Here is a 43,773-nt window from a genome sequence, read left to right on the forward strand (position 1 = left end):
CCTCAACCCGAGCAGATTGAAGACACTTCCTAGGACGCCTGGTTCACCGAACACGAGTCGACGAACGACCCGGTGCCGCAGCCTCGCGACGACACCGGAGAGAGGGGGCCCGAAACCGTCCCGAGACCCCCGTCGCCGTCCTGGCCCCGGGCGATCCGGGCCGTCCGCGCCTGGATCGCTCCCTGGATCGCGCTGCAACGCTACTGGCGGGCATGGTCGAACGCGCCCCCACCCACACAGTTACAAGCCCTGATGAACTCGGTCGGTCCAGGCCACGGCCTCCACCTTTACCTCCCGAACTAACAAACCACCGCTAGTGTGATGCGCCAGATTTTCCAGCTCTAAGTTGCTAGCGTCTTTGTCATGTCGCGTTCGGCGGAGTTCGTGTTGACGGAGGACGAGCGTGGCGAGTTGGAGCGCTGGTCGCGGGGTTCGTCGAGGTTGGCGGTGCGGGCGCGGATCGTGTTGCGGTGCGCCGAGCCCGACGTCGTGTACGCGCGGGTAGCCGCCGACCTGGGCGTGTCGGAGATGACGGTCGGCAAGTGGCGGAAGCGGTTCGCGCGGTCGCGGCTGGAGGGCTTGGAAGACGCGGGCCGATCCGGTCGGCCGAAGGCCGTCCTGGTGTTGACGGACGTCGAGCGTGCGCAGTTGACGCGGTGGGCTCGTCGGGCGAAGACCTCGCAGGCCTTGGCGCTCAGGGCCAGGATCGTCCTGGCCTGCGCGGACGAGGCGTCGAACAAGGAAGTGGCCGTTCGTCTGGGCACCACGGCGTCGATGGTGACCCGATGGCGGCGACGGTTCGTGGAGTCCCGACTGGAGGGCCTGGCCGACGAGTTGCGGCCGGGCCGACCGCCCTCGATCCTCCTCGACCGGGTCGAGGACGTCGTCGTCGCGACATTGGAAACCTCGCCGCGGGACGCCACCCACTGGTCGCGGGCCTCGATGGCGGAACGCACCGGCCTGTCGAGGTCGACGATCGGACGGATCTGGCGGCGGTTCGACCTCAAACCCCACGTCCGGGACACGTTCAAGCTCTCCACGGACCCGCAGTTCGTCGAGAAGGTCGTCGACGTCGTCGGGCTCTACCACCATCCGCCGGAGAAGGCCGTGGTGCTGTGTGTGGACGAGAAGTCCCAGGTCCAGGCGTTGGATCGCTCGCAACCGGTTCTGCCGATGATGCCGGGCATGCCGGAACGGCGCACCCACGACTACCAACGACACGGCGTGACGAGCCTGTTCGCCGCGTTCGACATCGAGGACGGCAGCGTCATCAGCTCGCTGCATCGTCGCCATCGGGCCGTGGAGTTCAAGAAGTTCCTGGTCAGGATAGACAAGGCCGTGCCGGCCGAACTCGACGTGCACCTGATCTGCGACAACTACGCCACCCACAAGACCCCCGCGATCAAGGCATGGCTGGCGCGGCACCCACGCTTCCACGTCCATTTCACGCCCACCGGCTCCAGTTGGATCAACCAGGTCGAGCGATGGTTCGGACATCTGACCGACAAGCTGATCCGCAGAGGCACCCACAGATCGGTCCAGGCCCTCGAAGCCGACATCCGTGAATGGATCCGGACCTGGAACGAGGACCCGAGACCGTTCGTCTGGAGCAAGTCCGCCGACGAGATCCTCAATTCCCTAGCGAAATATATCGCCAGAATTTCTGGCGCATCACACTAGCGCACCGACCACATCCACCACCGCACACTGGACCTGCATCGCTCCGCCCCCGGCCGACACCGCCGCGAGAGCACAGTGTGCGTCAACCGCGCGGACGTCCATTTCGGCCTGAACGCGCCAGGGCACCCGAACACGTGGTCGTTCGCAACGCGTGCTCGTCCGACCCGACCGTCGCCGCAGTGCCGTGCCCGTGGGGCGTCGAAACCGTGCCGCGCTCCAAGAAGTGGCACCGCGCCGACCTCGACGAGCGCCGGGGCCTGCCGGCCTGGGTGGGCAACCCGGCCGCAGCCGGGCCTCGCCGGCCGAGCTCCAAGCGGTGACCGCGGGCGCCTGATCACGCCTGCCTCGACCTCGCGCTCGTTACCTGACTAGAGTCAGAGAATGGATGCCGAGCAGATCGAGCGGGTACGGCGGTTCAACCGCACCGTCACCGAACGGGTGGGCGTGCTCCACGAACGCTATCTGGGGCGCGATCGGCCCATCGGCGAGGCTCGGCTGCTCTGGGAGATCGGCGAGCAGGGCCGGGACGTACGGCGGCTGCGCGAGCGCCTCGGGCTCGACTCGGGATATGTCAGCCGTCTGCTGCGCTCCCTGGCGACCGACGGACTGGTGACAGTGGAGCCGCACCCCCGGGACAGACGGGTGCGTACCGTCCGGCTCACCGACGCAGGCCGTGTGGAGCGCGCCACGCTCGACGGCCGCAGCGACGAGTTGGCCGGCTCGCTGCTGGAGCCGCTCAACACCGACCAGCGCGCGCGGTTGGTCGCCGCCATGGCCGAGGTGGAGCGGCTGCTGACTGCGGCGACGGTCACGCTGGACGCCGTCGACCCGGACCACCCCGACGCCCGGCACTGCTTGGAGTCCTACTTCAGCGAGCTGCAGGAAAGCTTCGACACCGGCTTCGACCCCGAGCGGAGCCTGCTGCCCGACGCGGGCGAACTCCGGCTGCCGCACGGCCTGTTCCTGGTCGCCCGCTTGCACGGTGAACCCGTCGGGTGCGCCGGCCTGAAACTCCCGCCCCGCGCCCCCGGCGAGATCAAGCGCATGTGGGTCGCACCCCACACCCGGGGCCTGGGCCTCGCCCGCCGGCTGCTGACCGAACTGGAGGCACGGGCGGCCCGGCACGGCCACGACGTACTGCGCCTGGACACCAACAAGGCGCTCGACGCCGCGATCGGCCTGTACCGCTCCCACGGCTTCCGCGAGGTCGCCGCCTTCAACGACGAGCCCTACGCCCACCATTGGTTCGAGAAGCCGATCGCCGGACCAGCGTCGGGGTAGAGCCCGCGCGAGTCGGCCGGTACAGCGGCGGCGACCGAGCTGAGTCGGAGGCCGCCCTCGCGCCGGCCCGCGAGTTCAAGGCCCACGCCCCGCACTGCCGGGTAATTTTGGCGGTGTACGAGATGAAGAGGCTGGGACGGGACGCGCCGGAACTGACGGCCCCGTCCGACCACTTGACCGCCCACGGTCTGGTGCCGGAGATGCTCGCCGGGCCGCTGCCCGGGACCCACGGCCCCACCGGGCCGGGCGCATCCTGTCAACAACACCGGTTGCCTGCCCGGCCCCACCTGCACCGGGTCCGACGGCCTGTGGGGACCGGGCTGGGCGAACAACCCGGCCAACCCCAACTACCCCCCGAACCGCACCCCGTTCCTGGCATACACCTACGCCGACGCCGCGCACCCGAGCGACTGGCCCTACCAGGAACGAGTGGGGCCGTGTCGCGGGCATCGGGTGACGGCGCGGGCGTCCAAGGTTCGGTCCACCGCGCGGAGTTCGGTCGGGTGGGCCTTGCGGGGCATCGGGAACACGTCCGGTCCGACGACCGGAGCGTGTGGTCGCCCCGCTCGCGGTCGTCGTGGCGGGGATCGGTCATGTGTTCGATGGGCAAATTCGCGGCCGGTCCCGGGCCGCCTTCGACTCGCGGTCGCGTACGAGTTGTCGCAGGGGCCTTTCGCGGCCCTCGGGGACGTGGTCGCTTCGCACGGTAGGCGTACGGTCCGAGGATGGGGACCGTGCTCGCGGGTCAGCCGTAGGTGAAGAACAGTGCCCACGTCACGTGGTTGTAGCCGCACGCCGACCGGTCGTACGTCCACAGGCCCTGGTCGACGCCCCTGGCGCGCGTCGACTCGCACGAGAAGGCAACCTCGCCCACCGTCCACGGGTTTTCCCAACGGAACCGACCATCCGTCCCGGATCCTGCAAATCCACAAGCCACCGGCCGGACAAAGCCGAGCAAGACACCAAAACCCAGGACACACAGCCAAGATCCAAAGTCCCAGATCCTGCAAATCCAATGGTCAACGCATGATCAATTCGACAAGTTCTTTCAAAACAGCCGGGACGGAGCAACCGCCGGATCACGTTCAGGCCAATCTCCAGGACGGCCGGCACGCGCTCGCGCGAAGGCTTCCACGGCCGGACAGGCCGGCGTCACCAGCACAGCATCGAGAACCGGAAAGCGGCCTGAAGCACCTTCAGCCTCTGACAGCCCGTCCCGGCAACCGGCAGCAGACGGCCGAAATCGTGCGCTCGGCAAGAGCGCCGGAACCACGGCACGGGAACAACGCGTATCTCTTGCCATGGACAATGCCTCTGGGTACAGCGCCCCGTACGCCTTCATGATCCCGCTGATCCTCGGTTCGTTTGTTCTGATCATCGGAGTGCGGAACATTGGCAAGACCAGAAAACTGCGGCGAACCGGAGCAATGGCGAACGGGGAGGTTATCCGTCATAGCCACAGCTCCAGCGACAGTGGACAGAAATTGCACTCCCCCATTGTGGCGTGGCAGACCCCTGAAGGCAGCGAACATGAATACTGCCCCAGCATGCACAGGAGCGGGAAGGGCCGCTTCAAGCTGGGCACCCGTGTGGTGATCTACTACGATCCGGCCGATCCTGACCGCGCCATTCTCAAGGGCTACGACGGAGGCTTCGGCTATTGGCTCTTCGCGGTATTCGGCGCCGTGGTATTCGGCATCGGGTTGTTCCTTCTCGCAACGGTGCCCCAGGGTGGCTCTTTTTAGCAAAGCAGGGCCTGCGCCGCCGTCCGGCCCGGGGGCGGCCCCGGGTCCCCTCACGCGGGCGCTTCGCCGGCACCGGGTGCGTCCGCACTGCGAGCCCTGCAAAGTCTCGAACGGCCGCGACGTCGCGGTGATCGCCCATCCCCCGGGTCAGGAAATCCGGTTCGACTGGACGGAGTTGCCCGATCCGCCCGAGCAGTCGGGAGCCGCGAACACACCCATCTGTTGGTCGGCGCGCTCGCGCATTCGAGTCGGTGGCGGGCGGTGATCGCCGAATCCAAGGACTTCCCGCACTTGGTCCAGGTTCACAAGCCGGGTGGGGGATGCTGGTGACGCGCCGGCTCGGCGAGGACTACCTCCACATCGTCACGGCCGGCCGGGCCGTGGCCGCCCGCCATCACCGCGTCCCGCGCGGAGGGGGGCAGAGCATCCGCGACGCCGGCCATGTGATCGCCCTGGAACGCGCGGTGTTGGAGTCGTTCACCGACCGCGAGCCCTGCCGGACCAAGATTCGGCGCCCGCTCGCCCAAGCCGCCCTGGAGGAGGCCGACCGCCTGCGGAACGCAAGTTCCGGGGCGAGTTCGGCCAAGCGTGTGGTGATCGACATGTCCGCCTATACCGCCGACCGCCGTGGTCAGGGCGGCGATCAGCCGGGCATGGCGACGTCGGCGGGCAGGCAGGTCCAGGCGGGCGGGAATCGCGGTCACTCACGCACCATGCCGCGCCGCATCCGCCGGTGCCTCCCGTTCTCGTGAACATCACCCCAGCCGATCGGCAGGCGCCTCCCGGCGTCATGACGAACCGACTTCACAGCTCATGATCAAAGCCACGCGGACGCGGTGCGCGGGTGCGTGCGGGCGGTCAGGGCATGTCGCCGGACCAGTGCAGGCGGCCGTCCGGCGGGGTCGCGTGGTCGTACATCGACCGGCCGCCGGCGTAGTGCCCGTAGGTGGCGATCAGGGCCACGCCGTGCGGATACGGCGGTTGCCGGTCATCGATTCCGTTGGTCAGGGACTCGTGGTCCTTGTGGGGGCAAGTGTCAACCCCGCCGGTACGGGGATCCCGGCCGCAAACGACAAGCCGGGCGGGCAGCTCCCCGACGCGCCGGAGAAGTCGACTGTGCCCCCGGAAAATTGTGCGCCGACGAAGCCGATCGCGCCGCCGGAGAACTCCGCGCCAGAGAAGTCGACCGCGCCACCGGAGAACTCCGCGTTGACGAAGTCGACCCTGCCGCCGGAGAGCCGCCGGAGAACTGTGCGTGGGTGAAGCCGACCCTGCCGCCGGAGAACTGCGCGCGGGAGAAGACGACCGCGCCGCCGGAGAACCTCGCGCCGACGAAGTCGACCGCACTGCCGGAGAACTGCGCGCGGGAGAAGTCGACCTTGCCGCCGGTGAATTGTGCGCGGGTGAAGTCGACGGTACCGGTGAGGCCGGTGGTGGGGTCGGCGGTGAAGACGGCTTGGGTGAAGTCGCCGCCGTCGAAGACGACGTCGGTGAAGTCGAGGTCGTGGCCGCGCCAGGAGTGAGGGTTGGTGGCGGGGTCCAGGCGTAGGTGGTCGCGGACGAGGCGGATGACGGTGTGGCGCACCTGGCGCAGGGCGAGGTACTCGTGGTGGGCGATGGTGTCGCCGGCGGGCAGGGCGGTCTCGGGGGTGTAGGGCAGCCGGAGGTAGGCGCACAGGACGTCGATGCAGGCTTGACGGAGGTTGGTGGTGGTGGGGGCGTCGTCGGCGAGGCCGGTGAGGGCATGGACGCCGCCGAGGCGGACGGCGGGTGATTCGTGGCCGAGTTGGGTGACGGCGGTGGTGAAGCGTTCGGTGTGCAGGGGGGTGGCTTCGCGTAGTGCGGCTTCCTCGTCGACGCGTTGGCGTCGGTAGGCGACGACGAGGGCGCCGGCGCCGGCGACGACACCGAAGGAGAGCTTCACGAGGTCGAAGAGGGTCTTCGAGGACAGTCGGCGTTCGTGTTCCAGGCCCTGGGCGTCGAGGAGGTTCCAGGTGACGGCGAACACGGCTGCGGCGATCAGCACGGCACCGGTGAAGACGAGGGCCAGGACGGGTCCCACGGGCCACAACCGCAGCCCACGACGCCCGGGCGCGCGACGCAACGGGAGAGGACTCATATCCGGGCCTTCCGTTGTCCGCACGGGGGCCCACCGACCGGCTCGGCACCGGTCGTGCCGTCGGGAGACGGGGGGGTCGTCCTGACCCGTCCCGTACCAACGGCGGGGGTAGGCAGGGGTGTTGTCGGTCATGGTCGCGACCGTACGCGCCGGGCCCAGCCGGCGTGGACGGATTGGTATTCTCTCGTCACCCACGACCACAAGTCGGGTCTGTGGCTGATGGAAGGGCTCTACTTCAAGGGCGCCGAGGACGAGGACGGCACCAAGATCCCCGCAGGCGAACTCCGGCACGACCCCTGGGTCGTGATCGAGATCGTCTCCCGGGCCATCGCCGTGATGGAACGGCTCCCCCCGTCCGCTGGTCTTCCCGAGGTCGATCGACCCCCACACCCGCCAGTGGGCGAACCAGAAGCGCCGGGGAGGCGCCCGCACCGGCCACGGCATCGTCAAGGACCTGACTGCCTTCGTGGCCTGGGTCAACACCCACTGCGAGGCGCTGGGACGCCGCCCGGACGCGATCCCTGCCGACGAGCACGGATCGCTGGCACCCAGCCGATTCCGGCGCACGTTGGCGTGGTTCATCCGCCGTCGGCCGCAGGGCTGATCGCCGCCTCGATCCAGTACGGCCATGCCCATATTCGGATGCTCCAGGGCTATGCTGGGACGTTCGAGTCCGGCTTTCCCGACGAATTCTCCTTCGAGGACTGGCTGTTCCGCATCGAGGGCCTGGCCGAGGACGAGCAGAAGCTCGCCCACGGCGAGCACGTCAGCGGCCCGGCTGCCGATGCCTATCACTTTCGGGTGACAGCGGCGAGTCGTGAGTTCGCCGGCCGCGTCCTGACCAGCGAGCGCCAGGCCCGCGACCTCGTCGGCAACCCGCTCCTGCAGATCCACCACGGCCAGGGCATGACCTGCGTCCTCAACCCGGCCACCGCCGCCTGCCGGCTCCGAGGGACGGCCGACGGCCCGATGGTCACCCCCGACCTGAACGACTGCCGCCCCAAATGCCCCAACCTGGTTCGCACCGACCGCGACATCGAGCACGTCCGCGAGCAGGCGGCCGGCCTCGCCGAGATCGTCGCCAACCCCCCTCGCCCCACCACTGCGACACGAGCGTGGCCGACACGAGCTCGACCGGTTGAGGCGGATCATCGATGCGCACCAGCAAGGAGCCGCCGACCTATGACGAAGATTCCGCTCAACGGCGAGACCGACCCGACCCGCCGGGCGATCATCACCGCAATGAACCGGCTCCTCGCGGGAACCCCGCAGCGGTCCAACGGCCGGCTCAACATCACCCGGCCGGCCATCGAAGCCGACCTCAAGCGCCGGCACCTCACCCACCAGCACCCCGACCTCAAAAACCTCTCCCAAGAGCAGGTCGCCAAGAGCGAGGCCCAACGGCGGAGCCACGTCCGGTCCGCCGACACCTTCGAGGAGCTCAAGAGGAAGCACATCGACCTTCAGGCCCACTGCCGGTTTCTGGAGGCGCGGCTCCAGAACTACGCGACCGCTCTCGATCTGATGGCGCTGGAGAACACGGCGCTGTCCGGCCGGGACGCCGAGGCGGCCAAGGTCCGGGTCATGCCACGGCGGCCGCACATGCCATGAGATCGCCGACGCAAGGAGGTTCCTCTTGGTCGGGTGCTCTTCAGAGTGAATCCCACCAGCGCAAGGAGGTGTCGGTCGGCGCCTCAGGGCTCCCGAAGTGGAACGGCACCCCGAATCGCTCCGCAAGGGCCCGCCCAACGGTGCTCGCATCCTCCGCCTCCGGCCAGGGCGGCACTTCGCCATTGAACAAGCGCAAGTCTCCGCCGTATTGGACCAGCGCAAGATCGTGCTCGGCGTTCGGCGCGGTCATGACGGCAAGGAGGCGGACGAACCATCCCTCGGTATCTCCGTCCCACACGGCCTCGATCGCGGCCGGCCGACGGGGAAGCCCTCTGACCTTGGCGGTCAGCGCGTCGAGGTTCAAAGGTGCGGTCGGGACACGGGGAACACGCAACAGCCCCAGTGCAGCACAGCGCTCCGTGACCAGGTCCATGCACTCATGAATGCCCGGCACGGGCTGCGGGGAGGCGTCCCGGATGGCCTTGATCGCTTGAACGTGGTGCTTCTTCGCCAGAAGGGCATCTATGCGGTCCTGCGCTCCGGCGGGCAGAGCGCCCCACACTGGGTTTTCCATAGCCGTATTCAAGCGTGAGGACCACCCAGAGGGGCAACACCATTGTTGCTCGGACGGCGGACCTGTTCGGCGGCCTGAGCTGCGAACTCTCTCGGTTCTACGCACCAACTGGCGTGAGCAGTATGGCGGGATAACAGCCGGCATGGTTCCTCAACTTGCCCGAATAGGCGCGGAGTTCGGTATCGCGTGCTTCTCCGGCGGCGGATTCGACGGGCTCGCCGACAAGCACGACGCCGCCATGCGGGCGGCCGCCACCGGAATGAAGTCGTGCATCCTGCATCTGGGCGACTACGACCAGAGCGGTGAACACCTGTTCGCCTCGCTCGCCGAGGACGTCATCGCGTTCGCGGCGGCCGCCGGCGCCGAAGTGGAGTTCGAGCGGGTCGCCGTCAACCGCAGAGCAGGTCGCCCTCTACAACCTGTCGACCGCGCCGCCCAAGCCCACCGACCGGCGGTCGTTCTCCGGCACCGCCACCACCCAGGCCGAGGCCCTGCCGCCCGACATCCTGGCGGCCATCGTTCGCCAGGCCATCGAGGCTCGCCGCGACCCGGCGGTCCACCAACGGACCCTGGAGCGCGAGGAGATCGAGCGCCAAGCCGTGCGCGAGAGGCTGGGGCGGGGCTAGCCGGCGCCGATCTCGGCCGGAGTTCCCTCGGTCTCCAACTCGGAGATCCTGCGATCCATCTTCTTGTCCTCGGCGTACTTGCGGTACTTGTTCACCCCGTATGCCACCCCCGAGGCCGCAGCGCAGAAGGCCATGTACGTGACCGCCGACTTCTGCCCCTGCGCCCGGTAGAACGCCCTCAGAGCATCGGGGCCGCCGCGTTCTCCCGCTTCCTGAGTAAGCCTCGTCCAGGCGTTGCCCATGCGTCATTCCCATCTCCGAGGCAGCCGTCGGCTCCGCGCCGCTCCGGTTGATGACAGCTGCGGCACCCGCCGTCGGCTGGATACTACTGGCCTCCGGTGCCCGCTGACCGCCACTTCGCGCACCTGGGGAAGCGGCAGGTGCTGTGCGCCACCGAGAGCCGAGTTCACGAATCCTGAAACCAGTGGTGGCCGCGATGTCAGTGGTCAATGAGGTCCTCCCGCTGAGCACCGATGTGCTGACGGGAGGTCAGGATGGCGATGGGACGCCTGCGGAAGGACTCGCGCGATCCGGTCGTGATCACCCGGGGGCGATGAGCCACTGGCGGTGTCGGCGCGACGTGTGCGGGCGGGAGGTGAAGGCCCGGTACTCCAACGTGAAGCGCGGTGTCGGGATCTGCCGGTGGTGCGCGCCGAACGCCCCGGCCCGACCCCGCAGACGCCGCCGCCCTGATGCGTACGGCAGGGTTGGAGCCCCTGGGGCCTTGCCCAGGCACCGACACTCCGTGGCCGTGTCGTTGCACGGCCTTCGGCGCCACCGTGACGCCGACCCACGGGTCCATCAAGCAGGGCCAGGGCGGGTGCCGGCCTTGCTCCCGCAAGAAGGCCGGGGTGGGCATCCGTCAGGCATGGGCCCGCCGCCGGGAACTGCCCCGAACCGACGGCGAGCAGGCCGCCACCGAGCTCCAGATGTTCGGTCTGACACCGCTGGAGTCATACCCGGGCCCGGCCGGGCCGTGGGCCTGCCGTCACGACACCTGCGGTCGCGACGTCGAGATCCCGACAACCTGCGCCGCGGCCTACGGGCATGCCCGTACTGTCCACCTGCACCGGACGGACGTCGTCGCCGGCCGGCGGACGAGGCCGAGGCCCTCATGCGCGCCGCCGGCCTGGAGCCACTGGAGCGCTACTCCGGCCACCGCCGGCAGGCGTGGCGCTGCCAGTGCACCGGCTGCGGAAGCGAGACCCACCGTCCCTCGGGGGCATCCTGGCAGATCAAGGGGGCTGCCGACGCTGCGCCGACATGAGAGCGGCCGAGGCCAGGAAACCCGACTCCGAGGTCGCGACCGCCGACATGCGCGCGGCCGGACTGGAGTTCCTGGAGCCCCTGGAGCCGTACGCTACCTCGACGACTCCGTGGCGGTGCCGCTGCACGACCTGCGGCAGCGAGGTCTCGCCGACGCTCATGAAGATCCGCACCGGCGGGGGTTGCCGGTTCTGCGCCGGCCACGGCTTCGACCTCACCGCCCCCGCCCGCGTCTACGTCATGCAGCATCACCAGCACAACGCGGTCAAGGTCGGAATCGGCGGCACCGCTGGCCGCAACGAACGGGTCAACCACTACCGCCGATCCGGCTGGGTACTCGCCCGGGACTGGCACTTCGCCACCGGCATCGAGGCCCACGCCGTCGAGCAAGCCGTCCTCCAGCACCTGCGTGAAGCCGGCCACGACCCCTACCTCAACCGGGGCACCATGCCGAACGGCTGGACCGAGACCTTCGACGCGGACCTCGTCGCCCCCACCACGCTCGCCGCGATCGTCGAGACCACCATCGAACGCCTCGCCGGAACGCAGACGCCCGCGGACCATCCTGCGGCCCGAGCGCTGGAGTGTCCGCTCAGGCACTGCCGCTTCCCAGCGACGGCCATCGGCCAACAAGGCCGGCCGCGACCAACTCCTCCTGTTCTGAGATGAGTGGTTGCCACGGCCGTGGGCGGTGCCGCGATCGGCACTGCCCTCCCCCGCTCCCTCCCGATGACCTCTACTGCTCCGGATCGTCAGCAGGGCGGTAGACAGCTCGATCGGCGTTGACGCGCTGGAGGATGCCGTCCGCGGCGAGGTCGCGCAGGATCTGCCGGGCGCGCTTCTCGTCGACGGCGTGGCCGATCTCGTGGAGCGCGGCGACGGAGCGCTGCGCGTCCCACTCTCCGCCCTCGCCGGTGATCGCCTCGGCGAGGCAGTCCTTCTGGCCGGCGAGCTCGCCCTGCTGGTGGGTGGCGACAGCGACCTGGAATGCGGGAAGGGCATCAGTGCGGATGCGGTAGCCGGCGACCTTTCCGAAACCGGGGCCTTCGGCGAGGACTGGCGAGACCTGGTCCGCGATCCACCAGTCGCGACGGACGCCGCGCTTCAGCGCGGCCTTGAACGCGCCGCTGCTGCCCGTGAGCTTGCCCTCGCCATGCGGACCGCGCAGAACATCGGCCGGCACATAACCGTCCTCACGGCTGGCTGCCTCGCGCAGAATGCGCTGCGCGGTGGCCGGAAGGGAGAGGTAGTAGCGGGAGGCCGTCTCCGGGTCGGCCCAGTCGGTGGCCGGTCCGGTGGCCTTCAGGCTGCCGGCGTGTTCGCCGAGCAGGGCCAGGAGAGCCTTCTGGAAGGCGGGATCGGGGTCTTCGACAATCAGGTGGAGCTTCACGTCATTCCCTTGCCGGAAGAGGCGAGTAAGAGCGCGCCTTGCGAGCAGAAGCATAGAGGGATGGCACTCGCCAAGAAAGCCCTTAATCTCGCTATCTTCGCTCTCAAAGACGAGATGCGTCGAGGGCGCCGCCGCGCAACAGAGTCAGGGAAAGGGCCGTGGCGCGCGTCCGGGGTGAACCTCCCGGCGAGCCCGTGCACCACAGGTGTTGCACCGGATATGGTCGCCCCGACCGCTTCTGAGCTGCGTGAACCCTTACCGCACGCTCGTGACGCCCCGGAGAAACATCGGCGACTTCGACAGCAGCGGCGAGGACGTCGAGCGGGACTGGGTCGCGCGGACGGGGTGTTGGGCGCGTACGGAGCGGGTGCTGCTCACCGATGAACAGGTGAGGGCGTACGAACTGCCCGCCACCGAAGGCAAATGCGGCGACCCGCGATGGCCGGCGTTCGCCGCACGCCACGGCATCGACGTCGACCACCCCGTCCGATGGGAGGTCGAGGCGCCGGCGCCCACCGAGCTCCGCCGCCTGGTCCTGGCCGCCGTCGAACCGTCATCAACCCCGCGACGCCCTGGCCGACGTCGTCGCCAAGGAGGACAGGCAACGGCGGGAGTTGCTCGCCTTCCTGGCCCGGCGGCTCGTGACGTTCGACCGGTCGCGCGCCGTCAGGCGCCCCCCACATGGGGGTGTGAGGGGAGCCGGCGTGCACAGGACAAGCGGGTGCGCGTGCCGTCGGACCGTGGCCCACCTCTCGTCGTATCCGCGCGGGGGCGTGGGCACGTGCAGCGAGCGCGCCGTCTGCGACTGGGCCCGGCACGTGGACCGGTTCGTCCACGTGCCGGGCGAGAGGAGCTGTCAAACCAGTCGGCCCACGATCGCGAAGGCGCCGACGGCGAACAGAATCACGCCGGTGGCCACGAACGTGAATCTGCTCCTACGGGGGGACAGGCCACGCGAGGATCGTGCCGCGTCGGCGCCCAGTCGGGGTCCGAGCCAGGCCGACACGATTCCGAATACGCACGCCATGAGGCCGAAGACGATGATCATGTCTACCCCTGCGTCCGGTTGCGGCGGCGGTACCGCAGATACAGCGGAATCACGACGGCCGTGGCCACCACCCACGCGATCAGGAAGACGACCAGGAGCCATCCCGGTCCTTGACGGCCGGCAAGCAGCATTCCGTCCTCGACTCGGGCCGAGGTGGTCGCGACGTCCATGAGGGTCCTCCCGAGGCTAGTCGATGACCTGTGTGTATTCGACGCTTATGCCGCAGTACGGGGTGCTCGCCTTGGTGCCGAACGCGCCGCCGTACGACCAACTGCCACTGTTCGAGCGGAGACGCTTGCCGGGCCCGCCGAGCACTTGCCGCCGGCCCCCCAGCCGTCACTGACGTTGCCCGTCGAACCCTCGGCTCCGGCGCCTACTCCCGGCAGGCCGATTCCCGGACTCGGGGTGATGCCGACCTTGCCGTGATGGTCCACGGAGGCGCTCAAGCCGAGGCAGACGCCGAAGCAGGCTTCCCCTCCGATCTTGAGCGACCACGTTCCGGTCGGGTCCGCCCGGTTGATCGGGTCGCCCGCCGCGTAGGCGTACCCGTTGGCCTCGCGGCCTGCGGGGTCGGACTGAGTGAAGCGGCCCACCGTGGGGTCGTAAGCGGGCTCCGGTGGTGTCGAGGTAGGTGCTCGTGTAGCGGAGTGGGTTGGGAACTGCCTCGGTGGTGGTGCGGGCGTTGCCGTACGGGTCGTACGTGTAGGTGTTGACCTTGTTGCCGAGCTTGTCCGTCATCGCGATGACGGAGCCCTGGGCATCGGTGAGGTAGTAGTAGTAGTGGGCTTCGCCGGCGCTCATGGCTGTGAGGCTGCCCGAGGGTTCGCGGACGAATCCGGTCTCGACACCGTTGTCCACGGTGGCGGTCAGGCCGAGGGGGGCCGGCGTAGAACGTCGTGGCACCGGAGGTCAGGCGTTCACCGTTGGTGGTGCCGGCGTAGGTGTTGTTCGTGGTGGTGGATCCGCGGGTGAGGGCGGTGAGTTGGTCGAAGTCGCCGTACGTCTCGCCGGTGCGGGGCAGGCCGCCGCCGGCGGCGGTCTCGTTGCCGTTCGCGTCGAAGGTCCAGCCGCTGGTCGACGTCTGGTTCGCGGCGTTGTAGGTGTAGGTCGTGCCCGCGGAGCCGCACGCGGTGGTCGTGGTGGAGGTGGCGGTGAGGTTCCCGGCCTTGTCGTAGTAGTAGAGCCACGCGGCGAGTTGGGTGTTCGCGAACGAGACACCGAAACACACGATGCGCCACATGAGGAAAAACCACGCATCCCTCATGCTTCGCCGGTACCCGGCAAAGCCTGGCGAAGGGTGTGGACTCTTGGCTGGTTGTTTCCTGTTTCCCGGTTCCTGTGCTGCATTCGTCTATTCGGGTGATGCAGGCGACCCGCCGGCGCGCATGCTCGCCGAGTACGGCGGTCGAGTGTTTCGGACGGCCGGCCGACGTGTCCGGGATGCGAAGCCTGATTCGGAAAGGGTTCACGAAGACGGTGAAGATCGAAAAAATGGAGGTGTTGGAATTCGTGTCGAACTGCGAGAGCATGTACTCCGGAAGTGTTGGCCACGATCCGAGGAGCGTTTGCGTGACGGACTGGAATCAGTTGCTGACCGACGAGCAGTTCATCGCCCGCCATCCCGAGGGAAACTTCTACCGTTTCCTCGGAAAAGTCGAGGACCTTCATTCCGTTCGACCGCTGCGCGCGTGGGACCTGTGCTGTGGGGCCGGACGCCACACTGTTGCCATGGCCCACCGGGGGTGGGAGGTGTATGCCTCCGACGGCGCAGAGACAGGCATAGAGGAAACCGTGCGATGGTCGACCTCGGAGGGCTTGGAGAAAAGGGTTCGAACCGCGGTCGCGGACATGGTGGAATGTCCCTGGCCGAACATCGATTTCCATGCCGTCGTTTCGTGGGATGCCATCCATCACAACACGGTGGACAAGACGCGCAGGACAGTGGAGAACGTTCTGGCTCATCTGGTACCAGGCGGCCTGTTCCTCGGCTCCGTCGCCGGTGACAAAGCTTGGAAGAACGGCCACGGCGAGGAGATCGAGCCTGGGACATTCATTGCCGACGTGGGTGCGGACATCGGTGCGACACATCACTTCTACACTCTCGCCGAAGTCGAGGCATTGCTCGAAGGTTTCGAGATCGCAGTCGTCGGCGAATATATGCGTTACGCGAAGGACGATCGGCAGCTAAACCCGTTCGGGTCCACGACGTGGCGATTCGTCGCCCGCCGGCCGGTGTGATTCCTCGCCGCGCTCGTAAAGTGGCGATCTGAGCAGGTGTGCGAACGCGATCGCCAGGCACAGCAGAAAGGCACCGGACCACAGAATGGTGGGTCCGGCGCTCTGGAAAACGAGCTGGCCGATCGGGGCCCCGACGACCAATCCGAGATTCCACGAAAACGAGTAGGCACCCTGATAGGACGCTGTCCGTCCGGCGGGCGCGTGATCCGCGATGAAAGCGGAAGCCATGGGTACTTGCAGAATCTCCCCGAGAGTCCATACGGACACGCACAGCAGGTACCCGGGCGTGCTTGCCACAAGGATGTTGAGCCCGAATCCGACACCGACGAGTCCGGCGGCGGCAACGAACGATCGATGTCGAAGACGACGGGCCACCGGTCCCGAGAGCGGCTGCAGCACGACTACCAGTACTCCGCTGAAAGCCAGCACCAGGCCGATGCGACCGGGTGAGAGCCCGTTGTGCCGCATGTCCAACGGAAGCGCCCCCTGCTTTTGCATGTAGACGCAGGACAGCAGGAACGAGAGCAGGACGAAACCGCCCACCGTTCGCGACGAGAACGGCTCGAGGAGATCCCGAACGGCTCCGCGGACACCGCGGCGTTCGTCTCGTCGCACCGGCGCGATCTCGGGCAGCGCCAGGGACAGGGCGGCGTAGACCGCGGCGCCGACGGCCGTCAGAGCGAACAACGAGGCCGGAACCGCCTGCAGCAGGAGCCCCGCCAGGAGGGGTGCGAACGACGCACCGATGTTGTGCGCCCAGTAGAGCAAGCCGTACGCGCGTGTCCGTTGCGGCGGCGCCACGAGTGCCACGACCAGGGCGGACGACGCCGGCCGATGGATCGCCGAGAGAACACCGATGAGGAACACGAGCCCCACGACCAGTTGGAGGTCGCGGCTCACCACGAGGGCGAGGGCCGTCGCGAGCGCGAGTAGTTGCGAGGCCATGATGGTCCGTCGCGGGCCGATCCGGTCGGCGAGCACGCCACCGATCAGTGCGGCGCTCACCGAACCCGCGCCGTACACGCTCAGGGTGAGGGCGACCGCGGAACCGGTGGCCAAGCGCTGGTCCGTGAGGTAGAGCGCGAGAAACGCGGGCGCCAGCAGCCCGAGCCGATTGACCACCGTTCCGGCCCACAAAACCCAGAACCGACCGGGCAATCGCCTCGGTTGGCTCTCCGTCGCGCTGGGGCCGTCCACAGGGGTCTCACCGTTCTTGTCCAAGTCCCGTCTCCAAGTCCCTTCTCGAACCGGTCGGCGTCACGGGTGACCTGCCGTTGCGTGTTACTCCGCCCATCGCGGCGTGAGTGTGCGTGCGGCCTGATCCAGGCGCGCGTCGACCTCGGCCGCGCTGTGGGAACAGGCGATGACCGCCGCCAACACGCATCCTGTGTAGTCCCGTGGTGGCAGGAGCACGTTGTCGCCGAGCGAGCGTTCCACCGTCACGTGCTCGACGCCGGGCACCGCGAGGGCTCGCTCGATTCCCCTGAATCCCCCGAATCTGCCCTCGTGTTCGGCAATGATCTTGACGACACCCGCGAACATCGACGGAGCGCCGATCCCTGTCGCGGGCGTCAGTGGGCGACTGCCGACGGACAGTCGGAGCACGTTCTCGTAGAAGGGCTCCTTCGTCGCGAGCGGCACCAGGTGTGACGTGATGTAGTCGCCGCCGACCCGTGCCGCCACCTCGATGAGGCGGATACGGTCACGGTCGACCTTGCACTCCAGGTGGAATGCGCAGTTGTCGAGGCCGCAGACGCGGATGACCTCACTCACCAGTGCCCGCACTCGGTATTGCTCCCTCGAACCGAGTGAGGTGGGGAAGACGTGTCGGATCTCCAGGTGGAACGGTGGCGATGTGGTCTTGTCCGTGATGCCGACGACGATCACCCGGCCGTCGTGGACGTACCCCTCGACGCTGTGTTCCGAGCCCTCGAGGTACTCCTCGTAGATGAGTTCGCCCGGGGCACTCGCGAATACCGGATGAACAGCGCTTTGGGCGTAGGCCGAAAGGGTTCGGTGGGCGTGTTCGAGCTCCTGCTCGGAGCACACCTGGAAGACCCCCATGCTGCCCATGGAGACGGTCGGTTTGAGCACGGCCGGGTATCCGATGTCCGCCGCCGCCGCCGCTGCCTCGCGCCACGTGCGTACGAGCGCGAAGCGTGGGAGCAGGGACGATCTGTCCCGCAGGGACTCACGCATCAGGTATTTGTTGCGGGTGATGGCGGCTGCCGGTAACGGGGTTCCGGGCAGCCCGAGTCGGTCGGCAAGGGCTGCCGCCGGGACCACGTCACGATCCCGCCAGGGGACGACTCCCACGATGTCGTGGCGATGTGCCAGCTCGCCTCCCGTCTTCAGGACGGCTGCCACGTCGTAGGTGTCGGTGATCGACACTTCGCGCACCAGTCCACGAGGCAGGTCGTCGGGTGGTCGATCGGTGATCAGGAGCACCTCGTATCCCAGTCGGGATGCCGCGCGCAGTGTGGGCAGGTAGGCCAGTTGATGCGTTCTCAGGTTGAAGAAGGCGATGCAAGGAGATGTCATATATTCCTCTCCGGGTGATCAGCGGCGCCCGACGGTGATGGAGGGATCGCCGGGGCCGGCGAAGAAGTTGATGTCCCTCGTGAGTTGCTCGATCAAGTCCGGTCGAGGGCCGGGGCCGGACGCTTCCAGCAGGGACTGGTTGCGTCGTGAGGTTGCCGTGGAGAAGGGGAGGTTGCTCGACGTCAGGTAGCGGATCGCGCCCGTCGGGTCCCGCATCGGAATGATGTCCGAGCGGGCCAGCCTGCTCGCGCTGAACGGGATGTCCAGGCGCCCGTCGGCGAACGCCTGGGGAATCTCCGCACGCGGATCGCCGCATGCGAGGATCGGCTCGACCAACTCTGCGACCTCGCGCTCGATCCAGTCGGCCTCCTCGGACACCTGGTCCTCGTTGACGGTGACGAAATCGAGCAGGGATGTGGCGGCAAGCCCGGTCGTGGCCAAGCCCTCGAGATTCGCGTGTGTATCGGGGATCCCGAAGGCTTCCTGGTGGGTCTTGGTGAGCACTTTGGTGGCGCGGCCCAGTCGTGCGACCAGCGCTCCATAGAAAATGAGGGCGTCCGCGCGGGGGCGTTCCGCGGGAAACGGGCCCATGTACTGGTGCAGGACCGGGTAGACGTGGGCATCGCCGGGCAGATACCGACGGGCCAGCCGCGGAATGCATCGCAACGTGGCCACGTCCTGGATGACCTCGCCGCCTTGCGGATACGCGATGGACAGACACCGTACGCCTTCTCGCGCCGCCAGCCACGCTTCCAGGACACTGATCGCCAGGCTCGTGGAAGGTGGGATCAGCACGGCCGTGAGGGTGCCGAAGAACTCGCGGTCGACGACGATGCCCTGTCGGGCGAGGTCGCCGCACACGGCGTCGACGTCGCGCCAGACGGCCAGTGACTCGCTCAGGGGGAAGTTCTTGGCATACGGCAGGTTGTAGCAGATACCGCCCCCTTCGAACGCCGTGATGCCGCTGGCGATGGTCACTTCGAAGAGTGCCCAGGGATGGGGTGAGCCGTGCCGGATCTGGATCGGGGCCTGGGTGGCCTCGTTGAGTTCGCGTCCTCGCTGCCAGCCGTGTGCCACCAACGGGTACCCGTTCAGGTCCTGCGGGTTCGCCTTCACGCAGCGCGATGCCTGCGCGAAGCGACGCATCCGGGTGTGCGCGTCGATGGTCAGCGTCTGAATGTCGGGGCGCGCGCCTTCCTCCAAGTCCTGAAGCAGCCTCAACTGGGCCGCCTGGCTTCCCACCCCGCACCGCGCCTGTACCGCCACACGACCGTCACGATGCGCCGCGCGCAGTACGTCGGCAACGCTCGGCTTGTTCAGCGAGCGTATGTAACCCACGCTGTCCGCGAGATCGGGTACGGCTGACGGAAAGCGGGCACTCACGATGCCCTGGTCGACGAGAGCTGCGACGCGGAGGACCGCAACCTGTCGAGGGTGCCCGGTAGTTCGGCCGCGTCCTCCAACACGACGTCGACCCCCAGCGTGAACAGGCGCTCCAGGTCGCGGGGCGACTTGTGGCTGCCGACCGAGAGGTTCCCGCCGAGAATCACGGGGCAGGTGATCAGGCCCGCCGCGCGTATCGCCGGCAACTCGCGCAGATCCTCGTGGGCGTGCCCGTTCAGACTTCCGATGATCACGGCCTCGGCGTCCGGGTGTTCCGCGCACGCCTCGACGAACTCGGCGACCGACGTATTGACCCCCAGATTCACCACGTGGTAACCGCGGTCTCGCAGCGTGCGCGCGATGAGGTGGTTGGCCACCGCGTGGGCGTCGCTTGCCGCGACCCCCAGGATGACGGTGCGCAACGCGGTGGTTCGACTACCGTTGGTGCTTGGGCCAGTCCTCACGACAACTCTCCTCGGTTTCGTATGTGGGGCGTCGTTCGTCGTCGCATGGTCACGCGACGACGAACATCCGGTCGCATATTCGGCGTACCTCGGCGAGATCCTGATCCAAGGTGGGCCGGTCGGGCGCCTGCATTTCGATCCGCAACATCGATCGGGCACCGTCCTGACGCGGCGTCACCACGTCACCCGTCTGCTTGCGAACCACGACCCGGTCGACGCTTTCGAGGCGCTCCAGTGCGTCGAGCCCGCGCAGGTCGATCAAGGTCCCGCTGGTGCTCGGGTACGGAGTGACCACCGCCGACGCGTTGTGCGTGATGGTTCGCAGGGCGCACGGTCGGGCGCCTCGCAGGGTTTGCGCCCAGCTCCGCATCAGGTCGATCCCGAATGCCCGGCGCAACAGGATCGGCCGATTGGCGCCCGGTCGTCCGGCGACCTCGATCAAGCGCGGGCCCTGTGGTGTGTGGATGAACTCGACGTGCGCGACACCGACGGTGATTCCCAGAGCTCGTAGTGCCTGGCAGGCAAGCTCTCGCATCCGCGTCTGTGTCGCCTCGTCCAGGCTGGACGGCGTGATCCGGGCGAAGTGGTGGAAATCCGTGCCGCCCATGTCGGCCCCGGTCACCACGTCCACGACCGGGGTGGTGGAGATCGTCCCGTCGTGCGCGAGGCAGTCGACGGAGTGGTTCGTGCCGGGCATGAACTCTTCGACCAGGATCTCGGCGGCCACGTCGGTGATGTCGTGCTCTCGGGCGAAGCCGGGCAGTTGTGTGGCGAGGTGCTCGTAGGCGTCGCACAGTCGCGCCGGATCGGCGCACAGCGTGACGAAGTAGCTGCCGTACAGATTGCCGGGTTTGAGTACCACGGGGTAGCCGATCCGAGCAGCGGTATCGAGCGCTTCTGCCCGGTCGCGTACGGCACCGGTTCGGCAGGTGGTGTGAGCGCCGATCCGCGCAAGAAACAGCTCGCGCATACGGGACTTGCTGCGCACGTTGTACGCGGCTTCCGGCGACAGGGCGGGCAGGCCGAGACGTCGTCCCACCTCGGCGCACAGTCGGACGGTGGCTTCGTCGATGTTGATCAGTGCGAGGCGGTGGGTTCGGCCGAGGTCGCGCACCCGATCGCAGACCGCCTCGGGACCGTCCGAGAAGCTCAGTTCGGCCGGCACCGTAACGCCCTGCGGTATCTCGGAGTTCAGGGGGCTGTCGGTATTGCGCAACAATCCGACCGTGAGTCCGGCTTCCAGGAGCGGGGCGTAGAACTCCGTGCGCTGTACCGTTCCGAAGAAGAGGTACAGCTCGGGATTCATCTCATCGGACATCGGCGAAGAATCCCTCCAGACGGTCCAGGCCGAGCAGGATGTCCTTCTCGTCGATGGCGTACGACAGGCGGAAGAACCCGTCGAGGCCGAAGGCGCTTCCCGGCACGACGGCGACCGCGGCGTGCTCCAGGAGCATGTCCGCCAGCACGTCGGCGTCCGTGATGCGTCGCCCCTGATGGCTGCGGCCCAACGCATCCCGGCAGTCGACGAAGAAGTAGAACGCACCGTCCGGGAACCGGAATCGCAGGTGGGGAATCCGCCCCAATCGATCGGCCACCAAGGACCGGCTTCGTGCCAGCGTCACCAGGACGTCCGCTCGGAAGGCGTCCTCCGCGCCGGCCGCCGCCGACACCAGACCGTGCTGGACGACACTCGAAGCGTGCGAAGTCGTGTGACTTTGCATCTTCTTCATGGCGTCCACCACTGCCGGCGCCGCGTGCACGTACCCGATCCTCCAGCCCGTCACGGCGAAGCTCTTGGAAAACGAGTTCACCGTCACCAGGCGTTCCTGGACGTGGGGTGCGACCGACAGAAGGGACACGTGCCGAGCCGGCGGGTGGACCAGCGAGCTGTAGCACTCGTCGCTCACGAGCCACACGTCTCGTTCCGCTGCCCAGTCGGCTATCTCGCGCAAGTCCTCGGCTGGATACACCGCACCGGTGGGGTTGTTGGGAGTGTTGACGAGGATCGCCTTGGTACGGTCCGTCGCGTGCCGCTCCAGTAGCTCGCGGGTGAGCCGGAAGTCGTTCTCCGTCGTGTCGACGGCGACCGGGCGTCCTCCCGCCAGGAGTACCTGGCTGACCAGGCTGCCCCAGTAGGGCGCCGGGACCAAGACTTCGTCCCCCTGTTCGACCACCGCCAGTACGGTCAAGTACAGGCCGTACTTGGCGCCGTTGGTCACCACGATCCGGTCCGAATCGACGAGCGTTCCGGTCTCGACACTCATCCGTGCGGCAATGGCGTCGCGCAGAGCCGGGATTCCCGCAGTGTCCGTGTATCGGTTCGTGGCGTGTGAGAGGGCTTCGGAAGTCGCGGCCAAGACCCCGGTCGGCGGTAACGAGGCGAGCTCACCGGCCGCGAAGTTCACCACGTTTCTGCCTTGGGCGGACAGCAGACGGGCTTTGTTTCTGGCACCCGATGTCCTGGATCCCGCCACCGATGCCACCCGAGCGGCGAGTTTCGTCACGACGTCAACAGCTCCTCCGCCGCACCCCTGAGGTACAAGGCCTCGTCGCGCCGTAGCTCCTTCACTCCCACCAGATCGAAGACATGCTCGAGTGAGACCATGCGGTCGCGGAGAATGCTCGAACGCCCGTCGGCCCGCAGAAGTCGGAGATTTTCCTCGATGGCCTTGATCGACGAGCGCATGGCTTGATTGGCGAAGATCACGATGCGGTAGCCGAGCTCGTGTAATTCCTGGGCGCTCACCCGATCGTAGGTCGTCGGAACTGCGACCAAGGGAACGGCGGAGTCCCATTTCTCGGCAAAGGTGACCAGTTCGTCGGACACAGGCTGCTTCGAGTGCACCAGTACGGCGTCGGCCCCTGCCTCGGCATAGGCGTAGGCGCGGTCGAGCGCTTCCTGAATACCGTTCCCGGCGATGAGCGCCTCGGTGCGGGCGATGACGAAGAAGTCCGGATCCGTCTGGGCTTCCTTGCATGCCCTGATCTTGAGTGCGTGCTCGCGCAGGGGCACGAGGTTTCGTTGCACTCCTTCGTAGAAGCTGCATTTCTTCGGGAATTCGTTGTCCTCGATGCAGATGCCGGCGATGCCATGGCGCTCGAACATGCGCGTTGTCACCGCAGCATTGATCGCATTGCCGAAACCGTTGTCGCAGTCCGCGATGATCGGGATATCCACCGCTTGGGCGATGATGTCGCACTGCCTGAGTTGGTCGGTCATCGTGAGGATGTTGGCGTCCGGCACACCGAACGAGGCCGCAATCTCGAAGCCGCTGCCCCAGATGGCATCGAACCCGGCGTTTTGTCCGAGACGCGCGGTCATCCCGTCATGAGCCCCGATCGCGGTGAGGTTCGACCGCTCGGCAAGTAATGCAAGGATCCCGTGATGCATTCGAATCCATTTCGTTTGTGTTGGGACGGCGAGTCGTCGCCGATCAAATCCGAATCGAGACGCAGCTCGTCGGACGTCAGACCCCCTGGGGGTCGACTGGCGCGGAGCGCCAATTTACGCGGCGATCTTCGTGTCGCCGGGCGCCCCTCGAGGGCTACGGCCGCATGTCCTGTCGGCAAACTCGACGTTAACAACCGACGGGCTGCTCTGGGAAGGGGTTTCTTCCCGAGAACGGTTCGTGGAAGATCATTCACCGGAAACACGAGATCCTTCCGCTCTTTCACGGAGAGCGCGAACTGCTCGCGACCTGCGGGAATATGGACCGGCAAAGATCGTCGCGGTAAAGCGGAACCAATCGTTCTCGTCGAAACTGCCCTACGGCAACGCTGCGGATCCAAGGCGGGATACACAAGGATGCGCCCTGTTCGAGAGCTGAATCCGAAAGGTGGCGTTGGCCCGTTTTCGGAGGAAATATAACGCGCCGTATCCCATGAGCCGTATCCCATGATGAGCACCGCGATGGCGTGGGAGGCCGTGGTCCGTCGCCGGCGGCGATGCCTCGGAACTGCCCGAGCACCTACGCCGGTCACTGACCCGAGTCCGTGCAACGGACCGGCCCGACACGCCAACTGCGTTTTACGACAAGGATGTTGGTCTGCTACGTCGACCCACACGGCCCGTGGCAACGTGGCGGGACGGAAACACCGACGGATTGCCGCGTGCGGTGTGTGGGGTTGGTCGGTTCGGGGGCAGGGGTGAGATGAGGGTTCGGGTCCGGTCGGGGATCAGGGGAAACGTCGGTGAAGACGGCTCGGTAGGAAAAGGGGCGAGGACGGCGTCGGTGGTGTGTTCGAGGGTGAAGGGCTGTCCGCCACGAGCCCGTTCGCGTCCGAGGATGGCTTCCAGTCGGTTCCGGCGTTCTCCCCGGCATGCGGCGGGGGTGGACCGTGGTGGCGTCCACCTGGTCGGGGGTCGCGGTCTCGTTGTTCTCGAAAATTTCGAGAATGGGGATTCCTTTCGGTCGGGACATGTCCTCGCGGGGGCAGGCTGTTCGCCGGCCGATTGAACCCGCCTGTTCACGGTGGCGGAGCATCTACGCCGCGGCTGTTTCGTCGACGAGCGCGGGTGAGCGGCATGCCCGGTCGCGGGCGCGACGTTCGTGTGGCGCTGAAGAGGCAGCGAGAACCGAGGAGGCGGCCACGCGGGTCGACCTCCTGCGGGACTCTTGCGACTGGGTAAAGCCTCTTCGGTCGAGACGGTGCGCGACAACGGCTTTCGGGCACGACCGAAAGTCCCTGGCCACCGGCTGCGGTGGCGAATCAACGGATATTAGGGGACATATGTTACGTATCCATTTCACTGCCCGGGATCTGGCGGGGGTGGCGTTCGCTCACCACACCGCGCTTCCGATCAGCGAGGCGGTGATGAGTCTGCAAGTCCTGCGCCAAAGCTCCGTCCCGCTGTTTCGGGCGTGGCGGCGTTACGTCCTGGAACGGTTGCCCCCGCACGCGTCGTTGCTCGGCTCGTTGGTCCCGGCTGCGGGCTGGGTACCGGACTTCCTCACTCCCAGCGCGCCGGCGTTCCCCGGCGCGGGAGCCTTCGAGGCGATACGAGCCACACCACGCGAACGCCTCACGACCGATGTGCGCCGCCTGTCGGCGCATCGCCGCCCGGCGGCGTGGGTACGCCAACTGGCAGACGGGGACAAAGAAGCCCTGGACGTCGTGGCCGACACCCTGGCCGCTTACAACGACGTCGCCATAACGCCGTTCGCCGACCCCATGCGGGCCGTACTGGACGCCGACCGGGCCTGGCGTGTCGAGACCATGGCACGCGCCGGGGTTGGCGCCGTGCTCGCCGGACTGCACCCGCAGGTGCATTGGCACGAACCAGTCCTGGAACTCCCCGCCCTACCCGGACAAGGCGACATCGACTTCCACCTGGAGGGTCGCGGACTCCTCCTGTGCGGGCACGTCTTCTGCGGCCTACGCCCTCGGGCGCTGCTCAACGACGTCGACACCCCCGTGCTGATCTACCCACCACTGCGCGACCTCTCGGCGAACGGCCTCGTCTCCGAACCGCCCCGCCCCCGGGAGAACGCACCCAAGGCCCTGACAACGCTACTGGGCCGCACCCGCGCAGCCGTACTGCACGCCCTCGCGGGCCCGGGCGGCCACACCACCACACAACTGGCCCGACACCTTGGCATCTCCCCCGCATCCGCCTCCGAACACGCCGCAGCCCTTCGCGCCGCCGGCCTGATCGTCAGCCTTCGCCAGGCCAACACCGTTCTGCACACCGCCACCGCCCTGGGCACCACTCTCCTCGCGACCACACACCACTCCCCCGCATGAACCGGCGAGGCCACGGCGCCGGGACTGTCAAACGTTCACCCCTCATCGGTAGGACCAGCGACTCATCCTCGGGGGACCCGCCCGGAATCCGCCACGGCACGACGACACCAACGCCTGACCGCGGCGATAAAGGAGAACTTCGCGGCGAATCACGAGACCTACGGATATCGGCGCGTCCACGCCGTCCTGGCCCGCTCCGGCGAGGCTGCCTCGCCGGAGCTGGTCCGGGAGGATCGACACCTGCCGAATAGGGGTGTTCGCCGCCTATGCCTCGCGACGGGGCCGGGCCCTGGTCGACCGCCGGCTCTATCTGCCGAAGTCGTGGACGGGCGAACGGAATCGATGCGACGCGGCGCGGATCCCCGCCGATCGGGCCTTCGCCACCAAGCCCGAGATCGCCCGCGTCGTGATCGCGCGGACCCTGGCCGCCGGGATGCCGGTCGGGTGGGTCGCCGCCGACGAGGCGTTCGGGCACGACTTCAGGTTCCGGCGCTTCTGCGAGGAACACCATGTCGCGTGTCGTGGCGGTCCCGAAATCACAGCACGTCACCTCGACGGCCGTGGGCGGATCGACCCGCTGATCGGCCACGCACCCGCCGAGGCGTGGATACGGATGTCGTGGGGCGACGGCGCGAAGGACCCGCGAACGTACGACTACTGTAAGCGTGCGCGAGGCAGCCGACGATCCCTGACTTCGACGACGAGGAACTCGGGCCTGGGCGTTGGAAGTCGGCCCGACGAAGCCTGAGCGATCCCTCGGACATCGCGTACTTCCTCGCCGTCGGCCCCGAGCACACACCACTTGTCGAACTCGTGCGCGTCGCGGGCGCCCGATGGACGATCGAGGAAGGCTTCCAGGCCGCGAAGAACGAGTGTGGCCTCGACGAGTCCGGCGTCTCCCCGGTGCCGAAGGTGGAACGGCTCCGATCTCGTGCGCACGCGTGTGGTCGAAGCCGCTGTTCGTCTCACGCATGGAACCCGGCGCGTTGGACGCCCAGTTGCCGGCGTCAACCACCTACGCGAAGCAGCTCCCGGGAGGGGCACGGCGACGGGGCGTTGGACGACGTCGCCGCGGCGGACGTGGACTGCGGCGCGGCGTCGGGGTGTTGGGTCGATCGCGGGGCGGAAGTCCGGGCGGGGGTGGTTGGGCGCCCCGCTGTCGGCCGGGTGGGCGGCACAGCGCGTGGCACCGGTGGGCACGGCCGGGGCGGTGGCCGTGCCGGACGGGCTCCGAGCCAGGCGCACCTGTGGGCAGGCGTTCGGGATCGCGATGGGCGCGGCGGCCCGCCTGTCGGGAGCAGGTCGGGCACTTCGAGGTCTGTTCGCCCGGACCATCGGCTCCCCCGCCGCGCTCGCCTGGTCGGGGATGCGAATCAGGCGCCGGACTGTTCGACGCGACGCTCCAGGGTTCGGAGATTTCGTTCGCGTGCCTCGAATACGCCGTCTGCGGGTGCCGGTTCGGCGTCGAAGGCGGATCGGGCAGAGGTGCCGGAACTCGTGGTGCCAATCCGGGTCGAGGCGCCGGCCCGGGTGCTCCTCGACCAGCGCCGTGTGCTTCTCGCGCGAGGACCCCACGAAGTGTTCGACGAGTTCGGCCTCGGTGAACGCGCACCCCAACGCGGTCCTCACCTCGGCGGGGACGCGAATGGCGATCCGCTCACTGTCCACGAACACGCCGTCGCAATCGCAATCGCAATCGAGGATCACCGGATCGAACGCGGTCCGCGTTCCGGCCGACAGCCTACGAGGCTACGCCTCCCGGCCGTCCTTCCCGAAGAACTCCGCGCCCTGGACGTAGGCCATCGCCGCCACAAACTCCGGGTCGCCCAGTCGCCGTTCGAGTTCCTTCGGGGCGACGTCCTCGATCCGCGACTGGATCCACCACAGATTGCCGAACGGGTCGCGGACCCGACCCACCCGGTCACCGAAGAACAGGTGGGTCACCTCGGTGACCGAGGTGCCGCCGGCCGCCACCGCGCGCCGGTGCACCTCGTCCGCGTCCTCGACGTAGAGCCGCAGGAAAGCGGACGGTGCGGGGGTCGTCGGGTCGATGTCGAACATCATCACCATCGCGTCGCCGATTTGAACCTCGGCGTGCTGGATGCGACCGTCCGCGCCGACGAAGCGCGAGCCCGCCGCCTCCTCGGCGCCGAACGCTTGGGTCAGGTAGTCGATCAGACCCGCCGTGTCGTGCGCCAGGATCCACGGCGTGACGGTGGTGTAGCCCTCGGGAATGGTCTTGACGCTCATGTCGCTGCCTCCGGTGACAAGCTCTTGGAACGGGAATCCGGCGCTCTCGGCGCCGCCGCCTCGGTGTCTTCGACGATATTCGCCATATAGGTCGGATCCTGTCCGCAAGGAATGGCATCCTCGAAACCATGACCGTCGCGACGCCCGCCCGCCTGCTCGGCCTGCTGTCCCTCCTCCAAACCCCGCGGGAGTGGCCCGGCAGCGAATTGTCCGCCCGCCTGGCGGTGAGCCCGCGCACGATTCGCCGCGACATCGAGCGGCTGCGCGAGCTCGGCTACCCGGTCCAGGCCACCCGCGGCGCCGAGGGCGGCTATCGGTTGGTCGCCGGGACGGCTATGCCGCCGTTGCTGCTCGACGACGAGGAGGCGGTCGCGATCGCGGTGGGGCTGCGCTCGGCTGCCGGGAACGCCGTCGCCGGGATCGAGGAGGCGTCCGTGCGGGCGCTGGCCAAGCTGGAGCAGGTGTTGCCGGCGCGGCTGCGCGGGCGGGTGCGGGCGCTGGCCGGCGCTACCGTGCCGTTGGTGATGTCCGGTCCGACCGTGGAACCCGAGGCACTTGCCGTGCTCGCCGGCGTGATCGCCAACCGCGAGAAGCTGCGCTTCGTCTACCGCACCGCCGGCGGAGCGCAGAGCGCGCGCCTGGTCGAGCCGAACCGGCTGGTACCCGCCGGGCGCCGCTGGTACTTCGTCGCGTACGACGACGATCGTGCCGACTGGCGCAGCTTCCGGGTGGACCGGATGGGCGACCTGCGCCCGACCGGTGCGCGCGTGGCCGCCCGCACGTTGCCCGATCGAGACGCCGCGGCCTACGTGGAGCGCACCAGGCTCGCCGCCGCGCCGACCCACCGGGCCGACGCCACGCTGTACGCGCCGGCCGAGCAGATCGCCGCCAGGCTCGGCGACGCACTCGATCTCGAAGCGGGCGCTCGTCTCGAAGCGATCGACGCCGAGAGCTGCCGGCTCACCGGCTACGTCGACACGCTCGAATGGCTCGCGTTCCGACTGTCCATGCTCGGCTGCGAGTTCGAGGTACACCAGCCGCCCGAACTCAGGGAGCATCTGCGTGCCCTGGGCGGTCGGGTCACCCGCGCGGCGGGCGACCCGACCGGTCTCGTGCCGACCCTTGTTGGGCATCGGTCGGAGGTCACGGCGCAGGAAGTCGACTCGGCCCGCCGGGAGGCGACGGACAGCGCCGGGGTGTCCAAGCGGTGAAGCTCCAGTGCGCTTTCGAGGGGCGAACGCGGCCAGGTGCTTCTTCCAGGTCCAGCGGTGGGGGTTGTTCGAGCCGCCGGCGTCGGCAGTGATCGGCAACCGGCCGGCGTCGGGGTGGCGTTCCCGTCCGCGGCTTGGCCATCGGCGGCGTATGGACTCGGCCGCGAACTCGGCGGTGTCGTGGTCGGTCCCGACGTTGACCCAGCCGGTGCTGGTGGCGATGTCGTGGATTCCGTAAGGAATGGGGACGCCGGATGGCCCCGCGACGTGAGGTTCGAGGCCAGGGCCCTCAGCGACAGGGTGGTCCATGGGGGCGGGGAGACGGGATCACGCCGCGTGTGCGGTTCGATCAGCGCCTCGAATGCCGCCAGTAGGCCGGGTTTGGTGACCGTCAACGGCTTGCGGCCGGCCCCCGGAGCCCGAACTGCCTCGTCGGCACCGGGTCCACGGCCGGCTCGGTGACGCCGCGTGCGATGGTGGCGATGCTGGTCCCCGAGGCGACAGCGACCGAGGTGATCCCGCCGTGGCCGATGGCGGCGGCCTCGCCGGCCAGGTACAGCCGACGGCGGTGCTCGTCGAGATGCGGCAGGATCCGGTCGAACTTGGCCTGTAACGCGGGGACGGGCGGACGCACGTTCTTGGCCAACTATTCCACCAACTCATGCTGAGCAAGCAGTCATTGAGATACAGGCGCGCCGGCGGTGCCGGTGTATGGATGTTGGACATCGGCCGAGGCGGTGCCCTTCTTCAGGAAGCCGGTGTCGTCCACGACCGGGACGGCACGTCGGTCGTCGGTCGCCGGTCGTCGGTCGCCGGTCGTCGGTCGTCGGTCGTCGGTCGTCGGTCGTCGAGATGCTCGACCACGAACTTCCGTACGTCGTCCCGGGCTTCGGCCGCATCCCGGTCGGCCGCGTTCGACAGGCGCTGCAGCCGGTTCGGCCGGGTGTGACCGGCCTGCTCGGCGACCGGCCACCCGTTCTTGCGCTCCAACGGAGGCATCAGCCGCGCATGTACGCCAACGCCGCGGCTCGCGGCCCCGCATGGGCGAACCTCGACCCGAACCGATCGTGCAACCCGTTCAACCCCGCCGCCCACGACCGCGCCGGCCCGACCCCGACGACACCGTTCACGAATGGTCCGACGAACAGCCTGACCTACAGTCACGACCTATGCGGTTGCAGTACCAGTGCCGCCAAGTGAAGGGAACAAGGCCGGCAGACGAATGTCCTGTGTCTTTGGCAGGACTCCTGTTGTTGCCCCACCCGTGTCCCCCGTCTCCTGCCAGTGTGGTGCCCTGACTTTCGTTCGGGGGGTCCAAGGCGATGGACGACGGTTCCAGGGGGTGACGTGGAAGTCTGGCAGGCAAGTCTGTGGGGGTTCCTGGGTGCCGGAGCGGTGGAAGCTTTGGATTTGTACGGGGCTATCCGTCGTGTTCGTGCATATCCATGGAGAGTTGAGCATGAGGTCCCTTTAGGGCCCTATTTGCTTTCCGTGGTATTGAGATTACTCCTTGGGGTCGGTGTTGCCGCGGTGTTCGCTGCCGCCGGCCAGGCCGGTGGGCCGGTGGGTGTCGTCGCAATCGGCGTCGCGGCTCCCAAAGTCCTCGAACAGCTCGCGCGTACCGCGCCTGCCGGCGGGTCCGCCCGACCTGTCGGGCCCGGCGAATCACCCGCCATGGCAGAAGGGCGACTCGATGCGGACTGAGAGCTTCGCCGGACGGCTTCTGGCGGCCGTGGGTCGAGCGACCCCGGCCTTCGCCCCGTCACAACAACCCTCGCGTCCCGGCCTTCGCGGTCAGGTGCTCGCGGCGGTCCTGCGGACGACGCCCGCCTACACACCGCGCCCGACGACCCCACACCCGAGAACGAACGAAGCCGCGATCGCCGAAGTCGGCCCCCGGCCTGCGGACCCGACCGCGCCGGCGCCGATCCACCGGCACCCCCGGCCCGTTGACGCGAACGTGCCCGAGTCGATTCACCGGCGCCCCCGACCCGTTGACGCGAACGTGCCCGCGCCGATCCACCGGCACCCCCGATCCGCCGATACGCGTCGCCAAATCTTGGGGTTCGCCCTTGCGGCGACAGCAGCGGTCACAGTGGGGAGCATCGTCGTGGCCGACCTCGCCATGCCGGAGCAGGACAACTCGTCGGGCAACGCCAGGCGGTCGGAGCCCACTCCCGACGGCAGTACCACGGCGCGGGTCCGCATCCTTGCGGTGGAGACCCCCGACGGCCGCCCGGCAACAGGCGATCGGGCCGACATCCGAGTGGCGGTGGACGTCCCTCCCAGCCAAGGCGATGCGCTGTGGCTGGTCGTCAAGGTCGCCGGCGAAGGCACGCCACCTGGCCTTCGCTACTACGCGCAGGCGACGATCGACGCGACCGTGGGTACCCATGTCGTCTCCCTCGACCTGAGGACCGTACCCACGGGGTCCCACCGGGACTTCCTGGTCGTAACCGCCGACGCGTCCGCGCAGAAACGCCTCGTAGAGAATCTCCGCAGCGACGGAAACAGTGCATGGGACGTCAACCGGACGCAACTGCCCTACGGCGCAACCCCGATCGCAATCTCCTGAAACACCCACCGAGCATCGGTTCACCGGGTCGGGTCGCCCGGTTCGGCCGAGCGGAGTGGTCGTCGACGCCCCCGACGAGGATGCGGGGTGGCGCCACCACCATGGGTCGGGGACCGAGTGCTCGGCCGCCGTCGACGACCGTGGCGACCCGCACCGGATGTTGGGGGCCTTGATCCGCGGCGTCCGGAGCCGGACGCGATGTTCGTCCGGCGGGGCCACGCCCTGTTGTGGAGCCGGTTCCGGTAGCAGAGGTCGTCGTCGTTCCCCGGCGTCCGCGTCCCTCCTTCACCGAAGGCCACAGGCACTCGACACCGGAGGCACGTCCAAAGGCTGAGGTTCGGGCAGTTGCGCCTCGTTCGAGGATCGGTTGGGCGTCGCGGTGCCTGCGCAGGACCGCCTCGAACGTGGCGTAGGGGTCGTCGGGGGGCGGTGGTTGCGGCGGGGCGAGTCCGCGACCCGTACGACCAGGAGATACTTCCGTCCTCGGGACGGCCGAAGAGCGCGAGTGCTCGGGCGTTCACGTCGCTGTGGATCGCCTTCCGGGCGCAGGTGGCCCGGGCGGCCCTCGGACGAGAGCCACCCGGATGAGTGACCCGTAAAACCGTCTACGGCGGGCAGGTACACCCCGGGCGCGGTTCCGGGTCCTCGGGGAAGGAAGGCCCGAACCGCGCCCGCCCGTGGTGCGACGCCCGGTGAACGAGGACCGGGCACAGCGGACGCGGGCGTTGCGACGTTCGGTCACCGTCTGTCCGTCCGGGCCGGTGGTCTGGTCGGGGCGTATGGGTACATGTACCGCACGGAGCGCGCCCACCGGCCGGCCGTGGTCGTCGACCGGGCTCGGCGGATCGTCGCCGGCGCGGCGCCGGCGTGACCTTGGGACAGCTCCGGGATCGGGCGATCTCCGAGCAGCCGGCGCCGAACACACCACGGTGGGACCGGGGTCGCCGTGTGGAGGTGCAGATTCCCTGCGGATTCACGCCGGCCCCGGCCGTGTTCGACGCCTTCCCTCGAAACGGTAATCCATCTTCGGAAGCGACGGCGTCGTTCCCGGGGACCGTTTCGAATTCGACGGGGAACTCCGAAACGGGCTGTGGTCCGACTCGGGTTCCCCGAGTCGGACCACAGCCCGTTTTGCTTTGTGTCGCGGCCCGGCGGCGCTGCTACCAGCGGTACCAGCGGGCACGGCGACCGCCGCTGCCGGCCGAGCGAAGCACGAACCCGAGCGCCCACACGACCAGGACGACCACGGCGATCCACCACAGTGCCTGCAACGCGAAACCGGCACCGAAAAGAATCAGGGCGAGAAGCAGGACTATCAGCAGGGGAATCATCGTTTTTACCTCCGACCCACGTGTGCCCCACTCATTCGAGCGCATGCCTGGGAAGAGGGTTGTTTACCGGGGGCCTTTCCGGTGAGGATTCGGTGCCCTTCTCGCTGCCTCCCAAGTGGTTTTACCGCCGTTCCCCGGCGGCGCGACGAGGCCGGGGCCCGGTCCTGGCCGGCACCACGCCCGGACGTCGCCTTTCGCGCGATGAGGGACGACTCCGCCCGCCACCAGGTCAACCACGCCCAGGTGGAACAGGGCCGGCAGGCCCGCGAGCACTTCGAGGAGGCCGGCTCCGTCGCCCCGTTGCCCCGGCGGCCCGCCGGATCGATCGGTCGGTGGAGTTCCTGGACTGGGTCACGGCCTGCCACGCATTCGTCCCGGCGGCCGGCCGGGGCGTCTCGGGCATGCGTAACCGCCAACTGCGCGACGACGAGCGCACGTTCGTGCACGAGAGCGTCGCCCGGGTTCGAGCGACGCTGGACTGGATCGAGACGGCCGTCGACTCCGGGCGGGTAGACGTCGACGGTGAACCGGCTCGACTCCTCCAGGGCAAACAGGCGATGCCCCGGGCCTCCGAGCGCGGATCGCCGGCTACAACGTGGAGGCCTGGGGCGCTCGTTGAACGCGCTGCGGCCCGACCGCTTCCCCTTGTTTGCCGAGCGCACCGCGGCGGGCCGGACACTGTACGGGAGAGTCGAGCGTGTGCTTCGCCGCTGGGCCCTCGTCGACCTCGGGGGCGACGTCGTCGGGCTGCCCGAACGGTGGCCGCACCGCCTCATCGGCACGGAGCCGGCCGCCGCGTGACGCTTTCGTTGCCCGGCGGTGGGGCGGGGCCCGCACTCGACGGGTCGGTCCCGAATGCCTGCCGTAGGTTCGCGGCCATGGACACGAACACGAACACCAGCCCGAGGTAAGCGAGCTGAGCAGGCCGGCCGACCCGCTCGGAGCGTCGGCGTTTGCCTGCGCTCGACCGAGCCCACCCTCGTAGGACCGGGCGTTCGGTACTACGACCCAGAGGCCGTCGTCACCAGTGACTTCCTGAACGGAAGAACCGCCTACCTCGGGTTCCGCTCGGAGGTTCTCTCGGACTGGAGTCGGCTTGGATGCCGTCGAGGAAGCCGAGCACAAGGCCGACCTCGACGAGCCGTTCACGGCGGACTGGCCCCTGTCGGGCCGCAGCGCCTACCTCCGATCCATGGCCGACGACCCGTATGAGGCCGCCGAATTCCGTAACGGCGCCGGCACCCAAATCGTCGTCTCAGTACCGTTCGACTCGGGCGGGGGCTGGATCATCGAATCCAGAGAGCCCCTGGCGGCTGCCCGAGCAGCTCTCGGCGTCGACGTGAAGGAGGGCACACGTCCGTGACCGACCCAGACGCCCGGCGCGTCCGGGGCCGGGGCGGGTCTTGGATGCGCCGTCCTTGGTGGCGACCTGACGACCGGGCTGTTCGCGCCGGGGTTGGGTGTGCGGAGGTCATGTCCAGAGGCCGAGAGCGAGGATCACGAGTGTGGTGAGGGCCAGAATGAACAGGCCGCCACACCCGTCGCCGGGGCCGGAGTTCTTCGACCGCTTCGGCGACGATTTCTTCGGTCGTTTGGCGCCCGTGTGCCTGGGGCAGTACCGCTCGCCCGGTCTCGTCGGCCGGCCGCAGTTCGTCCCGCCGCCACCCTTGATCGTCGTCCTTTGACAGCCCATGAAAGCCCCCTCGACCGTGGTGACTCCATGTTGTCGAAGTCCCTTGCGGTGTGCGGGGCTTCGCGCATACTGATCGGCTTTCGTGGCGGATCACGAGGGCTGAGGTGGGAGCCTCTCGGAGTTGGTGCCCGGGTACACCGCAAGCGGCGGGCAGCGGCAGGCCATGCCTGTCGTGGGTGCCGAACTCCGGCGTGGGCGATTTCGGCAAGTTCGAGAAACCCTGCGTTGCGCCCCGGCCCGAGCACGGCGCAGTGGCGGGTGAAGATGGTGGGGTGGGTGGCGGGCTCGTGCCGAGACGCGGCCGGGGTGCGTGGGAGACGGCGTTCGCTGCAGGTCGGCGGTCGTGCGGCCGTCGCCCACCGTGATCGCGAAGGGGACCTCGAAGTACCCCACGCACATGTCGAGGCCGAGATGACGGGGACGGCGGCCAGGCTCGGGGACGGCGCGGGCGAGGGGGATACCGGCGTCGGGGGTAAGCGTCGGCACGCTCCGGGCGCGAAAGGCGGGAGCGGGGTCTCGGCGGCGCGGTCCCCGGGAAGGGTGGGAACGGCCTCGGCGAACTCGACGACGGTCCCGACGAGTCACCATTGCGGGGGTGGGCGCCGACGAAGCCGACCCGGGCTCCCCGGCCTCGCCATATACGGAGTACAGGGTTTACGACGCACGATGAAGCCTCTCGCCCCCATGGGCCCCCATCGCCGGCACCCGGAGGTGCTGCCGGGCGCGGCCGGGGAGAGACTGCTGAAGGTCGTGAACGCCGCGAGGGACCGGCTGGTGGTGACCTGGCTTGCCGACGGCGAGCTGTGGATCGCCTTCCCGACGGCAGGGATTTCCGCTTCGCCACACCGGACACCTGGGGCGAGCCGGACGCGGCGGCCGCCGCGCAGGTCATCGACAGCTACGGCACGGCCCGGGTGACGGCCTGGGATCGCATCCACCCTCGACTCGCCACCCGATTCGCGTAAATCGACCACGACGGCGAAATCCCTTCGATAGAGGGGGCGTTGATTCGCTAGGAGGTCGACCGGCTGCCCGGTGGCGGAGGCCCGCTGCCGCTGTGGCTGTGGTCCCCCGTCACTGGCATGACCGGCGTCGACGTCGACTTGCGTCGGCAGGCGTTCCTTCGGAGATTCGCCCCCGGGCTCAGTGGCCCGGCACCTTGTTCCGGCAAGCCACTCTCGACCGCACCCACATCCCCGACGACGTTCTCGATCTCGCCCGCGCCGCGCACACGGCTGCGGCTTCGCCACGCCGAACGCCTCTACGCCGAAGCGGAGCAGACCCGCGACCCACGCGCGCTGGTAGGGCCGGCCGTGTTGCGGGAGGACGCGGGGACCGTGAGGGCGCCGACTTCCTGTGTCGCGAGGCCGCCGGCGTCGGACGCCCCCGCGCGCTGACGTGGCTGTCCCGGCTATGGGAGCAGAGGGGGACCGCGAAGGGGCCCTTGGCCCGCGCGGCCACCGACCCCGGACATCTCGAGGAATCGACGGGGTCGGCCATGGTGCGGGAAGCGGCGGGTGACCAAGCGCGCCGAGAAACCACGTGCTCACGACCTCGACGCGGTGTGTCCACGACACGGTTCCCGTCATCGGGTGACTTTGGCCCCGATATGCGCGTTATATCGGCTTTGGTTGGCGATCATGAGTGTTGCGCTCGGCAGCCCGCCGAAGCCCACCCGACCGCCATCCCTCGAAAGGGGCGACCATGACGACCGCCATCGCCGATCCGATCACCGTCAAGCTGAACGCGCTGTTCTCCGTCACCGACACCGACACGGACGGCTACGTGGACTGGGCCGACTACCAGCGGATCGTCGACCGCTACCTCACCGCTTACAAGATCGATCGGAACGACCGGCGGGCCCGCTCGCTGACCACCGCCCACCAGATGTACTGGATGGAACTGCTGCGTCACGCGAACGGCCCCGACCAGCTGAACAGGGAGCAGTACCAGCACGCGAACCGGGCGGCGAGCGTCGACACCAGCCGCTTCAACATGGTCGAGGGCCTCGCCCACGCCATCTTCGACGTCATGGACACCGACGACGACAACACGATCAGCAGGTCCGAGTTCAAGCGGTTCCTGGACGTGTGGGGCATCGACGCCCCGGACGCGATGGACACGTTCGCGCGGCTGGACACCGACGGCGACGGGGTCATCAGCCGCCACGAGTACATCCGCGCGATCCGGGAGTTCTTCTACTCCCCCGACCTCGACGCGCCGGGCAGCCTGTTCTTCGGTCGCCTCGGCAGGTGACGGAACGGCGGAGGACGCCGACCGGCGTCCTCCGCCGTGTCCCGGCACCGTCGCCCGTTCCGCGTCCGGCCACGAAACCACCGGATGCGACCGCACCAGCGGCTGCGGGGTCGGGCTGGTCCCATATCCGCACGACGACCGCTGTGTCGGGTGACGCGCAACGGCGCCGTGCGTCCTGTGCGCCCGCACGTTCGCCCAGCCGCAGCCGCGCGTACAGCCGCACACCACAAGTGAATCCGTGCGCCGACGACTCCGCGTCGATCCAGAAGATCGTCGCGGAGCTCGCCATCCCAGGCAGGGTGCACGTTCGACTCCGCGCGACGCGTCTGTGGTCCGCTGCGGAGCGCGCCGCTTTTCGCAGGGGCCGCTGCCGTGTCGCCTACAGCGGGGATTTGCAAAGAGTCCGGCCCTTGACCGTCAAGGCCGGTTGCCCCGGGATCGAGATTTCTGCCTCTGCTGAACACAGCCCAGTCCGGTCAGGGGCAGGTCGCTGTACGCCTGGTCGATGTGGCCCATGTGCCAAAGGGTCGACGACCCGTCCGTGGTGCCTTCCGCCCGGATGGTGAGCGTTGCCAGGGGGGATCGGTGAAGACGTCCGGCGCGGGCTCGAAGCGGGACCGGTTCCGGGGTGGCCCGTGCGGTGAAGGCCGACGTCAGCCAGAGTGTGAGGAGGGCGCCACATACGGCTGAACCCGTGAGTGCTGCGGCCCGAGCGCGACCGTTCGTCCGGAGAGTCGCAGCCAGCGCGCGAGGATGGGCACGGGCCTACACGGTCCTTCTGTCGTCACTCGCCCTCGCTGCCACGCTGCCCGCCCCGACCGCTTTGTGGGTCCTCGCCCACCCACACAGAGAGGGATTCCATACCCCCGAACCGGTACCTGTCGGCGACCAGGTCGCGCTGGTCCTGGCACTCACCGCCGTCAACGCCGCCGTGCTGTGCGCCACCGCCTTCGGCCGCCGCGCCGGCAACCACTTCGCCTACGGCCACTGAACCCGACGACGCGCGGCGACACCACAGCCGCAGCCGTCGGGAGTGGAGGCCCAGGCCCACCTCCGCACCCGCCAGTGCCAGGTGGCGAGTGACCCGAGGAGTCGCACATACAGCGTAACCGACCGGGACGCGGGCCGATCCGGGTCCGGGTCCCGGCCTTGGCGACCCTGTGGCCGGGGCCCTTTTCGCCCGTTCCTCGGCTCGCTCAGGATCCGTCCCATATCCCCAGACGCTTGAGTCGGCGCTGCCGAAGTCGCTCGCCGCCGGCCACGAGGGTAAAGATGATTCCCATGATCAGGCCGCCCAGCATGGCGAGCAGGACGCTACCGATTCCGCGCTCGGGTGACACCACCAGAAAGAGGAGCGCGAAGGGGACGGCCAGACAGAGACCGGCACTGATCGGGTGCCGGGCCGCCCACTTCTGGCTTCGGGTCGGACGTCGCTGTCCACCCAGGAGCCGATCCACGGCCCAGAACGAATCGCCCAGAGACCGCCGCAAGTTCGCCACGGCAAAAGGGTAGGGCAGCCCGGTCGGCAACTCGTGGGCGAGGGCTCGTGGTTGAGGACTGGTGGTCGAGCAGCGGCCTGTGGTCCGCCAAGCTCGCCGACGTCATTTCTCGGGTTCCGGCTCAGGTTGTGTGGTGTGCGACTGTGCGTCACAGAAGCGGGGCCAGGCGACTTCTTTCGGGATGGGCGCGCAGTGCCGGTGACGTGAGTTCCAGCGCGCGGTTGTCCTTGCCGGCCGTCATGTGGTCGAGCCATCGCTCGTACCAGCCGAGGAAGTCGCGGGCGGAGGAGACGTTCGGGCCCCAGAAGCCGTCCGAGTTGCCGATGACGATCCGTCCGGTGAGGGGGCCGGTCACCGCGATGAGGGCCATGTCGGTGCATCCCATCTCGATGATGTGCAGAAAGAGATCGCGCTGGGCTTCGCCGGGGACGACGCCGCTGAATCCGCGGGCGGTGCCCGGTGGGTCCATCGTGTAGAGAGGAGGCCGCTCGGGGCCGGTGGGGTCCGACAGGCCGTAGAACGGTGCGGCGCCCGAGCCGGCGATGTGGAGCAGGAACTGCCGGTAGGCGTTGGGGAGGACGACCGCGTGGGTGTCCTCGAAGGCGGTCAGCCGGGAGGCTGGGACGGTCGGGCCGAGTCGGAATCGGTGCCGCTCTTCGCCGAAGGAGTGGCTGCGATGGGGGTGGAACGGGACGGCGGCCAGTTTGCGGCGGATCCGGGGGATGCGGGTGTCCACGGATGCTCTTCTCTCGTTCCCGACAACCTATCGTGCACGCGGGTGTCCGGACAGCGGCCCGGTCGATGGTCACGACCGCGTCGGGCGCAGTGTCACAGAGGTCGGAACCGAGGCGGTGGGCAGGCGGCAACGTCGGGCTGTGGTGGCGGTGTTCGCGAGAGCCTTTGCTGCGTTCCGGCTTCGACTCCGCCCCGGATTTGCACATTTCGAGGGGGTTTGGGGGTGTCGCGAGGTTTGTTTTCCAGGGGTCTCATCGTGACCGGGGATGGTCGTGCAGACGGGATGCTGTCGGTTCGGTGTCGCGTGGTTGACACCGGGGTTACGACGCGGGCGGTGGTCCGGGAATCGGCTCGTCGGGCCGCTTCGCCGCCGGTGGTGATGCCGGACGTTCGTTCCCGACAGGGCTGTCGGTGCGGCCGGCCGGACGTGGGCCCGACGGTGGCGCCGCACGATGGGTACTCGCGTGGCGCCCACCCGCGTCAGGGACGAGTTGCGGGGCTTTCGGGGGAGGTTGTGGCACCGGCGACGATGGCCTGCAGTGCCGCGACGTGGCCGTCGAAGGCGTCCCGGCCGGCGTCGGTCAGGCGGGCCCGTACCTTGCGACGGCCGCCGCTGAGGCGACGCTCGGTGGCGAGGTATCCGGCTTCCTCCAGGGTGGCGAGCTGCTTGGACAGCGCCGATTCGGACAGCCCCAACGTTTCCTTGAGGAAGGCGAACTCCGCCCAGTCGGCGGCGGCCAGGGTCGCCACCAGAGTCAGCCGGGTGCTGGGATGGATCAATTCGTCGAAACGCGCCTTCGTCATGCCCGTGCCCAACGGCGCAGGACGCTCAGGATCTCCGGCCCGCCGAAGCCGATGACGGCCGCGATCAGCGCGCCCGCCCAGATGCTCGCGTGGTCGGCGCCGTCGGCGTGCAACGCGAAGGCGGCAAGGATGGTGATCACGACGAGCCCGAACAGCATGCCGACCACGACCAGGGGGGTGCGGCGCCCGGCAACGGCCGCGCCGACCCGCAGTCGGTCCGTGCGCCGGCGACCGGCGAGCAGGCGTGATGCGACTATCCCGTGCCCGGCGCCGAAGGCCGCGGCCGCGGTCCCGCCCAGCCACGGCGACACGTTGCCGAGTACGCCCAACCCGAGCCAGCCGGCCGCCATCGCCCACCAGTAGCCGCGGGGCAGACCGACTTCGTCGGCCACCAGGCGTTGGGCACGATCGACGGCGTCCAGCGCGGCGCGGGCCTGCTCGGGAGCGGTGTTCGTCATGACGGAGCCTCACTTTCCTGTCGGGAAACACAGAGTTTCACTTTCCCGGTTGGAAAGTCAAGGTTCCGGGCCGATGACAGCCGTGCGGCCGAAGCCGCCGGTGACTCCGTACGGCGGGTGACTCCGTACGGTGGGGGAAGCCTCACGGCACCGGCCGGCCGGCGACCTCGGACCCGACCGCCCGGTGGGGATCACCCCAGCGCCGTCCGCTCGGTGTGGGCCGGCGGTGGCCGTGTGGGGGGCACGTGAGCCGACCGAGACCGGTGTCACCGCGGGCTCCTCGGCGGAGAACGGCCAGGCCCGCCCGGGTGCGAGGCCACCGCTCTGGCCGACAACGAACAAGCAGGCCGACGGCTGCCGTTCACGAGGCCGACGACACCGGCGGATCACCGGCACGAGACCGGCACCGACCCGGCGGACATGTCCACGTTCGTGGGTGTCGTGTTCGGGTTGGTCGGTGTCGTCGCCGGTTGTCGGTGCGATGTCCGTGTTGGGTGCCGCTGGTGGGCGGGGGCGTGCCGGGTCCGCGAGGCCGGGTGTGCTGGTTGGGAGCGGGCCTGTTCGGTCACGGTGCGATGGTGCGTGCGCCCGGCTGCCGGGGGCGTGGTGGTGACTGCTGCGTAGCGGTTGCGGTCGCCGCTCGTCCCGGCGAGCACCCGGGCGCCGAGTTCGTGGGCGTGGCGGCCCCGATCCGTTGCCCGGCGCTGTGCGGCCGTTCGCCATGGTTGTACGAGGACAGGGCTCTCAAAGAGCGCGTCGGTACTGGCGGGGCCAGGCCGCTTGGTCCTTGGGGCGCTTGCGCAGGGCGAAGTACGGGTCGCGCAGGAGGGGGCGCCCGATCATCACGGCGTCCACCCGGCCGCTCGCCACCAGTTCGCCGGCCAGGGACAAGTCGTCGATCTGCCCGACCGAGGCGACCGCGAGTCCCGTGGCGTTCTTCAGCATTGCCGCGAATTCGACGTGTACCCCCTGTTGTGTCGGCGGGCGGGCGTGCGTGTCGCGCACCACCAGTCCGGACGTGACATCGAGCAAGTCGATGCCCACGGCCGCGAGTTCCTTGCCGAACATCATCGCCTCGTCGAGGGAGATCCCGCCTTCGATCCAGTCCGTGGCGGTGATCCGGACGAAGACGGCCTTCTCCGCCGGGAACGCCTCCCGAACGGCACGGGCCACGCGCAGCGCGAGGCGCATGCGGTTCTGTGGGCTTCCGCCGTATTCGTCCGTCCGGTGATTGGCCGGCGGGGAGAGGAACTCGTGTAGGAGGTACCCGTGCGAGGCCTGGATCTCGACCACCTGGTACCCGGCCAGGTGGGCCGTCCGGGCCGCGCGGGCGAAGGCGTCGACCACCTCGTCGATGTCGGCGTGGTCGGCCGCCCGGGGTGCGTTCAGGTCGCCGAAGGGAACCGCCGACGCCCCGATCGTCTGCCGGCCGCCCTCGGCCACGCCGACGGAACCGTTTTGCCCCTCCCCCACCCAGGGCAGTTGGTGTGACCCCTTCCTGCCGGCGGCCTGCAACTGGACTCCGGGAATACTGCCGCGCTCGCGTATGAACGAGGTCAAGCGCCGGTGCGCGGTGGCCTGTTCCTCGTTCCAGATGCCGAGGTCCGCAGACGTGGTCCGGTGCAGCGCCCCTACGGCATTGGCCTCGACCATGATCAGTCCGGCCCCGCCGACCGCTCGTGAGCCGTAATGGACGAGGTGCCAGTCGGTCGGCTTTCCGTCGGAGCCCGCGGCGTATTGGGCCATGGGAGACATCCACACTCGATGGGGGACCGTGACGTCCCGCAGTCGCAGCGGGCTCATCTCGGGTCCGATGAACTCTTGGCTGGACATTGGCCGGGCTCTCTTCCTGGTGAAGTAGCGCATCGGTGACCCCGGTTGCGATGACGGGACTGTTCCCGCACGGGGATCCGGGGCACGGCGAAGTCTTGTCGGGGTGCGTTGGGCGATCGGCGGAGCGGATATCGGGGAGGGCGCTGTCGTGTCGCACCGACGCCTTGTCAGCCGCTGATGTCGGTCAGGAGCTTTGCCGTGTCCTTGGGGGCCTCGACCGGGAAGTGGTGGCTGCCCAGGTCGACGAGCACGATGTCGAGGCGGTCGCGGTAGCGGTCGATCGCCTCCTGTGTCACCAGGTCACGGATCGCGAACACGGTGATCGGCTGCCTCGTCTCGCGCAGCGCCGCGTCCATGTCCCAGCGCACCAGGCCCTCGATGGAACGCAGCCCCGCGGGCTGCCGCACGGCGACCATCCTCTCGAAGTACGCGTCCTCGAGGGCCGGGTCGGTCCCCGCCGGCGAGCCTCCCTCCACCAGGCCCCGGACCGCTCCGGCGAAGTCCTCGCGGAACATGCGCACCGTCGCCTCGGCCCGTTCCTCGGTCGCCGCCGGGAACAGCGACAGATAGTGCAGCGCGTCGAGGGCGACCACGCGCGTGATCGTGTCGGGCAGCAGTCGGGCGACCTCGACGGCGACCGCCCCGCCGAGGGAGTGCCCGGCCACGACCGCCGTGCGCACCGATTCGGCCTCCAGCACCGCGGCCACGTCGCGGGCGAACTCCGCCATGGTCCACACCTCTCGTGTCGACCGGGACTCGCCGTGTTCGGCGAGGTCGACCGCCAGGACGCGATAGTGCTCGGGGAGGTGCTCGGTCACCGCGTCGAAGTCGCCGCGGTCGCACCCCCAGCCGTGGACCAGGACCACGGTCGGACCGTCGACCGGACCGGCCGCCGTGTACCGGATGGTCGTATGGCCCGAACGCCGAACCTCAAGGCTCGTCTCGGTCCCGTTTCCTGTTGTCACGGTGTCTCCTTGATCGGGATTTCGTAGGTGCGGTCGGTTGTGATGAAGACGGCGGTCGCCGGAACCCGTGCCGCCGGCGAGCGCGCCGGCGGCACGGGGGCGTGAGGGGGTGCTTCACTCAGGTGCGGGGCCGTGACGGCCCGGCGCTTCGGTCAGGTCTGGTTCGGGCGCGGGACGAGAACGGAGAACGTGATCACCGCGATCTCCGGCGCAGGGATTACGCCTACGCCTTGGGGCTCGCGGGTGGCGGACAGCGCGAGTACGTTCCCGACGACCTCGCAGTGATCGTTGCGTTAGCGATCTGAACGTACCACAAAAGCATCGATCACTGCGTCAAAAAAGCAGCGATCGATGCAATAGAGGTGGATCAGCGCGTCGCCGGAGCAGCCTGCGGGCGCCGCCGCGGTGAACCGCTCGGTGCGCACGGGGGCCGGAGCGCAGGTCGCGGGCCC

The 43,773-nt window shown here is 68.6% G+C and carries 40 protein-coding genes and 5 pseudogenes; 19 read left to right on the top strand and 26 right to left on the bottom strand.

The features are described from left to right. The first annotated feature begins 363 nt into the window (after nt 1-363). The 3 genes from GT354_RS23085 to GT354_RS23095 all read left to right on the top strand — a co-directional run bounded on the left by GT354_RS23085 (nt 364) and on the right by GT354_RS23095 (nt 2,961). Complete coding sequence (locus GT354_RS23085) at nt 364-1,680, top strand: IS630 family transposase (RefSeq protein ID WP_161358284.1); 1,317 nt, start codon at nt 364-366, stop codon at nt 1,678-1,680. Nucleotides 1,681-1,814: 134 nt separating this feature from the next. Next, the gene (locus tag GT354_RS23090) at nt 1,815-2,000 is read left to right on the top strand and encodes a hypothetical protein (RefSeq protein WP_161358285.1); all 186 of its coding nucleotides are present in this window, start codon (nt 1,815-1,817) and stop codon (nt 1,998-2,000) included. A 61-nt stretch (nt 2,001-2,061) separates the two neighbouring features. Continuing rightward, on the top strand, nt 2,062-2,961 hold the full coding sequence (locus GT354_RS23095; protein WP_161358286.1) for a helix-turn-helix domain-containing GNAT family N-acetyltransferase: 900 nt from the start codon (nt 2,062-2,064) through the stop codon (nt 2,959-2,961). 745 nt (nt 2,962-3,706) lie between these two features. Here GT354_RS23095 and GT354_RS55875 read toward each other — a convergent pair. Then, nucleotides 3,707-3,835, bottom strand: a complete 129-nt coding sequence (locus GT354_RS55875; protein WP_272923869.1) for a hypothetical protein — start codon at nt 3,833-3,835, stop codon at nt 3,707-3,709. Nucleotides 3,836-4,301: 466 nt separating this feature from the next. Between GT354_RS55875 and GT354_RS23105 the strand changes: the two genes are divergently transcribed. Beyond that, the gene (locus GT354_RS23105; RefSeq protein WP_161358287.1) at nt 4,302-4,706 is read left to right on the top strand and encodes a DUF3592 domain-containing protein; all 405 of its coding nucleotides are present in this window, start codon (nt 4,302-4,304) and stop codon (nt 4,704-4,706) included. A 320-nt stretch (nt 4,707-5,026) separates the two neighbouring features. Further along, the gene (locus GT354_RS54385) at nt 5,027-5,458 is read left to right on the top strand and encodes a hypothetical protein (protein WP_237535363.1); all 432 of its coding nucleotides are present in this window, start codon (nt 5,027-5,029) and stop codon (nt 5,456-5,458) included. A gap of 284 nt (nt 5,459-5,742) precedes the next feature. Here the strand turns inward: GT354_RS54385 and GT354_RS23115 are convergent, their stop codons facing one another. Further along, on the bottom strand, nt 5,743-6,825 hold the full coding sequence (locus GT354_RS23115; protein WP_346012135.1) for a pentapeptide repeat-containing protein: 1,083 nt from the start codon (nt 6,823-6,825) through the stop codon (nt 5,743-5,745). 573 nt (nt 6,826-7,398) lie between these two features. On the opposite strand from GT354_RS23115, the gene GT354_RS23120 reads away from it, so the two are divergent. After that, nucleotides 7,399-8,436, top strand: a complete 1,038-nt coding sequence (locus GT354_RS23120) for a hypothetical protein (protein ID WP_161358288.1) — start codon at nt 7,399-7,401, stop codon at nt 8,434-8,436. Between the two features lie 40 nt (nt 8,437-8,476). Here GT354_RS23120 and GT354_RS23125 read toward each other — a convergent pair whose 3' ends face one another. Together GT354_RS23125 and GT354_RS23130 are read right to left on the bottom strand one after the other, a co-directional pair. Then, nucleotides 8,477-9,010, bottom strand: coding sequence for a hypothetical protein (locus tag GT354_RS23125; protein ID WP_161358289.1), 534 nt, complete (start codon nt 9,008-9,010; stop codon nt 8,477-8,479). A 97-nt stretch (nt 9,011-9,107) separates the two neighbouring features. After that, nucleotides 9,108-9,320: a hypothetical protein gene (locus GT354_RS23130; RefSeq protein WP_161358290.1), complete on the bottom strand. Its 213-nt coding sequence runs from the start codon at nt 9,318-9,320 to the stop codon at nt 9,108-9,110. On the opposite strand from GT354_RS23130, the gene GT354_RS23135 reads away from it, so the two are divergent. Then, on the top strand, nt 9,313-9,636 hold the full coding sequence (locus tag GT354_RS23135; RefSeq protein ID WP_161358291.1) for a hypothetical protein: 324 nt from the start codon (nt 9,313-9,315) through the stop codon (nt 9,634-9,636). The genes GT354_RS23130 and GT354_RS23135 overlap by 8 nt on opposite strands. Here the strand turns inward: GT354_RS23135 and GT354_RS23140 are convergent. Continuing rightward, on the bottom strand, nt 9,633-9,878 hold the full coding sequence (locus tag GT354_RS23140) for a hypothetical protein (RefSeq protein ID WP_161358292.1): 246 nt from the start codon (nt 9,876-9,878) through the stop codon (nt 9,633-9,635). The two genes, GT354_RS23135 and GT354_RS23140, sit on opposite strands and share 4 nt — an antisense overlap. A 1,021-nt stretch (nt 9,879-10,899) precedes the next feature. On the opposite strand from GT354_RS23140, the gene GT354_RS23145 reads away from it, so the two are divergent. Then, nucleotides 10,900-11,571, top strand: coding sequence for a GIY-YIG nuclease family protein (locus GT354_RS23145; RefSeq protein WP_161358293.1), 672 nt, complete (start codon nt 10,900-10,902; stop codon nt 11,569-11,571). Nucleotides 11,572-11,638: 67 nt separating this feature from the next. Here GT354_RS23145 and GT354_RS52705 read toward each other — a convergent pair whose 3' ends face one another. From GT354_RS52705 to GT354_RS23165, 4 genes and pseudogenes are all read right to left on the bottom strand, one after another. Then, a complete protein-coding gene (locus GT354_RS52705; RefSeq protein WP_202512188.1) occupies nt 11,639-12,292 on the bottom strand; it encodes a hypothetical protein in 654 nt (217 codons plus the stop codon). 856 nt (nt 12,293-13,148) lie between these two features. Further along, a complete protein-coding gene (locus tag GT354_RS23155) occupies nt 13,149-13,340 on the bottom strand; it encodes a hypothetical protein (RefSeq protein ID WP_161358294.1) in 192 nt (63 codons plus the stop codon). Between the two features lie 2 nt (nt 13,341-13,342). Then, on the bottom strand, nt 13,343-13,510 hold the full coding sequence (locus GT354_RS23160) for a hypothetical protein (protein WP_161358295.1): 168 nt from the start codon (nt 13,508-13,510) through the stop codon (nt 13,343-13,345). 45 nt (nt 13,511-13,555) lie between these two features. Then, nucleotides 13,556-13,936 (bottom strand): annotated as a pseudogene (locus GT354_RS23165) (RHS repeat-associated core domain-containing protein); the annotation flags it as partial. Between the two features lie 381 nt (nt 13,937-14,317). On the opposite strand from GT354_RS23165, the gene GT354_RS55880 reads away from it, so the two are divergent. Both GT354_RS55880 and GT354_RS23170 read left to right on the top strand, forming a co-directional pair. Further along, a complete protein-coding gene (locus GT354_RS55880) occupies nt 14,318-14,440 on the top strand; it encodes a hypothetical protein (protein WP_272923870.1) in 123 nt (40 codons plus the stop codon). A 469-nt stretch (nt 14,441-14,909) separates the two neighbouring features. Further along, on the top strand, nt 14,910-15,578 hold the full coding sequence (locus tag GT354_RS23170; RefSeq protein ID WP_161358297.1) for a class I SAM-dependent methyltransferase: 669 nt from the start codon (nt 14,910-14,912) through the stop codon (nt 15,576-15,578). Here the strand turns inward: GT354_RS23170 and GT354_RS23175 are convergent. The 7 genes from GT354_RS23175 to GT354_RS23205 are packed head-to-tail and all read right to left on the bottom strand — an operon-like array spanning nt 15,525 to nt 23,357. Continuing rightward, nucleotides 15,525-16,799: an MFS transporter gene (locus tag GT354_RS23175; RefSeq protein ID WP_161358298.1), complete on the bottom strand. Its 1,275-nt coding sequence runs from the start codon at nt 16,797-16,799 to the stop codon at nt 15,525-15,527. The genes GT354_RS23170 and GT354_RS23175 overlap by 54 nt on opposite strands. Before the next feature lie 60 nt (nt 16,800-16,859). After that, on the bottom strand, nt 16,860-18,119 hold the full coding sequence (locus GT354_RS23180; protein WP_161358299.1) for an ATP-grasp domain-containing protein: 1,260 nt from the start codon (nt 18,117-18,119) through the stop codon (nt 16,860-16,862). A gap of 18 nt (nt 18,120-18,137) precedes the next feature. Beyond that, complete coding sequence (locus GT354_RS23185; protein WP_346012136.1) at nt 18,138-19,502, bottom strand: methylaspartate mutase; 1,365 nt, start codon at nt 19,500-19,502, stop codon at nt 18,138-18,140. Further along, a complete protein-coding gene (locus GT354_RS23190; RefSeq protein ID WP_161358300.1) occupies nt 19,499-19,966 on the bottom strand; it encodes a cobalamin-dependent protein in 468 nt (155 codons plus the stop codon). Before GT354_RS23190 ends, GT354_RS23185 begins: the two co-directional genes overlap by 4 nt. 49 nt (nt 19,967-20,015) lie before the next feature. Further along, the gene (locus GT354_RS23195) at nt 20,016-21,284 is read right to left on the bottom strand and encodes an ATP-grasp domain-containing protein (RefSeq protein ID WP_161358301.1); all 1,269 of its coding nucleotides are present in this window, start codon (nt 21,282-21,284) and stop codon (nt 20,016-20,018) included. Continuing rightward, nucleotides 21,274-22,470, bottom strand: a complete 1,197-nt coding sequence (locus tag GT354_RS23200; protein ID WP_346012137.1) for a pyridoxal phosphate-dependent aminotransferase — start codon at nt 22,468-22,470, stop codon at nt 21,274-21,276. The genes GT354_RS23195 and GT354_RS23200 overlap by 11 nt, the downstream gene beginning before the upstream one ends. Beyond that, nucleotides 22,467-23,357 (bottom strand): isocitrate lyase/phosphoenolpyruvate mutase family protein, encoded by an 891-nt coding sequence (locus GT354_RS23205; protein WP_161358303.1) that lies wholly within the window; start codon nt 23,355-23,357, stop codon nt 22,467-22,469. Before GT354_RS23205 ends, GT354_RS23200 begins: the two co-directional genes overlap by 4 nt. Nucleotides 23,358-24,697: 1,340 nt before the next feature. Here GT354_RS23205 and GT354_RS23210 point away from each other — a divergent pair. Both GT354_RS23210 and GT354_RS23220 read left to right on the top strand, forming a co-directional pair. Next, the gene (locus GT354_RS23210; RefSeq protein WP_161358304.1) at nt 24,698-25,711 is read left to right on the top strand and encodes a winged helix-turn-helix domain-containing protein; all 1,014 of its coding nucleotides are present in this window, start codon (nt 24,698-24,700) and stop codon (nt 25,709-25,711) included. A gap of 232 nt (nt 25,712-25,943) precedes the next feature. Further along, complete coding sequence (locus GT354_RS23220) at nt 25,944-26,459, top strand: transposase (RefSeq protein WP_346012138.1); 516 nt, start codon at nt 25,944-25,946, stop codon at nt 26,457-26,459. Nucleotides 26,460-27,460: 1,001 nt separating this feature from the next. Here GT354_RS23220 and GT354_RS23225 read toward each other — a convergent pair. Next, the gene (locus tag GT354_RS23225; RefSeq protein WP_161358306.1) at nt 27,461-27,961 is read right to left on the bottom strand and encodes a VOC family protein; all 501 of its coding nucleotides are present in this window, start codon (nt 27,959-27,961) and stop codon (nt 27,461-27,463) included. 128 nt (nt 27,962-28,089) lie between these two features. On the opposite strand from GT354_RS23225, the gene GT354_RS23230 reads away from it, so the two are divergent. After that, on the top strand, nt 28,090-29,172 hold the full coding sequence (locus tag GT354_RS23230) for a YafY family protein (protein WP_161358307.1): 1,083 nt from the start codon (nt 28,090-28,092) through the stop codon (nt 29,170-29,172). Between the two features lie 21 nt (nt 29,173-29,193). On the opposite strand, the pseudogene GT354_RS23235 reads toward GT354_RS23230, so the two are convergent. Next, nucleotides 29,194-29,818, bottom strand: a pseudogene (locus GT354_RS23235) (ISAzo13 family transposase); the annotation flags it as partial. A 48-nt stretch (nt 29,819-29,866) separates the two neighbouring features. After that, nucleotides 29,867-30,254: pseudogene (locus GT354_RS54390) on the bottom strand (hypothetical protein); the annotation flags it as partial. A 1,028-nt stretch (nt 30,255-31,282) separates the two neighbouring features. Here GT354_RS54390 and GT354_RS23240 point away from each other — a divergent pair. Then, a complete protein-coding gene (locus GT354_RS23240; RefSeq protein WP_161358308.1) occupies nt 31,283-31,747 on the top strand; it encodes a hypothetical protein in 465 nt (154 codons plus the stop codon). 1,160 nt (nt 31,748-32,907) lie between these two features. Here the strand turns inward: GT354_RS23240 and GT354_RS23245 are convergent. Continuing rightward, a complete protein-coding gene (locus GT354_RS23245) occupies nt 32,908-33,078 on the bottom strand; it encodes a hydrophobic protein (RefSeq protein WP_161358309.1) in 171 nt (56 codons plus the stop codon). A gap of 177 nt (nt 33,079-33,255) precedes the next feature. Here GT354_RS23245 and GT354_RS54395 point away from each other — a divergent pair. The 5 genes and pseudogenes from GT354_RS54395 to GT354_RS23265 all read left to right on the top strand — a co-directional run. Beyond that, nucleotides 33,256-33,629, top strand: a pseudogene (locus tag GT354_RS54395) (DUF6192 family protein); the annotation flags it as partial. A gap of 545 nt (nt 33,630-34,174) precedes the next feature. Next, the gene (locus GT354_RS23250) at nt 34,175-34,441 is read left to right on the top strand and encodes a hypothetical protein (RefSeq protein ID WP_237535365.1); all 267 of its coding nucleotides are present in this window, start codon (nt 34,175-34,177) and stop codon (nt 34,439-34,441) included. A gap of 1,151 nt (nt 34,442-35,592) precedes the next feature. Beyond that, nucleotides 35,593-35,904: pseudogene (locus GT354_RS56600) on the top strand (transposase); the annotation flags it as partial. 571 nt (nt 35,905-36,475) lie between these two features. Beyond that, the gene (locus tag GT354_RS23260) at nt 36,476-37,027 is read left to right on the top strand and encodes an EF-hand domain-containing protein (RefSeq protein WP_161358310.1); all 552 of its coding nucleotides are present in this window, start codon (nt 36,476-36,478) and stop codon (nt 37,025-37,027) included. Between the two features lie 694 nt (nt 37,028-37,721). Continuing rightward, on the top strand, nt 37,722-38,018 hold the full coding sequence (locus tag GT354_RS23265) for a hypothetical protein (RefSeq protein WP_161358311.1): 297 nt from the start codon (nt 37,722-37,724) through the stop codon (nt 38,016-38,018). Nucleotides 38,019-38,223: 205 nt separating this feature from the next. On the opposite strand, the gene GT354_RS23270 is transcribed toward GT354_RS23265, so the two are convergent. The 6 genes from GT354_RS23270 to GT354_RS23295 form a co-directional block, all read right to left on the bottom strand. Further along, nucleotides 38,224-38,526 (bottom strand): hypothetical protein, encoded by a 303-nt coding sequence (locus GT354_RS23270; RefSeq protein ID WP_161358312.1) that lies wholly within the window; start codon nt 38,524-38,526, stop codon nt 38,224-38,226. A gap of 148 nt (nt 38,527-38,674) precedes the next feature. Beyond that, a complete protein-coding gene (locus tag GT354_RS23275) occupies nt 38,675-39,262 on the bottom strand; it encodes an SMI1/KNR4 family protein (protein WP_161358313.1) in 588 nt (195 codons plus the stop codon). 479 nt (nt 39,263-39,741) lie between these two features. Then, nucleotides 39,742-40,065, bottom strand: coding sequence for a transcriptional regulator (locus tag GT354_RS23280; RefSeq protein ID WP_161358314.1), 324 nt, complete (start codon nt 40,063-40,065; stop codon nt 39,742-39,744). Beyond that, the gene (locus GT354_RS23285; protein WP_161358315.1) at nt 40,062-40,523 is read right to left on the bottom strand and encodes a hypothetical protein; all 462 of its coding nucleotides are present in this window, start codon (nt 40,521-40,523) and stop codon (nt 40,062-40,064) included. The genes GT354_RS23280 and GT354_RS23285 overlap by 4 nt, the downstream gene beginning before the upstream one ends. A gap of 744 nt (nt 40,524-41,267) precedes the next feature. Next, on the bottom strand, nt 41,268-42,356 hold the full coding sequence (locus tag GT354_RS23290; protein WP_161358316.1) for an NADH:flavin oxidoreductase/NADH oxidase: 1,089 nt from the start codon (nt 42,354-42,356) through the stop codon (nt 41,268-41,270). Nucleotides 42,357-42,523: 167 nt separating this feature from the next. Then, nucleotides 42,524-43,321, bottom strand: coding sequence for an alpha/beta hydrolase (locus GT354_RS23295; RefSeq protein ID WP_161358317.1), 798 nt, complete (start codon nt 43,319-43,321; stop codon nt 42,524-42,526). Nucleotides 43,322-43,773 lie beyond the last annotated feature (452 nt).

This window comes from Streptomyces sp. SID3343 (assembly GCF_009865215.1).
Lineage (GTDB): Bacteria > Actinomycetota > Actinomycetes > Streptomycetales > Streptomycetaceae > Embleya.

Excerpts from the sequence above, each read along its gene's own strand:
- GT354_RS23085 (WP_161358284.1), top strand. The coding sequence starts at position 364 with ATGTCGCGTTCGGCGGAGTTCGTGTTGACGGAGGACGAGCGTGGCGAG.
- GT354_RS23095 (WP_161358286.1), top strand. The coding sequence starts at position 2,062 with ATGGATGCCGAGCAGATCGAGCGGGTACGGCGGTTCAACCGCACCGTC.
- GT354_RS23105 (WP_161358287.1), top strand. The coding sequence starts at position 4,302 with ATGATCCCGCTGATCCTCGGTTCGTTTGTTCTGATCATCGGAGTGCGG.
- GT354_RS54385 (WP_237535363.1), top strand. The coding sequence starts at position 5,027 with ATGCTGGTGACGCGCCGGCTCGGCGAGGACTACCTCCACATCGTCACG.
- GT354_RS23115 (WP_346012135.1), bottom strand. The coding sequence starts at position 6,825 with ATGAGTCCTCTCCCGTTGCGTCGCGCGCCCGGGCGTCGTGGGCTGCGG.
- GT354_RS23125 (WP_161358289.1), bottom strand. The coding sequence starts at position 9,010 with ATGGAAAACCCAGTGTGGGGCGCTCTGCCCGCCGGAGCGCAGGACCGC.
- GT354_RS23140 (WP_161358292.1), bottom strand. The coding sequence starts at position 9,878 with ATGGGCAACGCCTGGACGAGGCTTACTCAGGAAGCGGGAGAACGCGGC.
- GT354_RS23145 (WP_161358293.1), top strand. The coding sequence starts at position 10,900 with ATGAGAGCGGCCGAGGCCAGGAAACCCGACTCCGAGGTCGCGACCGCC.
- GT354_RS23155 (WP_161358294.1), bottom strand. The coding sequence starts at position 13,340 with ATGATCATCGTCTTCGGCCTCATGGCGTGCGTATTCGGAATCGTGTCG.
- GT354_RS23160 (WP_161358295.1), bottom strand. The coding sequence starts at position 13,510 with ATGGACGTCGCGACCACCTCGGCCCGAGTCGAGGACGGAATGCTGCTT.
- GT354_RS23180 (WP_161358299.1), bottom strand. The coding sequence starts at position 18,119 with ATGACATCTCCTTGCATCGCCTTCTTCAACCTGAGAACGCATCAACTG.
- GT354_RS23195 (WP_161358301.1), bottom strand. The coding sequence starts at position 21,284 with ATGTCCGATGAGATGAATCCCGAGCTGTACCTCTTCTTCGGAACGGTA.
- GT354_RS23205 (WP_161358303.1), bottom strand. The coding sequence starts at position 23,357 with ATGCATCACGGGATCCTTGCATTACTTGCCGAGCGGTCGAACCTCACC.
- GT354_RS23210 (WP_161358304.1), top strand. The coding sequence starts at position 24,698 with ATGTTACGTATCCATTTCACTGCCCGGGATCTGGCGGGGGTGGCGTTC.
- GT354_RS23225 (WP_161358306.1), bottom strand. The coding sequence starts at position 27,961 with ATGAGCGTCAAGACCATTCCCGAGGGCTACACCACCGTCACGCCGTGG.
- GT354_RS23230 (WP_161358307.1), top strand. The coding sequence starts at position 28,090 with ATGACCGTCGCGACGCCCGCCCGCCTGCTCGGCCTGCTGTCCCTCCTC.
- GT354_RS23245 (WP_161358309.1), bottom strand. The coding sequence starts at position 33,078 with ATGATTCCCCTGCTGATAGTCCTGCTTCTCGCCCTGATTCTTTTCGGT.
- GT354_RS23260 (WP_161358310.1), top strand. The coding sequence starts at position 36,476 with ATGACGACCGCCATCGCCGATCCGATCACCGTCAAGCTGAACGCGCTG.
- GT354_RS23280 (WP_161358314.1), bottom strand. The coding sequence starts at position 40,065 with ATGACGAAGGCGCGTTTCGACGAATTGATCCATCCCAGCACCCGGCTG.
- GT354_RS23285 (WP_161358315.1), bottom strand. The coding sequence starts at position 40,523 with ATGACGAACACCGCTCCCGAGCAGGCCCGCGCCGCGCTGGACGCCGTC.
- GT354_RS23290 (WP_161358316.1), bottom strand. The coding sequence starts at position 42,356 with ATGTCCAGCCAAGAGTTCATCGGACCCGAGATGAGCCCGCTGCGACTG.